Source organism: Vibrio rotiferianus CAIM 577 = LMG 21460 (assembly GCF_002741985.1).
Taxonomy (GTDB): domain Bacteria; phylum Pseudomonadota; class Gammaproteobacteria; order Enterobacterales; family Vibrionaceae; genus Vibrio; species Vibrio rotiferianus.
On sequence record NZ_APHW01000002.1, the window covers coordinates 115,344 to 173,014 of the forward strand.

The 57,671-nt window shown below is 45.1% G+C and carries 48 protein-coding genes and 5 pseudogenes (2 of these 53 cut by a window edge); 27 read left to right on the plus strand and 26 right to left on the minus strand.

Going from position 1 to position 57,671, the window contains the following annotated elements:
* Together B853_RS01355 and cysC are read left to right on the plus strand one after the other, a co-directional pair.
* On the plus strand, positions 1 to 1,715 hold the 3' portion of the coding sequence (locus tag B853_RS01355; RefSeq protein WP_038885355.1) for an SLC13 family permease. Its footprint begins 10 nt before the window's first position; 1,715 of the gene's 1,725 nt are visible here — the last part of the coding sequence; the start codon falls outside the window, past its left edge; the stop codon is at positions 1,713 to 1,715.
* A 24-nt stretch (positions 1,716 to 1,739) separates the two neighbouring features.
* Positions 1,740 to 2,357 carry an adenylyl-sulfate kinase gene (gene cysC, locus B853_RS01360; protein WP_038885354.1) on the plus strand — a complete coding sequence of 206 codons (618 nt, stop codon included), beginning with the start codon at positions 1,740 to 1,742 and terminating at the stop codon, positions 2,355 to 2,357.
* 90 nt (positions 2,358 to 2,447) lie between these two features.
* Here the strand turns inward: cysC and B853_RS01365 are convergent, their stop codons facing one another.
* The 7 genes and pseudogenes from B853_RS01365 to B853_RS01395 form a co-directional block, all read right to left on the minus strand.
* Positions 2,448 to 3,353, minus strand: a complete 906-nt coding sequence (locus B853_RS01365; protein WP_010445404.1) for a TIGR03899 family protein — start codon at positions 3,351 to 3,353, stop codon at positions 2,448 to 2,450.
* 334 nt (positions 3,354 to 3,687) lie between these two features.
* Positions 3,688 to 4,182, minus strand: coding sequence for a DUF3299 domain-containing protein (locus B853_RS01370; RefSeq protein WP_010445406.1), 495 nt, complete (start codon positions 4,180 to 4,182; stop codon positions 3,688 to 3,690).
* Between the two features lie 5 nt (positions 4,183 to 4,187).
* Positions 4,188 to 5,446, minus strand: a pseudogene (locus B853_RS01375) (ABC transporter permease).
* On the minus strand, positions 5,443 to 6,171 hold the full coding sequence (locus tag B853_RS01380) for an ABC transporter ATP-binding protein (protein WP_038885353.1): 729 nt from the start codon (positions 6,169 to 6,171) through the stop codon (positions 5,443 to 5,445). The pseudogene B853_RS01375 and the gene B853_RS01380 overlap by 4 nt, the downstream one beginning before the upstream one ends.
* A 52-nt stretch (positions 6,172 to 6,223) precedes the next feature.
* Positions 6,224 to 6,934 (minus strand): zinc uptake protein ZrgA, encoded by a 711-nt coding sequence (gene zrgA / locus B853_RS01385; RefSeq protein ID WP_038885352.1) that lies wholly within the window; start codon positions 6,932 to 6,934, stop codon positions 6,224 to 6,226.
* 95 nt (positions 6,935 to 7,029) lie between these two features.
* Positions 7,030 to 7,331, minus strand: a pseudogene (locus tag B853_RS01390) (DUF2607 family protein).
* A 162-nt stretch (positions 7,332 to 7,493) separates the two neighbouring features.
* Entirely contained in the window at positions 7,494 to 8,045 is a 552-nt protein-coding gene (locus tag B853_RS01395) for a YtfJ family protein (RefSeq protein ID WP_038885349.1), read from the minus strand.
* A gap of 214 nt (positions 8,046 to 8,259) precedes the next feature.
* On the opposite strand from B853_RS01395, the gene B853_RS01400 reads away from it, so the two are divergent.
* Positions 8,260 to 8,460, plus strand: coding sequence for a DUF1107 domain-containing protein (locus B853_RS01400; RefSeq protein WP_010445417.1), 201 nt, complete (start codon positions 8,260 to 8,262; stop codon positions 8,458 to 8,460).
* A gap of 48 nt (positions 8,461 to 8,508) precedes the next feature.
* On the opposite strand, the gene msrA is transcribed toward B853_RS01400, so the two are convergent.
* Positions 8,509 to 9,147, minus strand: a complete 639-nt coding sequence (msrA, locus tag B853_RS01405; RefSeq protein WP_038885347.1) for a peptide-methionine (S)-S-oxide reductase MsrA — start codon at positions 9,145 to 9,147, stop codon at positions 8,509 to 8,511.
* A gap of 166 nt (positions 9,148 to 9,313) precedes the next feature.
* On the opposite strand from msrA, the gene tamA reads away from it, so the two are divergent.
* The 4 genes from tamA (at position 9,314) to B853_RS01425 (ending at position 15,659) form a co-directional block, all read left to right on the plus strand.
* Positions 9,314 to 11,026 (plus strand): autotransporter assembly complex protein TamA, encoded by a 1,713-nt coding sequence (gene tamA / locus B853_RS01410; protein ID WP_038885346.1) that lies wholly within the window; start codon positions 9,314 to 9,316, stop codon positions 11,024 to 11,026.
* Positions 11,023 to 14,883: an autotransporter assembly complex protein TamB gene (gene tamB / locus B853_RS01415; RefSeq protein WP_038885345.1), complete on the plus strand. Its 3,861-nt coding sequence runs from the start codon at positions 11,023 to 11,025 to the stop codon at positions 14,881 to 14,883. The genes tamA and tamB overlap by 4 nt, the downstream gene beginning before the upstream one ends.
* A gap of 25 nt (positions 14,884 to 14,908) precedes the next feature.
* Positions 14,909 to 15,256 (plus strand): gamma-glutamylcyclotransferase family protein, encoded by a 348-nt coding sequence (locus tag B853_RS01420; RefSeq protein ID WP_038885344.1) that lies wholly within the window; start codon positions 14,909 to 14,911, stop codon positions 15,254 to 15,256.
* Positions 15,257 to 15,320: 64 nt separating this feature from the next.
* Entirely contained in the window at positions 15,321 to 15,659 is a 339-nt protein-coding gene (locus B853_RS01425; RefSeq protein ID WP_010445425.1) for a DUF2799 domain-containing protein, read from the plus strand.
* Between the two features lie 75 nt (positions 15,660 to 15,734).
* Here the strand turns inward: B853_RS01425 and ppa are convergent, their stop codons facing one another.
* Positions 15,735 to 16,268: an inorganic diphosphatase gene (gene ppa / locus B853_RS01430; RefSeq protein ID WP_038885343.1), complete on the minus strand. Its 534-nt coding sequence runs from the start codon at positions 16,266 to 16,268 to the stop codon at positions 15,735 to 15,737.
* A 125-nt stretch (positions 16,269 to 16,393) separates the two neighbouring features.
* Positions 16,394 to 17,410, minus strand: coding sequence for a class 1 fructose-bisphosphatase (gene fbp / locus B853_RS01435; protein ID WP_005430527.1), 1,017 nt, complete (start codon positions 17,408 to 17,410; stop codon positions 16,394 to 16,396).
* Between the two features lie 314 nt (positions 17,411 to 17,724).
* On the opposite strand from fbp, the gene mpl reads away from it, so the two are divergent.
* The 5 genes and pseudogenes from mpl (at position 17,725) to thiQ (ending at position 23,269) form a co-directional block, all read left to right on the plus strand.
* Entirely contained in the window at positions 17,725 to 19,083 is a 1,359-nt protein-coding gene (gene mpl, locus B853_RS01440) for a UDP-N-acetylmuramate:L-alanyl-gamma-D-glutamyl-meso-diaminopimelate ligase (RefSeq protein WP_038885342.1), read from the plus strand.
* On the plus strand, positions 19,083 to 19,721 hold the full coding sequence (locus B853_RS01445; protein ID WP_038885341.1) for a flavin prenyltransferase UbiX: 639 nt from the start codon (positions 19,083 to 19,085) through the stop codon (positions 19,719 to 19,721). The genes mpl and B853_RS01445 overlap by 1 nt, the downstream gene beginning before the upstream one ends.
* Positions 19,722 to 19,972: 251 nt before the next feature.
* Positions 19,973 to 20,965, plus strand: a complete 993-nt coding sequence (thiB, locus tag B853_RS01450; RefSeq protein WP_038885340.1) for a thiamine ABC transporter substrate binding subunit — start codon at positions 19,973 to 19,975, stop codon at positions 20,963 to 20,965.
* 14 nt (positions 20,966 to 20,979) lie between these two features.
* Positions 20,980 to 22,565, plus strand: a pseudogene (gene thiP, locus B853_RS01455) (thiamine/thiamine pyrophosphate ABC transporter permease ThiP).
* Entirely contained in the window at positions 22,565 to 23,269 is a 705-nt protein-coding gene (gene thiQ, locus B853_RS01460; protein ID WP_038885338.1) for a thiamine ABC transporter ATP-binding protein, read from the plus strand. The pseudogene thiP and the gene thiQ overlap by 1 nt, the downstream one beginning before the upstream one ends.
* A gap of 75 nt (positions 23,270 to 23,344) precedes the next feature.
* Here thiQ and B853_RS01465 read toward each other — a convergent pair whose 3' ends face one another.
* From B853_RS01465 to argR, 4 genes and pseudogenes are all read right to left on the minus strand, one after another.
* Positions 23,345 to 23,782, minus strand: a complete 438-nt coding sequence (locus B853_RS01465) for a universal stress protein (RefSeq protein WP_005430588.1) — start codon at positions 23,780 to 23,782, stop codon at positions 23,345 to 23,347.
* A gap of 44 nt (positions 23,783 to 23,826) precedes the next feature.
* A pseudogene (locus B853_RS01470) lies at positions 23,827 to 26,405 on the minus strand (TRAP transporter permease).
* Positions 26,406 to 26,695: 290 nt separating this feature from the next.
* Positions 26,696 to 27,664 carry a TAXI family TRAP transporter solute-binding subunit gene (locus B853_RS01475; RefSeq protein ID WP_010445448.1) on the minus strand — a complete coding sequence of 323 codons (969 nt, stop codon included), beginning with the start codon at positions 27,662 to 27,664 and terminating at the stop codon, positions 26,696 to 26,698.
* Between the two features lie 385 nt (positions 27,665 to 28,049).
* Positions 28,050 to 28,520 carry a transcriptional regulator ArgR gene (gene argR, locus B853_RS01480; protein WP_010445450.1) on the minus strand — a complete coding sequence of 157 codons (471 nt, stop codon included), beginning with the start codon at positions 28,518 to 28,520 and terminating at the stop codon, positions 28,050 to 28,052.
* Between the two features lie 360 nt (positions 28,521 to 28,880).
* Here argR and mdh point away from each other — a divergent pair, with 360 nt between their 5' ends.
* The gene (gene mdh, locus B853_RS01485; RefSeq protein WP_038885336.1) at positions 28,881 to 29,816 is read left to right on the plus strand and encodes a malate dehydrogenase; all 936 of its coding nucleotides are present in this window, start codon (positions 28,881 to 28,883) and stop codon (positions 29,814 to 29,816) included.
* 124 nt (positions 29,817 to 29,940) lie between these two features.
* Complete coding sequence (locus B853_RS01490) at positions 29,941 to 30,132, plus strand: hypothetical protein (protein WP_010445455.1); 192 nt, start codon at positions 29,941 to 29,943, stop codon at positions 30,130 to 30,132.
* An 80-nt stretch (positions 30,133 to 30,212) separates the two neighbouring features.
* Here B853_RS01490 and ispB read toward each other — a convergent pair whose 3' ends face one another.
* On the minus strand, positions 30,213 to 31,184 hold the full coding sequence (ispB, locus tag B853_RS01495) for an octaprenyl diphosphate synthase (RefSeq protein WP_038885335.1): 972 nt from the start codon (positions 31,182 to 31,184) through the stop codon (positions 30,213 to 30,215).
* 257 nt (positions 31,185 to 31,441) lie between these two features.
* Between ispB and rplU the strand changes: the two genes are divergently transcribed.
* The 6 genes and pseudogenes from rplU (at position 31,442) to folA (ending at position 35,319) form a co-directional block, all read left to right on the plus strand.
* Positions 31,442 to 31,753, plus strand: a complete 312-nt coding sequence (gene rplU / locus B853_RS01500) for a 50S ribosomal protein L21 (RefSeq protein ID WP_000271393.1) — start codon at positions 31,442 to 31,444, stop codon at positions 31,751 to 31,753.
* A 20-nt stretch (positions 31,754 to 31,773) separates the two neighbouring features.
* On the plus strand, positions 31,774 to 32,031 hold the full coding sequence (rpmA, locus tag B853_RS01505; protein ID WP_005383095.1) for a 50S ribosomal protein L27: 258 nt from the start codon (positions 31,774 to 31,776) through the stop codon (positions 32,029 to 32,031).
* Positions 32,032 to 32,242: 211 nt separating this feature from the next.
* Positions 32,243 to 33,418, plus strand: coding sequence for an Obg family GTPase CgtA (cgtA, locus tag B853_RS01510; protein ID WP_010445604.1), 1,176 nt, complete (start codon positions 32,243 to 32,245; stop codon positions 33,416 to 33,418).
* A gap of 169 nt (positions 33,419 to 33,587) precedes the next feature.
* A pseudogene (locus tag B853_RS01515) lies at positions 33,588 to 34,357 on the plus strand (threonine/serine exporter family protein).
* The gene (locus B853_RS01520; protein WP_029560911.1) at positions 34,357 to 34,830 is read left to right on the plus strand and encodes a threonine/serine exporter family protein; all 474 of its coding nucleotides are present in this window, start codon (positions 34,357 to 34,359) and stop codon (positions 34,828 to 34,830) included. Before B853_RS01515 ends, B853_RS01520 begins: the two are co-directional and overlap by 1 nt.
* Positions 34,831 to 34,839: 9 nt before the next feature.
* A complete protein-coding gene (folA, locus tag B853_RS01525) occupies positions 34,840 to 35,319 on the plus strand; it encodes a type 3 dihydrofolate reductase (protein ID WP_038885333.1) in 480 nt (159 codons plus the stop codon).
* Positions 35,320 to 35,386: 67 nt separating this feature from the next.
* On the opposite strand, the gene apaH is transcribed toward folA, so the two are convergent.
* The 6 genes from apaH to lptD all read right to left on the minus strand — a co-directional run bounded on the left by apaH (position 35,387) and on the right by lptD (position 42,139).
* Positions 35,387 to 36,193: a bis(5'-nucleosyl)-tetraphosphatase (symmetrical) ApaH gene (gene apaH, locus B853_RS01530; RefSeq protein WP_038885331.1), complete on the minus strand. Its 807-nt coding sequence runs from the start codon at positions 36,191 to 36,193 to the stop codon at positions 35,387 to 35,389.
* 12 nt (positions 36,194 to 36,205) lie between these two features.
* Positions 36,206 to 36,586 carry a Co2+/Mg2+ efflux protein ApaG gene (gene apaG, locus B853_RS01535; RefSeq protein ID WP_010445614.1) on the minus strand — a complete coding sequence of 127 codons (381 nt, stop codon included), beginning with the start codon at positions 36,584 to 36,586 and terminating at the stop codon, positions 36,206 to 36,208.
* Between the two features lie 71 nt (positions 36,587 to 36,657).
* Positions 36,658 to 37,470 carry a 16S rRNA (adenine(1518)-N(6)/adenine(1519)-N(6))-dimethyltransferase RsmA gene (gene rsmA, locus B853_RS01540; RefSeq protein WP_010445616.1) on the minus strand — a complete coding sequence of 271 codons (813 nt, stop codon included), beginning with the start codon at positions 37,468 to 37,470 and terminating at the stop codon, positions 36,658 to 36,660.
* On the minus strand, positions 37,467 to 38,465 hold the full coding sequence (gene pdxA, locus B853_RS01545) for a 4-hydroxythreonine-4-phosphate dehydrogenase PdxA (RefSeq protein ID WP_010445622.1): 999 nt from the start codon (positions 38,463 to 38,465) through the stop codon (positions 37,467 to 37,469). The genes rsmA and pdxA overlap by 4 nt, the downstream gene beginning before the upstream one ends.
* Complete coding sequence (gene surA / locus B853_RS01550; RefSeq protein ID WP_038885330.1) at positions 38,455 to 39,738, minus strand: peptidylprolyl isomerase SurA; 1,284 nt, start codon at positions 39,736 to 39,738, stop codon at positions 38,455 to 38,457. The genes pdxA and surA overlap by 11 nt, the downstream gene beginning before the upstream one ends.
* Before the next feature lie 55 nt (positions 39,739 to 39,793).
* Complete coding sequence (lptD, locus tag B853_RS01555) at positions 39,794 to 42,139, minus strand: LPS assembly protein LptD (protein WP_010445627.1); 2,346 nt, start codon at positions 42,137 to 42,139, stop codon at positions 39,794 to 39,796.
* 268 nt (positions 42,140 to 42,407) lie between these two features.
* On the opposite strand from lptD, the gene djlA reads away from it, so the two are divergent.
* Positions 42,408 to 43,268: a co-chaperone DjlA gene (djlA, locus tag B853_RS01560; protein WP_038885329.1), complete on the plus strand. Its 861-nt coding sequence runs from the start codon at positions 42,408 to 42,410 to the stop codon at positions 43,266 to 43,268.
* Between the two features lie 136 nt (positions 43,269 to 43,404).
* On the opposite strand, the gene B853_RS01565 is transcribed toward djlA, so the two are convergent.
* The 5 genes from B853_RS01565 to leuA all read right to left on the minus strand — a co-directional run bounded on the left by B853_RS01565 (position 43,405) and on the right by leuA (position 49,254).
* A complete protein-coding gene (locus B853_RS01565; protein ID WP_038885328.1) occupies positions 43,405 to 44,187 on the minus strand; it encodes a DUF547 domain-containing protein in 783 nt (260 codons plus the stop codon).
* A gap of 133 nt (positions 44,188 to 44,320) precedes the next feature.
* Positions 44,321 to 44,923 carry a 3-isopropylmalate dehydratase small subunit gene (leuD, locus tag B853_RS01570; protein WP_038885327.1) on the minus strand — a complete coding sequence of 201 codons (603 nt, stop codon included), beginning with the start codon at positions 44,921 to 44,923 and terminating at the stop codon, positions 44,321 to 44,323.
* Positions 44,924 to 44,934: 11 nt separating this feature from the next.
* Positions 44,935 to 46,335 carry a 3-isopropylmalate dehydratase large subunit gene (gene leuC, locus B853_RS01575; RefSeq protein WP_038885326.1) on the minus strand — a complete coding sequence of 467 codons (1,401 nt, stop codon included), beginning with the start codon at positions 46,333 to 46,335 and terminating at the stop codon, positions 44,935 to 44,937.
* A gap of 185 nt (positions 46,336 to 46,520) precedes the next feature.
* Positions 46,521 to 47,612, minus strand: a complete 1,092-nt coding sequence (gene leuB / locus B853_RS01580; protein ID WP_038885325.1) for a 3-isopropylmalate dehydrogenase — start codon at positions 47,610 to 47,612, stop codon at positions 46,521 to 46,523.
* Positions 47,613 to 47,706: 94 nt separating this feature from the next.
* Positions 47,707 to 49,254 carry a 2-isopropylmalate synthase gene (gene leuA / locus B853_RS01585; protein ID WP_010445640.1) on the minus strand — a complete coding sequence of 516 codons (1,548 nt, stop codon included), beginning with the start codon at positions 49,252 to 49,254 and terminating at the stop codon, positions 47,707 to 47,709.
* A 560-nt stretch (positions 49,255 to 49,814) separates the two neighbouring features.
* Between leuA and B853_RS01595 the strand changes: the two genes are divergently transcribed.
* From B853_RS01595 to B853_RS01620, 6 genes are all read left to right on the plus strand, one after another.
* Complete coding sequence (locus B853_RS01595; RefSeq protein ID WP_010445641.1) at positions 49,815 to 50,633, plus strand: SH3 domain-containing protein; 819 nt, start codon at positions 49,815 to 49,817, stop codon at positions 50,631 to 50,633.
* Positions 50,634 to 50,780: 147 nt separating this feature from the next.
* Positions 50,781 to 51,329: a phosphatase PAP2 family protein gene (locus B853_RS01600; RefSeq protein WP_038885323.1), complete on the plus strand. Its 549-nt coding sequence runs from the start codon at positions 50,781 to 50,783 to the stop codon at positions 51,327 to 51,329.
* Positions 51,330 to 51,332: 3 nt separating this feature from the next.
* On the plus strand, positions 51,333 to 52,382 hold the full coding sequence (locus tag B853_RS01605) for an MJ1255/VC2487 family glycosyltransferase (protein WP_038885322.1): 1,050 nt from the start codon (positions 51,333 to 51,335) through the stop codon (positions 52,380 to 52,382).
* 845 nt (positions 52,383 to 53,227) lie between these two features.
* The gene (calR, locus tag B853_RS01610; protein WP_010445651.1) at positions 53,228 to 54,187 is read left to right on the plus strand and encodes a LysR family transcriptional regulator CalR; all 960 of its coding nucleotides are present in this window, start codon (positions 53,228 to 53,230) and stop codon (positions 54,185 to 54,187) included.
* Positions 54,188 to 54,486: 299 nt separating this feature from the next.
* Positions 54,487 to 56,295 carry an AMP-dependent synthetase/ligase gene (locus tag B853_RS01615; protein WP_038885807.1) on the plus strand — a complete coding sequence of 603 codons (1,809 nt, stop codon included), beginning with the start codon at positions 54,487 to 54,489 and terminating at the stop codon, positions 56,293 to 56,295.
* Positions 56,296 to 56,743: 448 nt separating this feature from the next.
* On the plus strand, positions 56,744 to 57,671 hold the 5' portion of the coding sequence (locus B853_RS01620; protein ID WP_010445654.1) for an acetolactate synthase 3 large subunit. 797 nt of this gene lie beyond the right edge of the window; the window shows 928 of its 1,725 coding nt (coding positions 1–928); the start codon lies at positions 56,744 to 56,746; its stop codon lies off the right edge, out of view.

A 57,671-nucleotide genomic window follows, 5' to 3' on the forward strand; every position in this document is an offset into this window, starting at 1 on the left:
AAGGATTTGTATTAGCGATTTTGCTTGGCATTATCACTTGTTTACTCGTAACCAAACTAAAACCAAGTTATGTCTTTGCTGGCGCTGCCTTTATTGCTTTTATGGCTGGTATGTTAGAGCTCAATACCATTGCGGCAAACTTTACTAACTCTTCACTTCTGACCTTAGTGCTATTAATTCTTGCATCAAGCGCATTAGAAAAAACTTTATTAATTAGTTGGGTCAGTCGCAGTATTTCGGAAGGTAATCTGGGTAGTGTTATTGCCAAATTAGGCTTTTCTACTGCTTTGCTTTCTTCTTTCACTAACAATACAGCGGTGGTGGTGTCATTAATTGGTGCGATAAAACGTAATCAACAGCACGCGCCTTCTAAGCTTTTAATTCCCCTTTCTTATGCGGCGATTTTTGGTGGCACGCTGACGCTGATTGGTACCTCGACCAATTTAATCATCAACAGCTTTGTTGAGGATGCGGGCTTACCAAGCCTGAATTTCTTTACTCCGACTATGATTGGTTTGGCGGTGCTGGTGGGCGGGGTACTTATTCTTATTCCGCTGAGTTATTTATTGCCAAACTATGATGACCAAAGCCAAGAAGATTTACCTTACTTCTTAGAATCTCGAGTTGAACCAGGATCGCCATTGGTTGGACGTACTATCACGGAAAACAACTTACGCGCACTGAGAAAACTATTCTTGGCTGAAGTGATACGCGATGGTGTCAGTGTTCCGTCTGTCGGGCCTGACTTTGTCCTCAATGCCAAAGACCGACTGCTGTTTTGTGGCGATGTAGAGAGCGTGGCGACGCTACAGGAAATCCCTGGTTTAACGTTGTTTGGCCATCAACACCTCAATGGTCAGAATTTTATGGAAGTGGTGGTGAGTTCATCGGCGACTTTCTGCCATAAAACACTTAAAGAGAGTCGCTTCCGTGATCGCTTCGATGCCGTTGTGGTAGCAATTCGTCGTGGCCATGAGCGTCTTGAAGGTGGCTTAGGCAACATTACCTTAGCTGCGGGTGATACGTTAGTTTTGGTTCCCGGTAAGCGCTTTGAGACGGAACGCCGCGCGCATCGAAAAGAGTTTGTGTTGGTGAACGATCTGGATTCGAGTGCACGCTTGGATGTCAACAAATCTGCCTTGGTGTTGTTTGGCTTTGCTGCAGTGATTGGCTGTGCACTGCTGGAACTCGTACCTATTATCAAAGGTCTGGCGGCGTATTTGATTGCGCTACTTGCCTTTGGCGTGATTCAACTTTCCGAACTTCGTCGTCGCTTTCCAATTGATATCGTGGTGATTGTGGGTTCAGCGTTATCTATTGCGCAATTGATGATTTCATCCGGCTTATCGGTGCGTATGGGGAATATGTTTATCGAAGCCTTTAATGGCTGGGGTGTGTTTGGCGCTTTAGTCGCCACTTACATCATGACTTTGGTGTTAACCGAGTTGGTGACCAACAATGCAGCGGCGGCGCTGTCTTTCCCTATTGGCTACAGTATGGCGGTAGGTTATGGCGTTGACCCAATGCCTTTCATAATGGCGGTGCTGTTTGGCGCCAGTGCCAGTTTTATTTCTCCTTACGGATACCAAACCAACCTGTTGGTGTACAGCGTAGGGAATTACAAATTGACCGATTATGTGCGAATTGGCGTGCCGATTTCCATAGTGTATTCAGTGTTAGTTCTGACGCTGATTCCGGTCTTCTTTCCGTTTTAATCTGTAAATTTACAAGGATACGTTATGGCTGCCGAAACTCCGGTAAAAGATGAAAACATCGTTTGGCATCAGCACTCGGTTGATAAACAGTTTCGTGCTGGATTAAAAAAGCAGAAGCCTGCGGTACTTTGGTTTACTGGGCTATCTGGTGCAGGCAAATCAACAGTAGCAGGCGCATTGGAAAATCGCTTAGCCGAACTGGGTTATCACACTTATTTGCTTGATGGCGACAATGTTCGTCATGGATTGTGTAGCGATTTAGGTTTTTCTGAGCAAGATCGCCGCGAGAACATTCGCCGTATTGGTGAGTTGGCGAAACTGATGGCTGATGCTGGTTTGATTGTTCTGTCGGCGTTTATTTCTCCTCATCGTGCTGAGCGTCAATTGGTGCGTGACCTGCTGCCTGAAGGTGAGTTTATTGAAGTGTTCGTCAATGCCTCTTTAGAAGTGTGTGAAGGTCGCGATCCGAAAGGTTTGTACAAAAAAGCACGCGCAGGTGAAATCCCGAATTTCACCGGTATTGACTCAGAATACCAAGCACCAGCAAACCCAGAAATTGATTTGCCAGCGGGCGAAAAGAGTGTCGAAGAGCTGGTGGAGTTGTGTTTAATCGACCTTAAACAACGCGGCGTGATCCGATAAAAAAGCATTTGGATCATAGGTGGCCAAAAAGTCGTTGTGCAGTTCAAAGAGCTTTTGGATCATAGGTGACCAAAAGCTCTTTTTGCTGTACTAAACAGTATGATTTACCGTAGGTTTCGCTTCGCTATGAACACTAAACTTATGATTTAAAAGCGCTAACATCTGATCGTAGTACTGACTGTTAGTTTTGTTGCCAAGTAGCTTACACAACTCATTGCCTGTTGGAGTAAAGCGGTAGTACAGCAGGCGCACACCTTTTGTGTTCACCTGTAGTGACAAGTTCTTGCCTTGATACGTGAGCATTAACGGCGTTTCAATGCCAATCTCTCCAGACTCTAATTCGGTGCTGTGCAGTAGCCCCAATTCAATCAACACTAGCAAACTCGAATAAGGAAGCTGGAAGCTCCCCATATTCAGACTGTTGGTCGTATCTCGTTTACCAAAACTGAATATGCCACCATGCGCTTTATATCCAATAAGAAGTTTACGGCTGTTATCTCCCCCAAAGCTACAGGCTAATGAAGATGCTCGTTGGAGAATCTGTGCTTCTTTAGGTGTCATGTCCTTCAGCACTTTGAGCGCTTTCATTGATGTTGAGCCTGGGTTGGTTACCTCACGTTTTAATACTTGAGCCCAGAGTTTTTGCATTGAGCTGTTATGTATATCTTGTGCCATATCAAAGAAGCGATATAACCAATCTTGGTCTGGATCTCCAGCGGTCTCATCCCGACACGATGTATGAGCAAGCTTTAATATCTGTTCTAGATTCTTTTGTCTTTGCTCTTGTCGTCTTTGTTCTCGTAGTTGGGCTCGTTCTATTGCAGACTTGGCCGGTGGATCGCTTTGTAATAACGCATCTAAGCCATAAGTCTGTGCAATTGTTTGAACTCGACTTGCACTGTCTTTGATGTAGCTTGATTTTTTATCGTGTGCTTGATGAGTTGAGGAACTCGCATCGTGCTCGATGACGACGGGTTGTTTGATGGATTCTGCCATATGCTGATGCCCTACCAAGAACTTGCGTTTTATGCCTTTGTCAATTTACACCGATAAATGTTGTGCGACCAGAGAGGCATGTCCGGTATTTACAGAATAAAGGCTATTCAAAATGATAATGACTTGTTAAAATTGTTATCGTTATTTTGGAGGGGTGATGAAATATTCAGATGCAAGTAAACTGAAAAAACACCTGTCGATAGTGCTACTTTTGGTTTTGTATGTTGGCGTTTTAGCGTATTTATCTCGCTACATAGTGTAACTTGCAGACATAAAAAAGGCGCCGAATCGACGCCTTGGTGTATCTATTCAATTAATCAATTAAGTAAACAAGCTACATGTCATCGTAGGCTTCGATCGCTGTGCCTTCAATGACATAACCGGTTTCTGCCAATTCGTGGCTGATGGTCTCGGTTTTTAAGGTCCCCACCACATAAATGACATCCCATAGCTCCTGTACTGGGGCGCCTTTCGGGAATTTTACATAAATGATCTGGTTTGGCGGTGGCGGTGGAACGTGGATACAAGCGCCAAAGTAAGGTACCAGTAGGAATTCTGTCACTGTATTCGCATCGCCTTCTAAAGGGATCACGAAGCCAGGAATCTTCACCTCACTACCGTTCAGTTCCGAACGAACATTGCCAATCTTTGACTGTTGTGCCGCACCACCACTGTGATCGGAGGCTGGCATACCCACACTATCAAACATTTTCCGTTCAGCTTCTGGTACAAGATCTATCCAATCAAGTGTCAGAGCTTCATCACTGGCCATGACTGGCGCAGTAAACGAAATCACTAGCAAGCAGCTAGCGAGTATTTTTTTCCACATTTTTACTAGATCCTTATTGTCATCCCATCACTGAGCGATTGTCGGTAAGCGCGGAATGCAGGGATGAAGCCAATCACAATACCGGCACATTGTACCAAGCCAAGTAGCATCCACTCATAAGGAGAGAGCGCCGTTAATGTAAGATGTATACCATAGCTTTGTTGGATTATCGGTTGCAATAGGGCAAGTATGGAATACAAACCAGCTACACCAGTAATGATGCCTGCAAAAGTCAGCAAACTTGCTTCACTGATCAGTAGTGAAAAGACATGTCTTGGCCTTGCGCCCATAGCACGTAGTATTGCCATTTCACGGCGGCGCTCTTGTAAGCTTGTCAGTAGCTACTCAGCATCCCAAGCAAGCCCGCGACGACCACAAAGCCAGAGACCGCCATCAGCGCTTGCTCTGCAACCGACATCATGCCCCATAATTCATGCAAAGCGACACCTGGCATGATGGCGCTAAGTGGCTCTTTTGGATAAGTATTGATTTGTCTTTGTAGAGCAAAAGTTTGAATGCGTGACTTCAAGCCGACCAACATGGCAGTGATCTGCTTAGGTTGGAAGTCTCTGCTTTTAAGGTCTTCTGCTTTTGGTGTTGGTCCTAAGCGTGCTCCACTTTCCCAACCAACGTGAATTGCTTCAATCGCTTCGAGCGATACATGTACGGTTTTATCAACGGGCGTACCTGTAGGCTCCAGAATACCGACGACTTTAAATGGCAAATTATCGTGACGACTAAAACCAACATCACTGATGCCATGGGCAATGATGATTTCGCTGCCGATGTTATAGCCGAGCTGCTTCGCAACGTCAGAACCGAGAACTGTTTCAAATAAGCCATTGAATTCTTTGCCTTCAGAGAAGGTTAGTGGTTGCTTACTTCCGTACTTGTAATGCTCGAAATAACTGTGGTTGGTCCCCATGACTCGGAAGCCTTTGTGCGAATCACCCAACGAGATTGGAATTGCCCAGTCTACAGCGCGGTGGTGAGCAAACTCTTGGTAACTCTTCCAGTCAATATTGTTGGTGGCATTGCCGATTCTGAATACTGAGTACAGCAGCAAATTCACTTGCCCCGAGCGACCTCCGACAATTAAGTCTGTGCCAGAAATGGTGTTAGCGAAGCTGTCTTTTGCTTGGGTTCGAATACGTTCAACTCCCAACAAAAGGACAACCGAAATTGCGACGGTCATGATGGTGAGAATGGCCGTCGCTTTGCGGTTCATCAGGCTTTTCCAAGCGAGCTTTACAACGGCACTCATGATTCGCCTCCTAGGGCCTTCGCTTGATTGATATCAGGCAGATTAAGTGTTCTGTCGAACAAAGATTCTAGTGTTGGATCATGGCTGACAAAAACCAGCGTGGCATTAGCAAGGTTGGCTTGCTCCATTAGTAGTTCAATAAATGCTTTGCGGTTGTCATGGTCCAGTGCGGATGTTGGCTCATCGGCAATCACCAGTTCAGGTTGACCGATCAAAGCACGCGCTGCAGCGACACGTTGCTGTTGGCCAATACTCAGCTCCGAAACGGGTTTGTCATGCAGTTCTTTTGGTAAACGTAAACGCTCTAGTAGTGTTGTTGCTTGTTCTTCCAGTGATGCTATTGAAGCATTGAGAGCAACACGGTCGCGGCGAACTTTACTGAACTGACATGGAATTAGGACGTTCTCTATCACATTTAGATAAGGCAACAAATTGAATTGTTGGAAGATATAGCCAATGTGATCGGCACGAAATTTGTCTCTTTGACTTGCCCTTAGGCGAGCAATATCAGTATTTAATACCGACAGTGAACCGGATGTGAGTGTATTGATGCCTGTTAACAGAGCAAGCAGAGTTGATTTACCACAGCCGCTCGGGCCTTTGATAAATACATGCTCGCCTTGAGCAATGTGTAACTGTGGGATATGGATGGTTGCGTTTTCTGAGCCGGGCCAGACAAACTGGGCATTATGCAGCTCAACAACGTTTGACGTGGTTTCAGTCATAATAAATCACCAAAGCAATGGCATGTAAGTGATTACTTACACGCCATATAAGTTATTTAATTGCGATCTTAGTGTTGTCTTTGCTTAGGTTGGTCGCAGACTGAGTTGTGTCAGTGAACAAGTTAACGCTGATTGATTCTGTTGCCGGGAACAGTTTGAACCAAGTGGTATCAATGCTGTTTAGGTCAGCAACTGAATCACAGTGGTAGCGATATTCAGCCGTAAACTCACCATGGCCGCCGTGTTCATGATCGTGACCCTCGTGCTCGTCGTGATGCTCATGGCCTTCATGATCGTGATGGTCATCATGTGCGTGTTCATCATGCTCATGCTCGCTATGCTTTTCATGATCATGTTTGTCGTGCTCATGCCCATCGTGGTCATGTTTATCATGATCGTGGCCTTCGTGGTCGTAGTGATCATGACCTTCATGAGAGTCTTGGCTAAGCGTGTGAGATACGTGAACATCTTCAATCACACATTTCGCTTGTTTGTTGATAGCAAATAGCTTGCCTGTATCTTTTAGCGCAGCAATCGCTTGTTTAAGTGCTTTCTCTTGCTCTGCATTTTCTGGTGCGTGCTCAAAGCCAACAACGTCTGCACCTGGAGAAGTGATTTCAATCAGCAGGTCTTTACCATCTTGAGCAATATTGAATTCTACATGACCGTGCACATGCGCTTCGTGTTGACGGTATTCCTCTGCGTTTGCAGTTGCTGTTAGTGATAGTCCGATAACAAGAGCTAGAGCGTGTTTAGAAGGCATTATCTTTTCCTAATTTGCTTAATTTTTTGTTTGGTTGCTTTTTAAATCATAGGGTTAGCAACCCGTTTAATTTCTAGTATGGGGGCTTCTTAAGTTTAGGCAAATATAGGCGGTGCGCGTGCAGTGTAGCGTACATCACTGACGTGAAACTGTGTTTCGATACAGTCAGAATACGTCGAACGCTGGTAAGTTGGGGGGGGAGAAGTTCGGGTTGAGCTTTAGCCAAGCCATGATGTGAGCCAGCAAACATCTGGCAATGATGATGGCTATGGTGCTCTGGAATGAGATCAAGTTGATGTGCGATGGTGGCAAAGTTCCATGCAAGCAGTAACGCAACACTGAGTAATACAACAGTGCGACGCCAATGATGTGTGGTTACTTGCCAGCGAGGAGACATCTTAAAACCTGAAACGATACCTGGTGTTATAATATAACACCCATTTTCGCGAAAAGTTCACTCTTTTGTTGCGACTAGAGAAATTATCTTATGTGAAATAAGAGCTTACGTTCATGAAGGGGAGGTGCTCCTTGCTTATTGTCTGCAAGGAGCTGAGGTGCATTAGATGTTTTCTTGGATCAAGCCAAGTACTTGGTTGATTTCATCAGAGGTTAGAGCGCCTTCTTTAACGAATAAGATCTTACCTTGCTTGTCTTGCACTACGATTGCAGAACTCTCTTCTTGCAAAGCCCAAGTGTTTGCCACCACGCCACTTTCATCAAGTACCATTGATGACCAAGGGAATTCTTGTTTGCTGTCTTGTGCTGATGATTTTACAAATGATCCGGTACCCCAAACCGCATCATCTTGGTTGATGATGGTTGTCGTTTGGTAAGCGTCTTCTGGGAATTTCGCTTCAGTTAGCGCGGTCATTAGCGGCGCGTTCATTGCTTTTGAACTGCTGCGTCCTGCGATTGCATGAATGACACGGACTTTACCTAGCATTTGTTGTGTCGCCCAAGGTTGGTAGGCTACCCCTTCACCTTGCATTACGATCTCTCCGTAAGCATCAACTTTAACGGTAGGGACGCTTTCCCCCGTTGAGAGATTGTGAGCAAGTGCTAAGCTTGGCGCAAGAGCAAAGAAAATCGGGAGGAGAGTCTTAGTTTTCATATTGTTATGTTCCGTATGGGTTGCGAGACTTTCCAAGTATATACTTACAGTGAATAAAAATGTAGAACCATTTATAACAATTATTTAACGTACGATGTGCAAAATAGTTGCGATAGTGAGGATTTTTGTTAGAATGAACTCAGTCGCAAATTGCGCATAAAGATTGCCAGGAAAGAGCAATTGGTGTTTTCTCAAAAGGATGTTGAGGTGAGTTATGCTACGTGAGTTTGCTGTGTACCGTCCACGTCAGGTGGCGCGTTTCGTTAAGACTTTGTTTAAAGGTCAGTTCTCAATAGTCGGTGTGGGCGAGTTTCGTTTTGATAATGGAAAAGTGTTACTGCCAGACGTCAAAAATCCGCAACATCTTTCAATTTTTAGAGAAGTAAACCAAGCGATTCTCTCTCTCCCAATTTAAAATCAAGAATTGTAAAAGAGCGACTTTAGTCGCTCTTTTTTGTTGTCGCTACTCTTCGAGACTCGGTGGGAAACAGACTCCTGTGCCACCTAAGCCGCAGTAACCGTTTGGGTTTTTCGCTAGGTATTGCTGGTGGTAGGTTTCTGCAAAGTAGTATGGTCCAGTTGGCTGAATTTCGGTCGTAATGGTCGAGCGCTGCTCTTCTTGTAGTGCTTGTTGATACTGAGCTTTTGATTTTTCAGCTGCATCCTGTTGTTCTTGCGAGTAAGTATAAATGGCAGAGCGGTACTGAGTTCCTAAGTCGTTACCCTGACGCATTCCTTGAGTCGGGTCGTGTTTTTCCCAGAATACCGCCAGCAATTGCTCTAAAGAAATCACGCGTTCATCGAATACCACGCGTACTACTTCGGTATGGCCAGTTTTGCCAGTGCACACTTCTTCGTAAGTTGGGTTTGGCGTATAACCGCCAGCGTAACCGACCGATGTTGAGAGTACGCCATCGAGTTGCCAAAAAAGACGTTCAGCTCCCCAAAAACATCCCAGGCCGAGTAATAGCTGTTGCTGGTTGGCTTTTGGCTGCGCTGTTAAGCTCGATTGATTTACAAAATGCGTGTCCTCGATCTGCATTGGTGCCTCTCTACCGGGCAGCGCATCTTCTATACTGATCATTGTCTGTTTGTTGAGCATGGTATCTGTCCTTTAATACATGTCTTAATTTTGCGAAAAACTCTATTCAGTCTGAATATGATGTTGTGATGACATAGACCGTGTTAAACCTATTAATATTACAGACTTAGCCTTTATTTGGCGTTATTATTGTTTACGTTTATTTAACCTCGTCCAGCTAAAAAGCATGATAAGAAAAGCTACTCCGATCATTGTCAGCCTACTTGCCTTTTCTCATAGCGCTTACGCCGATGTATCCCTTACGATAAAGGGGATTGATGGCGCGCTAGAAGATAATGTGAACGCTTATTTGTCTTCCATTCCTGAAGATGATTACTCTACGTCTTTGCGTTTTCAGGCGCGATTAGAACAAAGTATCACCGAAGCACTCAATGCGCTCGGCTATTATCATGCGAAAATTTCATACACTATTACGAAAGATAATGATGAGTTGATCGTTAACGTCCAGCCGGGTGAACCTGTCAGAATCAAAGTCATGGACGTGGTGATATCAGGTGAAGCGAATCAAGATGAAGAGTTTACTAAGCTGCTCAATAAGTCACCGCTCAAAGTGGGCCGTATCCTAAACCAAGGAGAGTATGATTCTCTGAAATCAAGCATTCGTAATTTGGCGCTGCAACGTGGTTATTTTAATGGTGATTTTGAGCTTAGTAAGCTTGAAGTTATTCCAGAGCTTAATGAGGCGAATGTACGCTTACATTACAACAGTGGCATCCGCTACTACTTTGGTTCAGTGGAAATTACGGGTAGCCAAATCTGGGAAGAGCGTGTGGAGTCACTTCGCCCGTTTAAGGAGGGGGAACCCTATTTAGTTTCAGAAGTCGGTCAATACAATCAAAACTTGTCCAATACTGATTGGTTCTCATCTGTGTTTGTTGAACCCGATTTAACTAAGCTTGACGATGGACGAGATTTACCGATTAAAGTGTCCCTCGCTCCTGCTGCGAAAAACCAAATTGAAACGGGTATTGGTTATTCAACCGATACTGGTGTCCGCGGGACATTAAAGTGGAAAAAACCGTGGGTGAGTGCACGAGGCCATAGTTTCGACACTGCACTTTCCCTGTCTAAGCCAGAGCAAACTGTCACCGCAGGTTATAAAATCCCACTTGATGATGTATTGCACGAGTACTACCAACTTCAGTTCGGTTTAAAGCGTCTTGATAACCGTGATACGGAGAGTTTGGAATCAAACCTGGCAGTCGAGCGCCATTGGATTACCGATGGTGGTTGGCATAAGACTCTGTACGTACGTCACCTGTATGAAAACTATTCTCAAGGCTTGCAAGAAGACGGTGTACAGTTTGTCCTTCCTGGTGCGTCTTTTTCAAGAACCCGAACTCGTGGCGGAAATATGCCAATGTGGGGAGATAAACAAAGCGTGACTATCGAGTACGGTGATCCTGCGGTGTTGTCTAACACTCGAGTGTTGCGACTACTAGGGCGTACATCGTGGATTCGCGGTATTGGAGAAAATCATCGTGGTTTGTTACGCCTAGAGGGCGGGGCAAATATTACCGATGAACTTGAAAAACTGTCGCCATCGCTGCGTTTCTTCGCTGGTGGTGATAACAATATTCGTGGTTATGGCTATGAGTCGATTTCACCAGTTGATGAGAGTGGCGCTTTGACGGGTGCTAAGTACATTGCGACCAGCACGTTGGAATATCAATATCGTGTCTATGGTAATTGGTGGTTAGCTGCGTTTTACGATTACGGTGATGCATTCAATAAAACCCCTGATTGGAAAGCAGGTGCCGGTGTTGGTATCCGTTGGGCTTCTCCTGTTGGTCCTGTGAGTTTTGACTTCGCATGGGGCCTAGATGCCGTGCCTAAGAATGATTTCCGCATCCACTTCTCTTTAGGGCCTGAATTATGATGAAAACAACCCTTAAGTGGACGAAATGGTTTTCGCTTGGTCTGCTTGGTTTTGTGTTGCTGATTTCGCTCTTGATAGCGACAGTATTATTTACTCACCCAGGTTTGAAGTTAGCACTTTGGGGAGCAGAAAAGGCTTTGCCTCAACTTAAAGTGGAAGAGGTACAAGGTTCGCTGTTTCCTCGTTTTGCTTTGCATAATGTCAGTTTTGTTGATGAGTCTCTTCATGTTGATGCCAAGGTGGATAGCTTAACGCTAGCGATTAATTTCCGTTGCTTCTTCGATCCTAAAGTGTGTGTGGATGAGTTGTCACTGCAAGGTGTCAACGTCCAGATGCCAGAGCTGCCGCCTTCAAACGAAGAGCAAGAAGAAGAAACACCACCGCTTCGTTCAATCAGTACTCCCGTTCCTATTTTTGTTAACAACGTTAGCTTTAACGACATCAACCTGAACATCTTAGGTAACAAGATTGATTGGCAAGATTTCTCGACTGCATTGTCGATGCAAGGTGACCGATTGGTCATTGCTCCAACTGCATTGAAAGCTATCAATGTGGCACTTGCACCAAGTGAAGGTGCGACAGAAGAGAAACCAGCGCAACCAAAAGATACGGAGCCAAAGACTAAGCAAGCAGAGAAGCAAGCTAAAGCGACGCCAGACTCTACGGAAGATCAACAAAAAGACGCGAAAACCCAAGTTACAGCAGAAGCTAAACCTGAAGGGATTGTGCTACCTGAGGTATGGATTCCACTGACCGTTGAAGCAAAACGTCTCGATATTCATGACTTTAAATTAGCGGGTGACACTCCTGTGATTGTTCACCACTTAGGGCTAGAGGCAACGGCGGGCGGTGATAAAGTCGATGTCAAAACGCTAGAACTTGATATGCCAGAAGTGGAAGGCCAATTAAGTACTCAAGTAACATTATCAGCCGATTATCCAATTCAAGCGCAGATTGACGCTCTGGTTAAACAAGCGGATGTAAAAGGTCAGAAACTATCGCTGTCTGCATCTGGTTCGGTTGGCGATTTATCATTGCAGGCGACGTTATCTGACTTGGTGAAAGCCAAGATTGAAGGTCAAGTTCAACCGCTCAAACCTGAGTTGCCATTTGATATCAAGCTGAAAGATGTTGCCGCGCAATGGCCATTAAGTGGTAAGAGTGATTACCAAGTTTCTGTTCCTAGCCTCGCAGCCAAAGGCTCACTAAAGGGCTATACCGTTGCGCTAGAAACTAAGGCTTCGGGTAAAGATATTCCTGCTGTGGACGTGGTGTTAGACGGTAAAGGCACCCTGGAACAGATCGATTTGGACAGTCTCGTTGTCAAAACGTTAGGCGGTGAGTTAGCTGGTAAGGTGATGGCTAAGTGGTCAGCACCAATTAACTGGCAAGCAGATCTGAATTTGAAGAACATTCAGCCTGGTTTGCAATGGAAAGAAGCGGAAGGTGACATCAGTGGTAGCCTATCAACTTCTGGCTCTCTAACTGAGCAAGGTGGCTGGCAAGTCAGTCTACCTAAGCTGGACATCGACGGTATTTTGCGTGGTTACCCACTGAATATCGAAGGCCAACTAGAGGCATCAGATAAGACAGGAAAGGGCGAAGACATTCGGCTTAATACGCAAGGCTTGGCTTTATCTCATGGCCCAAACTCTTTGCGCGCAAAAGGTAAGATCGACAAACAGATCTTGATGGATGTTGAGGTTAACTTCCCCGATTTCGCAAAAAGTGTTCCTGATCTTGGTGGTAAGATGAATGGTACAGTTGCACTGCGTGGCAGTTTAAAGCAGCCAGACATTAGCTTAGATCTCGCGCTTAACCAAGTGAATTGGCAACAGCAGGCAAAGGTAGAAACCATCACTCTAAAAGGGGATGTGACGCCTCTGCCTGCACCAAAAGCCGATGTTAGTCTGGTTGCGAAGAGCATTACCTACGATGACATTAAAATCGATAGTGCTGATTTGGAGTTAAGTGGTGATGAGAAATTGCACCAACTGACTCTAGACGTGGTCTCAGACATCGTTTCAAGTAGTTTAGAAATCGAAGGCACCTTCAAGCAGAAACCAGAAATGATCTGGGATGGTGCATTACGCCGACTCACGCTAAGTACGCCACAAGGCCCTTGGGCACTACAGAAATCGACGGCCGTTAAAGTCAATATTGATAAGCAGATTGCGGATGTACAAGCACACTGTTGGCTACAGTCAAAATCAAGTGTGTGTTTGAGTGAAGATATCAGTGTCGGTAAGAGCGGCGAAGCGAAGTTAGCCATCACTAACTTTGATTTCGACCAAATCAAACAGTTCTTACCAGCCGAAACCAAACTGCAAGGTTCAGTGAACGCCAACGCTTTTGCAAAATGGTCTCCAGACATGAAACCGGAAGTCACGGTGAATGTGGATATGCCGCAAGGTCAGGTAGAACAAACACTAGAACAGCCAATTAAGGTTGGTTGGGACAGTGTCAGCCTTAAAGCTAAGTTAGCCCAAGACAAACTGGATGCTGAGTGGTTATTTGACGTTACAGATAACGGCGATTTATCTGGGAAGGTGTCGTTAAATGATGTCTCGTCAGAGCGGCCAACTATCGATGGTAAGGTATCACTATCAACGTTCCATTTAGACTTCTTGGCACCACTGATCGGTGAGTACAGCCTATTTAAAGCGAACATGAACACCGACCTGGCTCTGTCTGGTGATGTGATGCATCCGAAAGTGGATGGTAAGTTCCTGATTGACCAAATGAAGCTGCAAGGTGAAGTCACGCCAATCGATATTAACTCTGGGCAAGTTGCGATTAACTTCAAAGGTCATCAAGCGGATTTAGACGCTGGCATTATTACGCCAGATGGCAAGTTGGAAATTAACGGTGATGCAGATTGGCGCGATCTAGAAAACTGGCACACCAAAGCTCGTGTGTTTGCTAAAGAGCTAAAAGTTGATATGCCGCCGATGGTGCGAATCAAGGTCGAGCCAGATATGACTATTGATGTCACACCGAAACTTGCCAAGGTAGAAGGTAATATCAATCTACCGTGGGGGCGCATTTTGATTGATGAGCTGCCACCAAGTGCGGTCAGCGTGTCGAGCGACACGGTTATCTTGAACAAAGACATGCAGCCAGTTGATGAAACCCCTGCATTACCATTTAATGTTGAAACTGATATTAATATTAAAATTGGTGACGAGTTTCAGCTGTCAGCCTTTGGTCTAAAAGGTGAGCTGCAAGGTAACTTGAACGTGACGCAAAAAGATAAAGGTCCGTTTATTGTCGGTGAAGTAAACATCATTGATGGTTCTTACCGTTCATTCGGCCAAGATTTGGTGATTGAAGAAGGTAAGATCATGATGAATGGTCCTGCAGATCAGCCTTATGTTTCTATTAAGGCAATTCGTAACCCAGATAATACTCAAGATGATGTCACTGCAGGTGTTCGAGTGACGGGACCCGCGAGTGATCCTTCGGTAGAAATCTTCTCTGATCCTGCGATGCCACAAGCAAATGCATTATCTTACTTATTACGTGGTCAAGATATTGATGCGGAATCTGGCGGTAATGCGATGACTACTACGTTAATCGGTCTAAGCTTAGCAAAAAGCGGCAAAGTTGTTGGTGAGATTGGTGAAGCATTCGGTGTGCAAGACTTGCAGTTGGACACGGCAGGTTCAGGTGATGACTCTCAAGTAACGGTCAGTGGCTATATTTTACCAGGCCTTCAAGTGAAATATGGCGTTGGTATTTTCAATTCGTTAGGTGAGTTCACCGTTCGCTACCGTTTAATGAAGGATCTGTACATCGAGGCGGTGTCTGGATTAGATAGTGCCGTCGATATTCTTTACCAATTCGAGTTTGATTAGGTGCATTCGATAACAAGGAGCAGTTATGCAGCATCTCGTATTTGTCTATGGCACTCTTCGTCAAGGAGAGTCAAACCATCACTACCTGAAGTCAGGACAGTTTTTGGGGCATCATGAGACTGATGCCCAGTTTGCGCTGTTCGATCTAGGGCCTTATCCGGCATTGTCTCGCGGTGAAAAGAGGGTGTTCGGAGAGGTCTACCTTATTGATGAACAAACGTTAGAAGCTTTAGACCTGCTTGAAGATGTGCCAGTGGAGTACCGACGAGAGAGCATTGCAACACCGTTTGGCCAAGCTTGGATCTATCTTTATCAAGATACAGAACAACTTTCCGAAGAGATTGCTTCAGGAGATTGGTGCCAGCGAGTGTGAACTATACTTGAACCAGCAACGTATGCATTGACGATATATACAACAAAGACTTGGGAGGTCTGCGATGAAATATCTATCTCCAATCATACTACTGCTGCTTGTTGGTTGTTCTAATAGCACACCGCCAAGTGGTACTGACAGCATGCAATGGAATCAATACGGTATGCAGCGCGCGGAAGCGGGTGATACTAAGCTGTCTATGCAAGAGCTTAACAAAGATGATGAGCTTTACATGGCGTACAGCAACGGCTATGAAACAGGTCGTGCTAACTATTGTGCTCAAGACGCTTTCTCATTAGGTGAAAGCAGGCGTTATTACCGAGGTATTTGCGATGAGATTGACGATAGGTTTCGTCGAGAATATGAGTTGGGCAGAACCCTCAAGGGTAGTAAACGTTACTGATTTAATCGCACCTAGTACAGCTTAAAACAAAGAGCCGCAATTAATAAGCGCGGCTCTTTGTCTCTTTATTAGAGGCTATTTTTGGCTTTGAGCGCGTTCATAAGATTCTAAAATCTCAGCTTTCGCAGCTTCTACATCAGCCCAACCGTCGACTTTCACCCACTTACCTGCTTCAAGCTCTTTGTAACGCTCAAAAAACTGTGTGATTTGGGCTTTGAGTAGTTCTGGAATATCGTCCACATCTTGAATGCCTTCGTACTCTTTTGAGATTTTAGAGTGCGGCACAGCGAAGACTTTCGCATCTTCACCTGATTCATCCGTCATCTTCAGTACACCGACTGGGCGACAACGAATCACAGAACCTGGCATCAATGGGTAAGGAGTTGGCACCAGCACGTCCACTGGGTCACCATCTAGAGAAAGAGTGTCGTTCACGTAGCCGTAGTTACATGGGTAGAACATTGGCGCAGACATGAAACGGTCGACAAACACAGCACCAGTGTCTTTATCTACTTCGTATTTGATTGGATCCGCGTTAGCAGGGATTTCGATAACGACATAAATATCGTCAGGCAGTGATTTACCTGCAGGTACGTTGTTTAAGCTCATTTGAATATTCCTTTTCATTGAGGATTAAGCGTTTAGAGGCTTAATCTGGCTAACATTTGCGCAGTTCACTTTAACGACAAAAACGCGGCAGGTAAACACCTGCCGCGTTGGACAAAGGTCTGAAATTAGTCTTCTTCGCGATTCAGCTCAAGAAACTCTTCGACTTTGTTGACCATGTTCTTTGAACCCACAAAGAAAGGCACACGTTGATGCAGTTCGGTCGGTTTCAAATCCATAATGCGGTTTACACCGTCAGACGCCAGACCGCCAGCTTGCTCAATTAAGAATGCCATTGGGTTGCACTCGTACAACAGACGTAGTTTGCCTTGAGGGTGGCTTTGCGTGCTTGGGTACAAGTAAATGCCGCCTTTAAGCAGGTTACGATGGAAGTCTGCAACCAATGAGCCGATGTAGCGAGAAGTGTATGGGCGGCCATCTTCAGGCACGTTCTCCTGACAGTACTTGATGTACTTCTTCACGCCCTGCGGGAAGCGGATGTAGTTACCTTCGTTGATCGAGTAGATCTTGCCGTCTTCTGGGATCATCATGTTTTCATGAGATAGACAGAAGCTGCCAATCGATGGGTCGTAAGTGAAGCCGTTTACGCCATTACCTGTGGTGTAAACCAACATGGTGGATGAGCCGTAAATCACGTAGCCCGCCGCCACTTGTTTGTGGCCAGGCTGCAGGAAGTCTTCTTCTGTTGGTGGGGTACCAATAGGAGAAACTCGACGGTAAATAGAGAAAATCGTACCGACTGATACGTTCACATCGATGTTTGATGAGCCATCGAGTGGGTCCATTAGTACAACGTACTTTGCGTTTTGGTTAAGTTCTTTATTGAACGCAACCGCTTCATCTTCTTCTTCACTGGCAACGCCACACACTTGGTCGCGTGCTTCGAGCGCTGCTTTGAACTTGTCGTTCGCGTATACATCAAGTTTTTGCTGATCTTCGCCTTGTACGTTCTCTGTACCTACAGCGCCAGTGATATCACCAAGACCTGCCGCATTGATTTCGCGGTTTACGATTTTTGCAGCTAAACGAATAGAAGCTAATAGAGATGAAAGATCACCGCTAGCGTGGGGGAAATCCGCTTGTTTCTCAACAATGAATTCGCCTAGGGTGCGCAGTCCTGACATGGTTTATCCTTACATTTTTCATTTCGTTGGGGGTGTCACGCAATGGGGTCATCTCTTTATGGATGTTAAACGATTGCGTTAGATGTAAGTTTATGACGTAGATCTTATTAATGGTAATGAAGTAACCGACTGAGATCGCAAATTATTTGTCTTATTGCATAAGAAGCGAATCTCTTGGTTAATGCTTGGTCAGTCAGCCCTAAGCCCTGTCAGATTTGTGAAAGAGACTGCAAGAACACAGCGAAAGGCTCTCGCTTTTCTGGTGGTTATCACGATAATGAAAGGATTAAAGAACGCATTACAAGGTTAAGTTTATGCACATTCATATCTTGGGTATCTGCGGCACGTTTATGGGCGGTGCGGCAATTTTAGCGCGTCAGCTAGGTCATAAAGTGACGGGTTCGGATGCCAACGTCTATCCACCAATGAGTACCCTGTTGGAGTCTCAAGGTATTGAAATTATTGAAGGCTTTGACCCTTCTCAACTTGACCCTCAACCAGATCTTGTGGTGATTGGTAACGCGATGAGCCGTGGTAACCCATGTGTTGAGCATGTGCTGAATACCAATATGCGTTACACCTCTGGCCCACAGTGGTTACAAGAGTTCTTATTGCACGATCGCTGGGTTCTGGCGGTATCGGGTACCCATGGTAAAACCACCACTTCAAGTATGTTGGCTTGGATCCTAGAAGATTGTGGCTACCAACCGGGATTCCTTGTTGGTGGTGTGCTGGGTAACTTCGGTGTATCCGCTCGTTTGGGTGAGAGCATGTTCTTCGTCGTCGAAGCGGACGAATACGACAGTGCTTTTTTCGATAAACGATCTAAGTTTGTTCATTACCATCCACGTACGCTGATCATGAATAACCTTGAATTCGATCATGCGGACATCTTCGACGATCTAGAAGCGATTAAGCGTCAATTCCACCACTTGGTGCGCACTGTTCCGGGCAACGGTTTGATCCTTGCACCAAAGCAAGATCAGTCGCTACAAGACGTGATCGAGCGCGGTTGCTGGACTGAAAAGCAGTTCTCCGGTGTCGATGGTGATTGGCAAGCACACAAGCTGGTTGTTGATGGCTCAAAATTTGAAGTGTCACTGCAAGGTGAGAAAGTAGGCGTTGTGGACTGGGACCTTGTTGGTGACCACAACGTAGATAACGCTTTGATGGCTATTGCTGCTGCGCGTCATGTTGGTGTAGCTCCAGAGTTAGCTTGTCAGGCTCTCGGTCGTTTTATTAACACCAAACGTCGCTTAGAGTTAAAAGGCGAAGAGCAGGGCGTGACGGTTTACGACGATTTTGCTCATCATCCGACGGCGATTGAACTGACATTGGGCGGTTTACGTAACAAAGTTGGCGAAAAACGTATTCTTGCCGTTTTAGAACCTCGTTCTGCGACGATGAAGCGCGGTGTTCATAAGAATACTTTGGCGGCTTCATTGCACAGTGCTGATGAGGTGTTCCTCTTCCAACCAGATAGCATTGATTGGTCGGTACAAGAGATTGCAGACCAGTGTAAACAGCCTGCGTTTGTTGATGCAGAAATGGACACTTTTGTCGCAAAAATCGTCGAACGAGCGCAACCGGGCGACCAAATTCTCGTGATGAGTAATGGTGGCTTTGGTGGTATCCACGGCAAGCTTCTAGAACAACTGAAACAAAAAGCTTAATGACATTTATGCAGCAAAAAGTAACCCCTAAAAAAGCCATCACACTCGCATTAACGGGCGCCTCTGGTGCCCCGTATGGACTTCGTCTTCTTGAATGTTTAGTGGCAGCGGATTACCACGTCTACGTGTTGATCTCTTCGGCTGCGCGCGTGGTAATGGCGACCGAACATGACCTGAAACTCCCAAGTGGCCCTGAAGCGGCGCAAAAAGCGCTGGTTGAGCACCTTAATTGCAATCCAGATAACATCACCGTTTGTGGCAAAGACGACTGGTTTTCGCCGGTGGCTTCTGGTTCTGCGGCGCCTAAGCAAATGGTGGTGTGTCCATGTTCTGCAGGTAGTGTTGCGGCCATTGCACACGGCATGTCGGATAACTTGATTGAGCGTGCTGCTGATGTGGTAATGAAAGAGCGCGGACAGTTGCTGCTTGTAGTGCGTGAAACGCCATTCTCGACGTTGCATCTTGAAAACATGCACAAGCTTTCGCAAATGGGTGTCACCATTATGCCTGCAGCGCCGGGCTTCTATCATCAACCTAAAACTATCGAAGACTTGGTTGATTTCATGGTGGCGAGAATTCTTGATCACCTTGGCATTGAGCAAGGTTTAGTGCCACGTTGGGGTTATGACCAACGTTGATTGTGTAATCAATAAAAGACCTTTACAATCCATCCAACTCATCGGGGAGCAAACCCAGTTGGCATTGATCTTATCAATACTATTGGGCGCTGAGACCTAATCGCTTAACGTTGTTGAGCAAACAGGGACCCGTATTACCTGAACCAGATAATGCTGGCGTAGGAATTGAGTCTGGATATTGGAAGTCCTAAATACCGTCTCAACCCTGTGCCGCTCAACTCATTTTTACTAATGCAAATGGAGAGCGAGCAGTGAAAACCACTCTTAGTCTGATTGCCCTTGCAGCCATCACTTCTACTTCAGCGTTTGCCGCTGAAAACACTCTAACTGTCTACACGTACGACTCTTTCGCTGCTGATTGGGGACCTGGTCCTAAAGTCGAAAAAGCGTTTGAAGCCAAATGCGGGTGCGATGTTAACTTCGTTGCGCTGGACGACGGTGTTTCTATTCTTAACCGCCTTCGTTTAGAGGGAAACAATAGTAAAGCGGATATCGTGTTAGGTTTGGATAACAACCTGATGGCGGAAGCGAAAAAGACCGGGCTACTGGCTGAACATAATGTCGATACATCGAAAACGACTTTGCCTAGTGGTTGGAAAGACAAGACCTTCGTACCATATGACTACGGCTACTTTGCGTTTGTATACAACAAGGAGAAGTTGGCGAATCCTCCAAAAAGCATGAAAGAGCTGGTGGAAGAGCGTGATGATCTGAAAGTGATTTACCAAGACCCTCGTACTTCGACGCCGGGTCAAGGCTTGATGTTGTGGATGAAGTCCATCTACGGCGATGATGCGACTCAAGCGTGGAAGCAACTGGCAACGAAAACAGTTACAGTTACTAAAGGTTGGTCAGAAGCTTACTCGATGTTCTTGAACGGTGAGTCAGATTTAGTGCTGTCTTACACGACCTCTCCCGCGTACCATTTGATTGCAGAAGATGACGCGAAATACGCAAGCGCAAATTTTGCCGAAGGGCACTACATGCAAGTGGAAGTGGCGGCTAAGGTGAAAGGCTCAAAGAATGCTGAGCTTGCGGATGAGTTTATGAACTTTATTTTGAGTGATGATTTCCAATCTGCGATGCCAACAGGTAACTGGATGTACCCAGTGACAGAGGTTGAATTACCAAAAGGCTTTGAAACTCTCAGCGTGCCAAGCAAGCCACTGAGCTTTAGTGCAGACGAAGTCGCGAAAATGCGCAAGACTTGGATTCGCGAGTGGCAAAGCGCATTGACATTCTAATATAGGTTCTACTTTTGAATTCTGTTCCGAAAATAGGGTTAGGGGTCGCGATGATTATCGCGACCTTTGTTGTTTCTGCCTAGGTGCTTTGATTGTTCAAGCGCCTTCTCTTGATGTGTCTATGGTGTGGGGAGACCCATACTATCAACACGTCACCAAGTTCAGCTTCTACCAAGCTTTCCTTTCTACACTATTGAGTGTTGGCTTTGCTATTCCTGTTGCTCACGCACTTTCTCGACGTGAGTTCTTTGGGAAGTCTCTACTACTAAAGTTGTTTGCGTCTACCTTAGTTCTGCCGGTGTTAGTTGGTGTATTTGGCTTATTGGCGATTTACGGTAACAGCGGCTTATTAGCACAATGGCTGAAAAGCATCGATTCGGAGCTGCCGTTTTCCATCTATGGCCTGAACGGTATTTTACTTGCGCATGTGTTCTTCAACATGCCTTATGCGGCGCGCCTGCTTTTGCAAGCATTGGAATCGATCCCCGCAGAGCAACATAAACTGTGTGCACACCTTGGAATGAGCCATTGGGACAAGTTTCGCAGGGTGGAATGGCCACGCCTAAGGCAGCAATTACCACACGTAAGCGGCTTGGTGTTTATGCTTTGCTTTACCAGTTTTGCCACCGTGATGGCGCTGGGTGGAGGACCGAAGTCGACCACCATTGAACTCGCCATTTATCAGGCGATTAAGTTCGATTTTGATCTGCAGGCTGGGGCGCTTTTGGCACTGTGGCAAATGCTACTATGTGGCTTGTTAGCGATTGGCGTGCAGAAGTTGACTAAGCCAGTCTCAGTAAGCGCTGGTAGCACATCGGTACAGCAATATTTAACGAAGGATCATGGGTGGTCAAAAGCTTGGGATAGCTTTTGGATCATAGGTGCCTTTTTACTAGTAATACCGCCACTTGTGATGGTGGTGTTCAGTGGTATCAACCAACAAGTTTGGTCGGTATTGACCGATGAGCGTTTTTGGTCTGCACTGCTTAATTCACTCAAAGTTGCGGCACTGGCGAGCTCTCTTGCCGTTGCAGCAGGCGTATCGATTTTACTGACCAGCCGACGTTGGCGATTGCAGTGTAAAAACACTCGCGCCGATCAAATTGAGTTTATCGGAACCATTATCTTAGTAACGCCGGGATTGGTGATCAGTACCGGATTGTTCCTGTTACTGCGATCGTTTACCGATGTTTTCAGCTTGGCGTTTTTTGTGGTTATTTTGGTCAATGGCTTAATGGCATTGCCATATGTGATTAAAACCTTGTCTCAACCCATGTTACATATTGAACAGCAGTACCAGTACGTGTGCGCCAGCTTAGGCATGCGTGGTTGGCAACGTTTTAAAGTCGTGGAGTGGCAAGCGCTGCGCAAGCCGTTTGCACATGCTTTTGCTATCAGCTTTATGTTTGCAATTGGCGACTTAAGTGCGATTGCCTTGTTCGGTGGGCAAGAGTTTAGAACCTTGCCGTTGTACCTATTCCAATTGTTGGGAAGTTACCAGATGGATGCCGCTGCCGTGGTATCGGTTACTTTGCTGTTACTCAGCGTCGGCTGTTTTGCTTTGATTGAGAAAGTGTTGAAAACGAAGGAGAGAGCGTAATGTTAGTGTTGGATGATGTGCAGTACACCTATCAACGTGAACTGTTTCGTTTTGAGTTAGCTATTCAGCGTGGACAAATCGTTTCACTGATGGGGCCGAGTGGGGCGGGCAAATCAACCCTATTGGCGTTAGTTGCTGGTTTTATTAATCCAGACCATGGCGATATTCTGGTTGATGGTGAGTCTATCGTGCGTAAAGAGCCGTATCAGCGTCCGTTTTCAATGCTGTTCCAAGAGCATAACCTGTTTGCTCACCTGTCAGTAAGGGACAATATTGGTTTGGGCTTACATCCGGGGTTAAAGCTCACGGCAGACCAAAAACTGCTTGTTGAGCAAGCGGCGAATCAAGTCGGGGTTGCTGAGTATCTGGACCGTTTACCTGAATATCTTTCTGGTGGTCAGCGTCAGCGTGTGGCACTTGCGCGTTGTTTTGTTCAGCCGCATCCAATGTGGTTACTCGATGAACCTTTTTCTGCACTAGACCCAGTGCTGCGTGAAGAAATGCTGACACTGGTTAAACAGCTTGCTGCTGAGCGTGGTATTACCGTTTTGATGGTGACGCACCATCTAAGTGACGCCAGAGCGATTGCTAGTCATTTTGCATTTGTAGCTGGTGGTCAGGTTGAAGCTGCTGGTGCGATTGGTGAGCTTAATGCTCAACATAGCAGTGAAGCATTGAAAGCCTTTGTCAAAGCGGCGGGGTAAGTTTTCTACATTGTAAAAATAAAAGGTTGATGCAAGCATCAACCTTTTTTCATTTTATGAGTTTGAATGAGCGCGTTAACCTTGAGGTTTCACTACCATTACATTGATTGGTGAGTTCTCTACCACTTTACTTGCCACAGAGCCCAGCATCACTTTGTTGATCTTTGAGCGTTTATGGCTTGGCATAATGATAAGGTCAGCACCTAAACGTTCTGCGTAATCAAGGATGGTTGCATACGCCTTGCCTTCTGCAACGTGGACTTTGTAGATCACTTCGTCATCAATATGTTGGTCTGCAAAGGCTTTGAGTTGCTGTTTTACGTCTTGCTTCATTTTCGCCGCCGCATCTTTCGGGAAGTAAGTTGCGACCATCGACATATGAATACCAGGCAAAACAGTTAACAAGTGAACTTCAGCATTGGCTTGCTTTGCCTGCCATACCGCTAATTCAACAGCGCGGTCAGAAAAGCCTTGGTCATTTAGATCAACCGGAACAAGAATTTGTTTGTACATTCAATGTCTCTCATTGAGGCCCCTTATCCTCGGGGCCAAATCGGTTATGCGCTCAGCTGTTCCTTACGAGCACGACGTTTTTGGTTCAGGGCAAGTACCAGCAAGATCATTAAGCAAGGCACAAATACCCATTCTTTCATTGGACGATCTGCGTCTTGAACAATCCATTTGATCTCCCAGTCGAAGTCGACTCCGGCTGACTCTGCCGGGCTGCCAAACTCAACCATGTCTACGATCATTTTGCCGTCGTTCTCGGTCAGCATTAGGCCCATTGAAGAAATACGTTCTTCAGCGGTTGCTGCTTTATCTTCGAACGGAAGACGTACCGTTTTTTCAACGTAGTCACCTTCAAGGTTTTCACCAGCGACACGTAACTCTATGGATTCTCCTACATTTAGCCTTCTGTTATTTGAGCTATCTCAACGCCAGGGGAAAGAACTTTCGCGGGATAAAGCATGTCCCACCAGAAACCTGGTCTAAAGAAAGAGAAAGTGAGCACTAATAGGAGAACGGTTTCCCACCACTTGTTACGTGTGAACCACCAACCTTGTGTTGCTGCTGAGAAGATCAACATCGCAATGATCGAAGAGATCACGGTTAATGCCAAATGCCACCATGTATCGATCCCCATTAATAACAGTTGCGTGTTGAAAACGAACATGAATGGCAGAATTGCGGTTCGAATATCGTAGGTAAAGCCTTGAATACCAGTGCGAATTGGGTCTGATTTTGCAATAGCTGCTGCGGCGAAGGCTGCCAAACCTACTGGCGGCGTATCATCGGCAAGAATACCGAAGTAGAACACGAATAAGTGCACCGCAATCAGTGGGATGATCAAGCCGTGTGCTGCACCTAAAGTGACGATAACTGGCGCCATCAGTGTTGATACCACGATGTAGTTTGCTGTGGTTGGTAGACCCATACCCAAGATCAAGCTGATCACTGCAGTAAATAGCAACATCAGTATGATGCTACCGCCAGAGATGAACTCGACGAAGTCTGTCATCACCAGGCCAATACCAGTTAGTGTTACTACGCCAACAACGGTACCCGCAGCTGCGGTCGCAACACCGATACCAATCATATTGCGCGCACCAGAGACTAAGCTTTCAGCTAGATCGACAAAACCGTCTTTAGTTTGTTCGACAAGATCACCCTCTTTGGACAACACTGCAATCAACGGACGCTGTGTCAGCAAGATGAAGATCATAAATACCGTGGCCCAGAATGCCGATAGGCCTGGCGAAAAACGCTCAACCGTCAAACACCAAACCAATACGACGATAGGCAATAGGTAGTGCAGACCAGATTTAATCGTTGGGCCCGGATCTGGTACTTCGGTTAGCTCAGCATCAATTTCAATCGCGCCATCTTTGACGTGATTCGCTGAAATCTTCACAAGACCGACATAAGCAATTAGTAAAGCTACAGTAACGATAGGTGTTGCTGCATCGCCGAAGACGTCTTTAGTCCAACCCACACCGTAGTAAACCAAGGCGCTGATGACGCACAAGCCAAGGATAGTGCCAGTAAATGATAATAGGCTTTGTAGCATGGTTGGGTTGTGGCGACGAGGAAGGCCGGTCATGCCTGCTTTACATGCTTCAAGGTGAACGATGTAAATCAGAGCAATGTAGGAAATAAGTGCAGGAAGTAGGGCTGCTTTGATTACTTCAACGTAAGAGATACCAACATATTCAACCATTAGGAAGGCCGCTGCACCCATGATAGGCGGCGTCAGCTGGCCATTGGTTGAAGCAGCTACTTCTACCGCACCCGCTTTGGTACCAGGAAAGCCAACACGTTTCATTAGCGGGATGGTGAATGTACCTGTGGTTACCACGTTAGCGATGGATGAACCTGAAACAAGACCGGATAGACCGGATGCTACAACCGCCGCTTTCGCAGGGCCGCCTTTCATGTGACCAAGTAATGAGAAAGCAACCTTGATGAAGTAAGCGCCCGCACCAGCACGTTCTAGCATGGCACCGAAAAGTACAAATAAGAATACGAAAGATGTTGATACACCAAGCGCAACGCCAAATACACCTTCTGTTGTTAGCCATAGGTGCGACATCGCTTTGTTTAAGCTTGCACCTTTGTGGGCAATTACGTCGGGCATGTATGGGCCCGCGAAGGTATAAGTCAGGAACACGGCAGCCACGACCATCAGTGGTGGACCTAATGCGCGTCGTGTTGCTTCAAGTAGTAAAACCATACCTGTAACGGCAACCACGATATCCATGGTGGTTGGAGCGCCTGAACGGCCAGCCAGTTCGGTATAGAAAATAAAGATATAAGCTGCTGAAAAACTGCCCGCTAACGCCAATGCCCAGTCGATTAATGGGATATGATCTCGCGGAGAATTCTTCATTGCAGGATAAGCAGTAAATGCTAAAAAAGTAGCAAATGTAAGGTGGATCGCACGGGCTTCAGTGTCATTCAGTACGCCAAAATTAAAAATAAATGGTAGTGGAGATGCATACCATAATTGAAATAGTGACCAGCACAGCGGAACGAACCATAAGATTCGGCCTTGTAGCCCAGATGGGCTGCGCGCGCCAGTATCGGCTTGAGCCACCATTTCTTGCACATCTTGTGACGGAGTGTTGTTCGTCGACATGTACTTTTCCCTTATTATTGATGGTCCTGTCTTAGATTTACTTTTCGAGAACCTTATTTCGCCTCTTTCAGTGTAGTGAATAGGGCAAAACTTGCTTCTTATTGGTGTCTGGCTGTTTCCAGTAGAACGGCAAAGCTCTGGATTAAATAAAGCCAGCTTTAATTTTTCTTGAGTAATTGAACGCGATTCTAGGAAATAGAACCGGATAATTGAATTGAACAGGCGATTAGAACTACCACCTGCTTTCAAGCAGAGAGCCATCCCTCTCTGCTTGATTTATGGCGAATTGGTTATTTAATCAAACCAATTTCTTTGTAGTATTTTTCTGCACCTGGGTGAAGAGGGATAGAAAGACCAGCTTTCACCATGTCTTCTTTTTTCAAGTTTGCGAATGCTGGGTGTAAACGTTTGAATGTGTCGAAGTTTTCGAACACAGCTTTTGCTACGTTGTATGCAACATCATCTGATACATCTGTTGTTGTTACCATCGTTGCCGCAACACCGAAGCTATTTACGTCTTTGTCTGTACCGCGGTACATGCCAGCTGGAACTGTACTGTATGCGTAGTATGGGTTGTCTGCTACGATCTTTTCGATCTGTGGACCCGTTGCAGATACTAGCTTAGCATCACAAGATGTTGTTGCTTCTTTGATTGAACCGTTCGGGTGACCAACCATGTAGATAAACGCATCGATCTTGTTGTCACATAGCGCTTGTGAACGCTCAGAGCCTTTTAGCTCAGATGCCAGTTTGAAGCTGTCGTTTGTCCAGCCCATAGCATCCATTACTACGCCCATTGTCGCGCGGTCACCAGAACCAGGGTTACCGATGTTTACACGTTTACCTTTCAGATCTTGGACACTTTCAATACCAGAGTCTGCGCGTGCAATGATGTTAAAAGGTTCTGTGTGAAGAGAGAACATCGCGCGTAGCTTCTTGTATGGGCCTTGATCTGCAAACTTGCTTGTACCGTTGTAGCCGTGGTACTGCCAATCCGATTGCACGATACCAAAATCCAGCTCACCAGCACGAATTGTGTTCACGTTGTAAATAGAACCGCCAGTAGACTCTACAGAACAACGAACGTTGTGGTCTTTACGACCCTTGTTTACCAATTTACAAATTGCACCACCGGTAGGGTAGTAAACACCAGTTACAGAACCTGTGCCGATTGTGATGAATTCTTGAGCGTTAACAGCGCCTGCGCCCATTACAGCTGCAGCGATTGCGCCTACTTTAATAAGTTTGGTAAATGCCATGAATTTCCCTTCCTTTATTTTTTATCTACCCAAAAGTAACCATAAGTTACTTCTGAAGTTTCCTGTCTGGAAACGGCATCTTTTTCAATCCTAATGTTTGAAAAAGCGAGCGAATAATAACAAAAATTTGGCAGAAAATTATCCGATTGTTAAAACTTATAGCGAAAAAATCTAATGGGTAGTCATGGGAGTAAAAGAAAATAGAGAGTAATAGTTCTTTTATTACAGCTACTTAAGTGTTTTCTGGTGGGGTTGGTGAAAATAATTAATAGCGTGATGTATGTCACGTTTTTTGTGAGTGAAAATTAGCCTAATTAGCAAACATTTTACATAAATTATGGGCTACAAAAATTCAACTATTTTCATAGCCCATAAGTAGTTAGCATTAACCAGCGTACTCGAATAACTCACATACGGATTGGAACAACTGTTCCGTCGTTACTGCCATTGTTGGTGTGATAAAAATGGTGTCATCACCAGCAACCACACCTAAGATGCCCTCGGACTTACCAAGTGAGTCAAGTAGACGAGCGATAAGTTGAGCTGCGCCTGGACCAGTATGGATAACAACTAAAGCGGCGTTGTGGTCGATGTCTAACACCAATTCACGCAGAGAGCTACTTACTGTTGGGACGCCTAGCTCAGCAGGAAGACAGTAAACCATCTCCATTTTCGCATTACGTGTACGAACCGCACCAAACTTGGTTAGCATGCGAGAGACTTTAGATTGGTTAATACTTTCGAAACCTTGCTGTTTTAGTGCATCAACAATCTCACCTTGTGAGCCAAAGCTTTCTTCTTTTAATAGTGCTTTAAAAGCGCGAACTAAATTGTCTTGTTTTTCTGAATTGCGCATAGTGTTTTTTGATTCTCTTCATCTAAGTATCAGCAATGTGCATATTTTCGCATAGATATTCATCTAAAGCCAAAAGCTCCAACTATTATGTTAATTCCATCACTGTAAACCCCAAAGAGAATAGTGTTTCGTATTGTTCCAAAAACTAGGTGAAAAATGACATTGAATTTCTTGTCATTTCAGTCGAATAACAGAATAATCGAGGCCTCATTTGTAGCACGATAACAGTGAGTTGCGCGAGGTCGCAAAGCTGACGTTAATTGATTGTAATCAAGTTGTGATTCCGATAGCTTTATTTTAGCTGGTTACAAAATACCCTACGAATACGTTTATAAGAGAAATACTCTCAAGGAGAACTACATGAAAGTAGCCGTTATTGGTGCCGCTGGTGGCATCGGTCAAGCTCTGGCCCTTCTACTTAAGAACCGCCTTCCTGCAGGTTCTGACTTAGCCCTATACGATATTGCTCCAGTAACTCCTGGTGTGGCAGCCGATCTTAGCCACATCCCAACTCCGGTTTCTATCAAAGGTTACGCTGGTGAGGATCCAACACCTGCACTTGAAGGTGCGGACGTGGTACTTATCTCAGCTGGTGTTGCTCGTAAACCTGGTATGGATCGCGCAGATCTATTTAACGTAAATGCTGGCATCGTTAAGTCGCTAGCAGAGAAGATCGCGGTAGTATGCCCGACAGCATGTGTAGGTATCATCACTAACCCAGTGAATACCACAGTGCCAATCGCAGCTGAAGTGTTGAAAAAAGCAGGCGTTTACGACAAGCGCAAACTGTTTGGTGTTACAACGCTAGATGTTATCCGTTCAGAAACATTCGTCGCTGAACTAAAAGACAAAGATCCGGGTGACATTCGTGTGCCTGTTATTGGTGGCCACTCTGGCGTAACCATTCTTCCTCTACTTTCTCAAGTTGAAGGTGTTGAGTTTACTGCTGAAGAAGTGGAAGCGCTAACGAAGCGTATCCAGAACGCAGGTACAGAAGTTGTAGAAGCGAAAGCGGGTGGCGGTAGCGCAACTCTATCTATGGGTCAGGCGGCGTGTCGCTTTGGTCTAGCACTAGTACGTGCACTTCAAGGTGAAGAAGGTGTGGTTGAGTGTGCATACGTAGAAGGTGGCAGTGAGCACGCTCCTTACTTTGCACAACCTGTGAAGCTAGGTAAAGATGGTGTCGAAGAAGTGCTAAGCTACGGTGCTCTAAGTGACTACGAAAAGTCAGCACTTGATGGCATGCTAGAAACGCTAAATGGTGATATCAACATTGGTGTTGAGTTTGCTAAATAAGCCTCTCTCTATATAAAGAGCATCATATAATGACAAAGCCGATCTTAAGATCGGCTTTTTTGATCCTTTTTTATTGGCTTACGTATCAGAGTCAGAACCAAGCAGCGTTGTGAAGGAGAAGATGATGGAAGCAAGTCGAATTCGTAAAGGTATGGTTGTAGAGTGTCAGCAGGGAGTAGGGACCATTTTGGTGGTTGACCAAGAAGCGGAAACGGTACTGTTGGCTAAGCAAGGCTCTGAAGAGCAATTAGCGGTTAGCTTCGATGAAATAGAAGATAACCCTCAACTTCATGGTAGTAGTGACCAGTATTACTAGAATGATGTTCAACGTTTAAAAACAACAGATAATAAAAAGGAAGAGCGGGGCTCTTCCTTTTTATATTTGGGTCTACTTTATTAGCTAGTACGTTTTACAGCCATATGGGCTAGTGTGATGAGTGCTTGCTTATATTCAGACTCTGGCAGGATTGCGAGCTCAGCAATGGCTTTATCTGCTTCATCCAGCGCTCTTTGCGTGGTGTATTCCAGCGAGCCAGCTTCCTGCATTACCGCTAGAATGTCTTCTAGTCGATCCATACCATTGGCCTTCTCAATCGCTTCACGAATCATCTGCGCATTCTCTGGCGTGGTATTTCGCATTGCATGAAGTAGAGGAAGCGTTGGTTTGCCTTCAGCCAAATCATCACCAACATTCTTACCCATATCCTCACCGTCAGACGTGTAATCCATCACGTCGTCGATCAGTTGGAATGCTGTGCCCAAATATTTACCGTAATTCTGGAATGCCACTTCTACTTCTTCCGGCGCATCGTTAAGAATCGCACCAATCTGTGTAGCGGATTCAAACAAACGTGCGGTCTTAGAGTAGATGACCTGCATGTAGCTTTCTTCTGTCGCGTCAGGATCATTACAGTTCATCAACTGCTGAACCTCACCCTCTGCGATCACATTAACTGCGTCGCTCATCAGTTTAAGGATCTTCATTGATCCTAGCTCAGTCATCATTTGGAATGAGCGAGTATAAATAAAGTCCCCAACTAACACGCTCGCCGCATTACCAAATGCAGCGTTCGCTGTCGCTTTACCACGACGCATGTCAGATTCATCAACTACATCATCGTGCAACAAAGTTGCTGTATGGATGAACTCGATAAACGCCGCAGCCATAGTATGACCGTTACCTTGGTAACCAAGAGCACGTGCTGACAATATTGCCAGAAGTGGTCTCAGGCGTTTGCCCCCACCACTCACGATATAGAAACCGAGTTGGTTGATTAAAGAGACATCAGAATTTAGTTGGGCTTGAATTGTTTCATTCACTTTTGCCATGTCATCGGCAGTAAGCGCTTGGATAGTTTTAAAATCCATCGTATATCCGGCTGAAGTTAGACCCTGCAAGGCTTATTCGATTTATATAATTGTCGAATAATACACTAAAAAACGTTGATTAATACATTACTAAAGGGCATGATTGCCGCACTTTTCTTTGGCGATTAGCTTTTCGCCAATTTTTTCAAAATATGGCTTGTCATAGGAGCATCTCTTCTGTAGAATCTGCGCCCTATTGATGATTAGTTTAGCGCACACCCTCATGAAAAGGCTGTGCGGAAAAAGCGGAGTAAAATATGTACGCTGTTTTCCAATCTGGTGGTAAACAACACCGTGTAAGCGAAGGTCAAACTCTTCGTTTAGAGAAATTAGACGTTGAAACTGGTGCAACTGTAGAATTTGATAAAGTTCTTCTTGTTGCTAACGGCGAAGACATCAAAGTTGGTGCTCCTCTTGTAGAGGGCGGCAAAGTTGTTGCTGAAGTTGTACAACACGGTCGTGGCGATAAAGTTAAAATCGTTAAGTTCCGTCGTCGTAAGCACTCTCGTAAGCAACAGGGTCACCGTCAGTGGTTCACTGAAGTGAAGATCACTGGTATCAACGCTTAATCTATTAGGAGAGTTTAACAATGGCACACAAAAAAGCTGGTGGTTCTACTCGTAACGGCCGCGATTCAGAAAGCAAACGTCTAGGTGTTAAGCGTTTCGGTGGTGAATCTGTTCTTGCAGGTAACATCATCGTTCGTCAACGTGGTACTAAGTTCCACGCTGGTAACAACGTAGGTATCGGTAAAGACCACACTCTATTCGCTCTTACTGAAGGTAAGGTGAAGTTCGAGGTTAAAGGTCCTAAGAACCGTAAGTTTGTAAGCATCGAAGCTGAGTAATTTTACCTTTTAGGTTAATTATTAAAGCTTTACAGCTGAATTCAAAAGCCCTGCCGATTCGGCGGGGTTTTTTATTTGTAGCAGTCGACATATCGAAGTTTCTCGTTTTAGCCCTGAGCGCTGGGTATCTGGGAGCTTAGATCTGTCATCTGCTAAAATTGTTTGATGACAAGTCAGATTTAATCCACGCACGAAGTAGTCGGAGTAAAAGATGAAGTTCGTAGATGAAGCGGTAGTAAAAGTTCAGGCTGGTGACGGCGGTAGCGGCGTTGTAAGTTTCTGGCGTGAAAAATTCATCACTAAAGGTGGCCCAGATGGTGGCGACGGTGGTGATGGTGGTGATGTATACATCCAAGCCGATGAAAACCTAAATACCCTGATCGATTACCGTTTCCAACGCTTTTACGAAGCAGAACGCGGTGAAAACGGTCGCGGCGGTAACTGTACTGGTAAACGTGGTAAAGACATCACGCTTCGCGTGCCAGTTGGTACTCGCGCAGTTGATATCCACACTAACGAAATCGTTGCAGAAGTAGCAGAACACGGTAAGAAAGTGATGGTCGCTAAAGGCGGCTGGCACGGTCTTGGTAACACGCGTTTCAAATCTTCAGTAAACCGCGCTCCTCGTCAGAGAACGTTGGGTACTAAAGGTGAAATCCGTGAAATCCGTCTAGAGCTATTGCTATTGGCTGACGTTGGTATGCTTGGTCTGCCTAACGCAGGTAAATCAACCTTTATCCGCGCAGTATCTGCAGCAAAACCAAAAGTAGCAGATTACCCATTTACTACGCTAATCCCAAGCTTGGGTGTTGTGAGTGTGGTTCCTGAGAAGAGCTTTGTGGTTGCTGATATTCCTGGTCTTATCGAAGGTGCAGCAGACGGTGCAGGTCTAGGTATTCGCTTCCTTAAGCATCTAGAGCGTTGCCGAGTGTTATTGCACATGATTGATATCATGCCTATCGATCAGTCTGATCCAATTCAAAATGCCCTAACCATCATTGATGAGCTAGAGCAGTACAGTGAAAAACTAGCAGGCAAACCTCGCTGGTTAGTTTTCAACAAAACGGATCTGATGCCGGAAGAAGAAGCGAATGAAAAGATCCAAGAGATCTTGGATGCGCTAGGTTGGGAAGACGAGTACTTCAAGATCTCGGCGATCAACCGTAACGGTACAAAAGAGCTTTGCTATAAGTTAGCTGATTTTATGGAAAACCTACCTCGTGAAGAGGAAGAAGTGGCTGAAGAAGATAAAGTTAACTTCATGTGGGATGACTACCATAAAGACGCAATGGCTGGTAAAGACGTGATCACTGAAGATGACGACGACGATTGGGATGACTGGGATGACGAAGAAGACGACGGTCACGTTGTTTACGTCCGCGACTAATCGCTAGCTAATTCATTAAGCCGCAATGTGTATTGCGGCTTTTTTTGTATCTAAATCATGTTTAGCCGATGTGATTTGCGGCACAATATCAAATTGTGCTTAATCACATATTTAGTAGGCGACAGTGTTTGCGTCTACACGCTTTTATAAAAGGAATTAGGAAGTCTCTATGTCATCAAAGCAGAGAGCGATATCTAGGTTAGTCGCTCAGTCTGGACAGATGTTATTGGCCCATGGTGCAGAAAGCACTTTGGTGAGTGACATCATGCGTCGTATCGGTCTTGCATGTGGAGTATCTGAAGTTGCTGTAGCACTCTCTGCTAATGCACTTGTTGTGACCACTGTTATGGAAGATCACTGTATCACCACTGCGCGGAGCTGTGCTGATCGCGGCATCAATATGCGTGTGATTACCCAAATTCAGCGTATCTGTATCCTAATGGAGCGTGGACTGCTGGATTTCAATATGGCGCAAAAAAAGCTCAATCATATTAGCCCTGAACGTTATAACAGATGGTTGGTGGTATTTATGATTGGCCTATCGTGCGCTGCCTTTAGTCGCCTTGCCGGAGGGGATTGGGGGGGGTGTTCGCTATGACGTTTATAGCCTCAGCAGTTGGTATGACTGTACGTCAAGAGATAGGTCATCGTCACTTCAACCCATTACTTAACTTTGCTGCAACGGCTTTTGTTACCACTCTTGTTTCTGCTCAAGCGGTTATCTTTGATATCGGAAATCTGCCCACGGTCGCTATGGCGTCATCAGTACTGATGCTGGTTCCGGGTTTTCCACTCATTAACTCGGTTGCTGATATGTTGAAAGGCCACATCAACATGGGGATCGCGCGATTCACTATGGCGAGCTTGCTTACTTTAGCAACCTGTCTTGGTATTGTGGCGGCAATGGAGGTGACTGGCATTTGGGGGTGGATGAGCTAATGAGTGTGTTTGAACTGGCTTTAGGTCTTTTAAATGACATGTTTTTTGCAGCGATTCCAGCTGTCGGCTTTGCTATGGTGTTCAATGTGCCACAGAGAGCTTTAGTCTATTGTGCAGTGGGTGGTGCTATTGGCCATGGCAGTCGATATTTGATGATGCATTTTGGCTTACCGATTGAGTGGGCTACTTTTTTTGCCGCTACTCTGGTTGGTATGATTGGTGTTCATTGGTCGCATCGTTTTCTTGCTCACCCTAAAGTATTCACTGTTGCAGCCTTAATCCCTATGGTTCCTGGGGTATTTGCTTATAAAGCGATGATTGCCATGGTAGAGATAAACCACCTGGGTTACTCACCTGAACTTATTGCGACGTGCATGGAAAACTTTCTTAAGGCGATGTTTATTATTGCAGGCTTAGCGGTTGGCTTGGCAGTTCCGGGGCTGCTATTCTATCGCCGTCGACCAATAGTTTAAGGACCCAATATGATCATCAGCATGATTGCCGCGATGGCAGACAATCGTATTATCGGTAAAGATAACCAAATGCCTTGGCATCTTCCTGCCGATTTTGCATGGTTTAAGCGTTGTACCATGGGTAAACCAGTAGTGATGGGACGCAAAACTTATGAATCGATTGGGCGTCCATTACCTGGTCGTTTGAACATTGTCATCAGCCGCGATGCATCGCTTACAATCGAAGGGGTAACGACTGTTACGTCGATTGAGAATGCGCTTGACGTTGTTGGCGAGGTAGATGAAGTGATGATCATTGGTGGCGGGGCGATTTATGCTGCTTGTTTACCAATGGCCAACAAACTGTATGTTACCCATATTGAAGCTGAAATTGACGGAGATACTCAGTTCCCAGATTGGGGAGCTGAGTTCAAAGAAACGTACTCTGAAGCATACCAAGCGGATGAGAAAAACGCTTACAACATGCGTTTTACTGTCCTAGAAAAGTAATCGGATAGAATTAGAAAAGCACCGCCAATGCGGTGCTTTTTGTTTTCTAGTCCGGCAATCAGAGCCGTTAACTGAGAGCTTGTTGAGTGAAGACTTGCTTGTCTTCCCAACGGATCATGGTTAGTGAGCCACCCCAAACGCAGCCCGTATCAAGCCCAATAATGCTTTCATCGATATGACCTTGAAGGGCTGCCCAGTGCCCAAATAGAATTGCTTTTTCTAGAGGGACTCGTTGTGGCAGTTTAAACCAAGGCACAAGTTCATCTTCTGACACTTCTTGTGGTGGCAGTTTACAATCCATATCCAAGCGGCCATCTGGAAAGCAAAAACGCATACGAGTAAAGGCGTTGATGGTGTAGCGGTAACGGTCGAGCCCTGATAGGGATTCATCCCATAGGTCAGGTTGGTTGCTGTACATGTTTTCTAGCAGCCAAGGCAATTGCTCACTTTGAATAATTGCTTCCACTTCACGAGCGCAGCTTCTAGCGGTCACCAAGTCCCATTGCGGAGAGATGCCCGCATGACACATGACAAAGTCATCGTGTTCTGCCAACAGTGGTTGTTGTGATAGCCAAGTTAGCAGTTCATCTTTGTCTGGCGCTGAGAAGATAGGCGCGGTTTTATCCTTATCTTTGACTTTTTTTAGCCCTTGAGAGACGGCCATTAGGTGCAAGTCATGATTACCCAGTACGACTTTTGCATTATCTCCGAGAGATTTAACAAAGCGTAGTGTTTCTAAAGATTTAGGTCCGCGAGCGACAAGGTCGCCTGCTAACCACAGTTGATCGTGGTTGGCTGAGAAGTTGACCTGCTCTAACAGTTGTAACAACTCATCGAAACAGCCTTGAATATCACCAACAATATAGGTAGCCACTGACTCTCCTGATTAATTTAAAACATTGGGAACAGCCAAGCGGAATGGATCAATTTCGGTGATAAATTCCTGCCCTTTTTCGTCCAGAAGTATGTAATGCCCTTGCATTACACCAACGGGCGTTTCAAGTGCGGTGCCACTGCTGTAGGTGTATTCGTCGCTACCGGGAATAAAAGGTTGCTGACCGACAACACCTTCGCCTTCTACGGTCATTTGCTTACCATTGGAATCGGTAATCAACCAGCGGCGGCTGATTAATTGTACGGTTTGTTGGCTGAGGTTTTTTATCGTAATGACGTAAGCAAAAACGTAGCGTTGTAGTTCAGGGTTGGACTGTTCTTCAATGTATTTGGTATGAACTTGAATCTTGATGCAAGGTTGAATGACGTCCATGTGCACTCCTCGTAAACGACTATCTCAATAATAATAAGCCAAACCGCAAAGGGTTTGGCTCATCGTTTGAGTTATTGGTGCTGCGGGTTATCCGCAAGCCAGTTTGCCATGGCAACAAACTGCTGTAGCGTCAGGTTCTCTGGGCGCATGCTTGGGTTTACGCCCAACTCTTCCAATACTTCTGTGCTCAACAGTGATTTGTAGCAGTTACGTACTGTCTTACGTCGTTGGTTGAAGCCTTCGCGACATACACGCTCCAACAAACGCAAATCTTTTGCTGGATGAGGAAGGACTTCGTAAGGAACCAAGCGAACCACAGCTGAATCTACCTTCGGTGGTGGAACAAATGCCGTCGGCGGTACTTCTAGTACGGGCACAACTTTACAGTAGTATTGAGCCATTACCGTTAGACGGCCGTAAGCCTTGCTACCAGGGCCTGCAGCCAAACGGTTTACCACTTCTTTTTGAAGCATAAAGTGCATGTCTTGAATGTCTTTATGAAATTCAAATAGGTGGAACATCAATGGTGTAGAGATGTTGTATGGCAAGTTACCGAAGATACGTAGCTTGTTGTTTGGCTTCACTAATTGAGTGAAGTCAAAGCGCATCGCATCGCCTTCGTGAATAGTCAGCTTGTCAGCCAATTCTGGATGGTTGCGTAGACGCTCTGCTAGATCGCGGTCTAACTCGATTACGGTGAACTTATCGACTTCACGGCCGACAGGTTCAGTGATTGCACCAAGACCTGGGCCGATCTCAACAAGGTTCTGACCTGGTCTTGGGTTAATTGCTGATACGATGCCATCAATAATGTATGGGTCGTTCAGGAAGTTTTGACCAAAACGTTTACGCGCTTTGTGTCCTAAATGGACATCATTTCTCATTGTTTCTTCTCTACCAATTCTATCGCATGCGTGAGCGCCGTTCGGAAGCTCCCTGTATCCGCTTGACCTGTCCCTGCCAGTTCTAATGCAGTACCGTGATCCACCGACGTTCTAATAAATGGTAGACCAAGCGTAATGTTTACTGAACGACCAAAGCCTTTGTATTTTAATACAGGCAACACTTGATCGTGGTACATGCCTAAAACAGCATCAGCATCGTTTAAATACTTTTCATTGAAAATGGTGTCTGCCGGCAAAGGGCCGATCAGATTGATTCCTTTTTCTTTTTGAATCTTTTCCAATGTCGGAGTGATGGTTTCGATCTCTTCGCGACCCAAACAGCCATCTTCTCCCGCATGTGGATTTAACCCGCAAACATAGATGTTTGGCTGCGAGATGGCAAATTTTTCTACAAGATCTTTATGAAGAATATCGATGATTTTTTCTAATCGCTCTTCCGTGACGGCTTTAGATACGTAAGCCAAAGGTATATGCGTTGTTACTAGAGCAACTCGCAGGCCTTCAGTGGCTAGCATCATCACGACCAACGGTGTGTTGGACTTCTCGGCGAAGAACTCTGTATGACCGCTGAACGCAACGCCTGAGCGATTAATCACTCCCTTATGTACAGGGCCGGTGACAATAGCATCAAATTCATCATTCATACAGCCCAAAGCGGCTCTTTCTAACGTTTTTAACACGTAGTGGCCGTTGGCTTCATTAAGTTGACCGGCTACCGCAGTCTCTGCGATTTCGATGTGGTCTACAATTAAAGTGCCAGCTTGTTGCGCTTTGGGTGCTTCTTCTGGATTGTAATCAAACAGTTGAACGTCTATGCCGAGCTGATTGGCTCTTTCTGCCAATACATTTTTGTCTGCACAAACGACAATTTGGTGTGCCCAGTCTTCCTTAGATAGGGCCAGCACCAAATCAGGGCCAATCCCCGCAGGCTCACCTGCGGTGACGACGATTCTACGAATCGAGTTAGTTTTCATCATTGTCATCCACGATTTCAACGAATGCACTCGCTCGAAGCTCTTGCATCCATGCGCCTACTTCTTCATTAAACTTGCGATTAAATAGAATACGGTAAGCTTTGTTCTTCATCGCTGAGTCAGTGCGGTCTACTTGACGGCGGTCTAGCACTTCAACAATATGCCAGCCATGTACTGTTTTGAACGGTTCACTGATTGAGCCGACTGGTAATGTCTCAACTTGATGTTTGAACTCTGGCACGTAAAGATCCGGAGTTTGGTAGCCCAGCTCACCATCTTGTGCTGCTGAACCAGGATCTTGGCTGTATTGTGTTGCCAGTTGAGCAAACGTTGCTTCACCAGCTTTAATACGACGAATGAACTCGTTTAGCTGTTTTTTCGCACCATCGTCACTGAGAATAACCGTTGGTTTAATAAGAATGTGGCGAGCATTTACTTCGGTGACTGCAACAGTCTCAAGACCTTTTACATCCTCAATTTTTAGGATGTGGAAACCAATGCCGCTGCGGAATGGACCGATGATGCTGCCCTTATTTTGCATTTTGATTTGGTCAGCAAAGATGGTTGGCATTTCTTCTTTACGCATCCAACCCCAATCACCACCTTGCAAGGCTTTAGGGCCTTTAGAATACGCGTATGCCATTTCTGCAAAGTCGGCACCCTTGTTCAACTCTTTGACCAGTTCTTTTGCTTGCGCTTCAACTTCTGACTTTTGCTTGTCATCGGAGAATCGTAGCTGAATATGGCCAATTTTGTATTGAACCGTCGCGTTGGTTTCTTGTGCAAGTTGCTCAGCAAGACCATCTACTTCTGCAGGAAGGATATTAATTCTGCGACGTACTAGCGCGTTGCGAGCTTCGGATGCAGCAATTTCTTTACGAATTTGCTCTCGGAACTCCGCGTAGCTTAAGCCGTCTTGCTGGATTGAAGTCGTTAGCTGCTCAATCGTTTGGTTGTTGTTACGCGCAATTTCCGCAATGGCTTGGTTTAGGCGGTTGTCGTCAATGCGGACACCAATACGTTCTGCTTCTTGCTCTTGCAATGTATCCATGATGAGTTTTTCAACGACCTGTTCCTTCAGTACACTTGCAGAAGGTAAGCTTTGCCCGTTCTGTCTAGCATTGGCTTGAAGTGTTTTCATCGCGGTGTTGATGTCACTTTGTAGTATCACACCATCGTTTACAATTACGGCAACCTTATCTAGCTCAACAGGTGCAGCTACAACACCACAAGATAGTAGGGTGGAGAATAAGATGGATTTCCAAATTTTCATTAAATATTCCGTTGTTAAAATTGAGCGTCATCGATATATATGACGCTTAATTTGATTAATTGTTCAGATAGAATGGTCGGCCGTATTTGATCGCGTTGTCGGCTTGAGAAAGTTCATTGAATGCGGTTACACCTTGCTGCGTTGTTGAGAAGCCTTGAATACCGAAGTTGACACTGATGTTGTTGTCATACTCCGGATCTGCACCATCTGCACCAATGATTGCGTTGTTCCAACCTAACAACTGATTTGTGTATGTTAGGCCCACATACCAACAATCAGAGGTATATCTCAAGCTTGCTAACCACTCTAAGTCGGTTTTCTCATTTAGATCGTAGTAGTATTGACCACTAGCTGACCAGTTTCTATTTATCTCATACGACGCGATCAAACCTGCTTGAGAAATACCATCTTTGGTGATTCGATCTAAGTCGGGTAGCTCAATGGTATCTTCTATGTAATCTCTTGTAACGTAACGATAGTTCGCCTGTAAAAAGCCTCCTTGGAACTGGTATTCCAAGGTGCTATTAGCAAGTTGCATTGCGCTTAGATCAATGTCGTACTGGATGCCACCATGGTAAAAAAGGTAGTCATCGTAGTTAAAGTCAGCTTCAACAGCCCATGATGAATAGTTAGATGTTTCGTCTGGTAAGCTTGGGTTATTGCTTAGCTTGGTCTTCTTGTCAAAATAGTAAATTTGGCCAAAAGATATGTTTAGACGTTCTTTATAGTCATCATCAAAGAAACGAGTACTGGCACCATAGCTTAACTGGTTAGCTGAGGCAATTTTGTCTATACCGCTGTATTTACGGCTACGGAACAGACCATAGTAGTCGGTTTGTAGCAGGGTTGTATCGTAGTTATAGATGTTGCTTTGATCTTCATCAGGAACATATAGGTACTGAATTTGGGGTTCCAAACTCTGGGTGTAGCCTTTTAACCAACTTGTGTCGCGTTCCAAATAAATGCGAGCGTGGGAACGAAACTCAGGAATCAATCGACTTACACTCTCGTCCAAAGTTTGTTTTAGATTCACGTCGGTTAAGCTGTCTAACTTTTGTGAGTAATAGGTTGAAAGTACTCGAGCTTCAGTTGTCCATGATGCCCACGTGGTAGAAAGAGGAATCGTTAAGCCCGGCTCAATGTGAACACGTGTAGCATCAGGTTTTGCATGATCCTCGGTATCGAACTGACTCACTTGCCCGATAATATCGAAGTTTAGGTATGACTTCCAAAGAGGTGCATAGTAGTTTGCTTCTAGTTGAGGAAGAAGGCGGTAAGGCTTGTTACCGTTCTCTAATAGAATCTGAAAGTCGCGTACAGTAAGGCTAACGTCCCAGTTTTCCTCGCGGTATTGGACGAACCCTTCATGAATCAGTTGGCCATCTTCACGATTACCAATGTCTGAATCTAAGTCTTGGAAAAAGTCGATATCACTTACTTCTGAGTAATCTGCTCTAACTAACCAGTTTTCGTTAATTATTCCAGCATGTTTAAACTGATAACCCCAGCGGGAATTTTCAGATTTTTTCTTAGCATCGTCCGCAAGATACTCTGCTTTTAAAGAGCCTCCTCCCCATCCATCCGTTAGGTAGCGAAAGTCTGTGTCTAGCTTAGTTCCACGTTCCTGCATGTAGAGAGCAGTGATCGTCATGTCATAGTTTGGGGCCATGTTCCAGTAGAATGGCACTTCTACTTCTAAGCCATCACTCGAGCCATAGGAGATCGATGGAAACAAGAAACCGGTTTTGCGTGTGTCACCGATTGGAAGGGTAAGATACGGAGAATACATCACTGGTATGTTTAGTATCTCAAAGCGAGGATTGTAAAGCGTTGCCATTTCCTCATCCTGGTCAATATCAATACCTGATGCAACGAGGCGCCAAGAGTTATCACCTTCAGGACAGGCTGTCATAGAGCCATCTTCTATTTCATACAAAGATTGACCAGTTCTAGATATGTAGGCTGCTCTACCACGCTTTGATTCACATAAAAACTTGTAGTCAGTGTTCTCTAGCGAAAAAGTGTTTTGATCTATGTCGTTGGTAGCACGTGTTGAGTTCGCTTTTACTTCGCCATCATTGAACGTTACGTTGCCTTCAGCTACGACGACATTGTCTTGCTGATGTAAAGTGACATTGTCAGCTGTGATACGCTTACGGCCCTGAGTGACTTTAACATTGCCAGAATAAATTGCTTTATCACCATTTATGGCTTGGAGGTTATCGGCTTCCACTTTGACAGGAATGCTTTGCGTATCTTCATTGTCGGTTTGGACCAAGCATTGATCTGTGGTGGGCATTTCCTGCACACTATCATGCATATTAGCTTCAGCGTGAGTTGTGGGTACAAACAGAGCGGTGCTGATAGAAGCCGCTAAAAACGTGCGGGAGAAATGTTGCATGGAATTGAACTGTCCTGTGTCACTGCTGCTCGATGGCTATTGGGGTCGTTATCCCTTCGCTACATAGCCAAATGAATCTAACTATAGCGGCGCGTATCTCAGAGCTCATATAGTTATGGCATAATTGCCAAATATATAAGTCACAAAGATAAATAGGCGAAATGGCCTGGCCGAAATAAAAACAATTCCCTTATCATAAAGGAAATCATCGCGTCCAGCACTATAAGACCGTCGTCGTCGATAAAAATTCATTGATAGAGAACACATAATGCATATTTTTGGCAAAATTTTGGGTGCCTTTTTTGGCTTGTTACTCGGTGGTCCATTCGGTTTGTTGTTTGGCCTATTTATCGGTCACCAATTCGATAAAGCGCGTCGTTTAAGCCAAGCGGGGTTTTCTACCGGAGGCTTTGGTAAAGGACCTAGCCAAGCACAGCGGCAAGAAGAGTTCTTCAAAGCGGCGTTTGCGGTAATGGGCCACCTAGCAAAAGCCAAAGGTCAAGTGACTAAAGAAGAGATTCAATTAGCATCAGCGATGATGGACCGCATGAGTCTTCATGGCGACCAGCGCCGCGCAGCACAAGACGCGTTTCGTGAAGGGAAAGAAAGTGACTTCCCTCTAGATGATGTGTTGGTACGTGTAAAGATATCTTCAGGCGGTCGTTTCGATTTATTGCAGTTCTTCTTAGAGCTGCAGATCTCGGCAGCATTTGCTGACGGTTCGATTCATCCAAGTGAGCGAAATGTACTACATAAAATTGCACGTGGCCTCGGGTTTTCTTCAGAGCAACTAGAGCGTCGTCTGCACATGCAAGAAGCGGCGTTCCGTTTCCAAAGTCAGGGCGGATTCCAAGGTCAACATCAAGGCCAGTACCAGTCATCAGGTTCAGGTTGGCAACAAGCTTCGCAAGCGGATCAATTGGCTGATGCTTATAAAATTCTGGATGTGTCTTCAGATTCAGACGGTAAAACCGTTAAGCGCGCTTACCGTAAACTGATGAATGAGCATCACCCAGACAAGTTGATGGCAAAAGGTCTACCACCAGAAATGATGAACGTAGCGAAAGAAAAGTCGCAGGAAATTCAGAATGCTTACGATCTGATTAAAAAGGTCAAAGGCTTTAAATAAGTGCGTATTCTTATCAAATCTCAATAAAAAGGGCACCTAGTGCCCTTTTTTAGTTTCTGTCTGGTCTTTGGTTTGGTGATGGTTTCGAGCTTTCGGGTTAGCATGATCCAAAAGTGTATAGACCTACCAGTCCACATCAATTGGCTTGATTTAAATTCCAATCGTATTCGTATTTTACTTTTCCAGAAAAGCCTTGGTATTGCGGAGCATATTGAGCAATGTGATTAAATACTTGCTTCTCACCACCAAAATCTTCGGCAAACCAATCATAAATGGAAGAAAGCTGTGCCGTGTTTCCTTGGATAGATACGCCTTTGCTGCTGTTGATAAATGTTTTGGCGGCACTATCCAGTAGAGCTTGTGTGTTTTCAGCGGTGAATGCTTGATTTTGTAGGTTTGGGCAACCTAAGCTGGCACAGTTAACCGCGTAATGGGTTCTTGGGTCATTCCAAATCGGGCGCAAAATTCGATGCTCAATATCGTTTAAAGTCAGATCCTTACCGTTGATCACGACCACATCATCTCCCCAAGGTCCAAAGCTAAACAAGCCACCCAGCTTGGTTATCGATTTGACGGGATAGTTATCCAAAATCAGATCAACCGTGATGGCGTTGTAAAGGTTCACCCAATAGGCGTATTGCTCTGCTTGGTTGTATTGTAGAGGGTCAAGTTTCGCCAATCGTTGGATGTACTGCTTCAACTTCGCTTTGTCGGAAGCTGTGACTTTGCTGTAACGAAACAAGGTATTCTCGCTTTGTTCAACTAAATAAGCATCGAGTAATTGCTGCCAATCTTGATGAGAGATTTGACTTTGATTGGCTTGATTTGATTGTTTCCAATACGGCCATAAATCCGATTTAGGTGCGGCAAATGTTGATAAAGAAACCAGAGCACACAATAGCAATAACAGACGCTTCATAGAGAGACCTTTGGGTTAAACCTTGTTGATAGTGTAGACCTGTCTACGATGGGATTTCTTTCCTGACACAATGAATATAAAGAAAAAAGGTTGGCCAATGCCAACCCTGTATTTGTTTCAATTACGATTTGAATTAGCTCAAGAAGCTTGGGATATTCGCCTCGTACTCGGCAATCTTGTCTTCGTGTTGAAGGGTAAGACCAATATTGTCCAAACCGTTTAGCAGGCAGTGACGACGGAATGAGTCGATTTCAAAGCTGTACTCTTTGCCGTTAGCACGAACCACATTCGCTTCTAGGTCGACCTCGATTTCTGCGCCTTCATTCGCCTCAACAAACTGGAAGATTTCATCCACTTCTTGCTCAGTCAAACGAACTGGCACCATTTGGTTGTTGATCGAGTTACCGTAAAAAATATCGGCAAAGCTTGGTGCGATCATCGCTTTGATGCCGTAATCCGCTAGTGCCCACGGAGCGTGCTCACGAGAAGAACCACAACCGAAGTTTTCACGCGCTAGCAAGATAGAAGCGCCTTTGTAGCGAGGAGCGTTCATCACGAACTCTGGGTTCGGTTGTTCGCCAGCATCGTCTAGGAAGCGCCAGTCATGGAATAGGTGCTTACCAAACCCTAGGCGAGAGACCTTTTGCAGGAACTGTTTTGGAATGATGGCATCAGTATCAACGTTCGCTGCATCTAGAGGAACAACTAAGCCTGTGTGTTGTTTAAAGCCTGACATTTGTTTGCTCCTTAGTCTAGTTCACGGATATCTACAAAGTGACCAGCAATTGCTGCCGCCGCTGCCATCGCAGGGCTCACTAGGTGGGTACGGCCATCACGACCTTGGCGGCCTTCAAAGTTACGGTTTGAAGTAGACGCACAACGTTCATGTGGACCCAAACGGTCGTTGTTCATTGCTAGACACATTGAACAACCTGGTAGGCGCCACTCAAAGCCCGCTTCTTTAAAGATAACGTCCAAACCTTCCGCTTCTGCCTGCGCTTTTACTTGCTCAGAGCCCGGGACGATAAGCGCTTGAACGTGAGACGCGACTTTGCGACCTTTCGCTACTTCAGCGGCTGCGCGCATGTCTTCGATACGTGAGTTAGTACAAGAACCAACGAAGACTTTATCGACGTTGTAATCAGACAATGACTTGCCCGCTTCTAGACCCATGTAAGCCAATGCTTTTTCTGCCGAGGCTTTTTCTACTGGATCGGCAAAACTTTCTGGTGCTGGGATCGGCTGGTCTACCGCGATAACTTGGCCTGGGTTAGTACCCCAAGTGACTTGTGGTTTGATGTCTGCTGCGTTTAGCGTCACAACCGCATCAAACTGAGCATCATCGTCAGTTTTTAATGTCTTCCAGTATTCTACTGCTGCATTAAAGTCCGCACCTTGAGGTGAGAATTTACGGCCTTTAATGTATTCGAATGTGGTTTCATCTGGTGCAATCAAACCGGCTTTCGCACCTAGCTCAATCGCCATGTTACATACGGTCATGCGGCCTTCCATTGAAAGGTCGGTGATCGCTTCACCACAGAATTCAACCACGTAGCCTGTACCGCCAGCAGCTGTGGTTTCACCGATGATCGCTAGCACGATATCTTTCGCCGTGATGCCCGGCGCCACTTTGCCTTTTACTTCGATTTTCATCGTTTTAGCGCGCGCTTGTTTTAGCGTTTGAGTTGCTAATACGTGCTCAACTTCAGATGTACCAATACCAAAAGCGAGAGAGCCGAATGCTCCGTGTGTAGCTGTGTGCGAGTCACCACAAACAATCGTCATGCCCGGTAGGGTAATACCAAGCTCTGGGCCCATAACGTGGACAATACCTTGGTATTTATGGTTGATGTCGTAAAGCGTAACGCCAAATTCTTCACAGTTTTTCGATAGCGTTTCCATCTGGATACGTGCCATCTCACCGGAGGCGTTGATGTCTTTGGTTGTAGTAGAAACATTGTGGTCCATGGTGGCAAAAGTTTTGCTGACCTGACGCACTTTACGACCTTTTTCACGCAAGCCGTCAAATGCCTGCGGAGACGTCACTTCGTGTACCAAGTGACGATCGATGTACAAGATTGGGTTTTCCCCTTCTGCTGCAACGGCAACGTGTGCGTCGTAGACTTTTTCGTATAATGTTTTGCCCATTGTTTGCTTCCTTTCCTCGTCGCCTTTGCCGCAATAACTGCGTTAGCGACACCCATTTATCCAGTTATTTAGCGAACTAAACGCCTTAATATAAATGGCCTTGCTGCCTTGCTATTGCCCCAATGACTTAGAAGAAAGCCATTGGTTGACCGAGGATTTAGTATTTATTATGAATCTGTTTTGTATTAAGAGTTTAAGATGTACTCAGCGATCTTATCGCCCATCTCAGACGTCGAAAGTGCTGGGTTGTCACCGGCAAGGTCGCCCGTTAGCTCACCCGCTGATAGTGCTTTTGAAACTGCCGATTCAATGTCTTGTGCCGCCGTTTCTTCACCTAGGCTGTAACGCAACATCAGTGCCGCGGATAGGATTTGCGCCACTGGGTTAGCGATGTTCTTACCTGCGATATCCGGAGCACTACCACCAGCTGGTTCGTACAGACCAAACTTGCTTTCGTTTAGGCTCGCGGAAGGCAACATGCCCATAGAGCCAGTGATCATCGCGCACTCATCAGAAATGATGTCGCCGAAGATGTTCGAACATAGCATTACGTCGAATTGTGCAGGGTCTTTGATAAGCTGCATGGTTGCGTTATCAATGTACATGTGTGACAGCTCAACATCTGGGTAGTCTTTTGCGATTTCTTCGACTACTTCACGCCATAGGATAGAGCTTTGTAGAACGTTCGCTTTGTCGATTGAGCACACTTTCTTGCGGCGTAGACGAGCAGACTCAAAAGCGATTTTTGCAATACGTTCGATCTCAAAGCGGTGGTAAATCTCAGTGTCGAACGCTTTCTCTGTTGGACCTTCACCTTCACGACCTTTTGGTTGGCCGAAGTAGATACCGCCTGTTAGTTCACGGACTACCACGATGTCAAAACCACGACCTGAGATGTCTGCACGTAGTGGTGAGAAGGCTTCAAGACCTGAGTGAATTTGTGCCGGGCGTAGATTACAGAACAGTTGGAAGTGCTTGCGTAGCGGCAGTAGGGCACCGCGCTCTGGTTGGTCATTTGGTGGTAAGTGCTCCCACTTAGGGCCGCCAACTGAACCGAATAGGACTGCATCAGACTCTTCACAGGCTTTGACTGTGCTTTCTGGAAGCGGGCAACCGTGGTTATCGATCGCGATACCACCTACATCGTGCTCGTCACGCTCAAACGCAATGCCGTGTTTCTTCTCGATTGCATCTAGCACCTTGTGTGCTTGCGCCATTACTTCTGGGCCGATGCCGTCGCCTGGTAAAACGGCAATTTTGTATGATTTGTCTGTCATGTTAATCCTTTAAATTTTCTAAATTTTTTGAGCTTGTCTAAAACGAATTTGGTTGGAGCCTGTGTTGTGGGACTCAAGCTCCTTGAATTAATGATTAAACCGTCGCAATTCTCTTTTGCTTCATCTCTTCAATCTTGTCGGCACGATGAATGCTGTTGATTACGTGTAATAGCGCTTGGCCAGATGCTTCTACAATATCGGTAGAAACGCCTGTACCGTGGTACTTACGGCCTTTGTAGTTAGCGATGATGTCTGCTTGACCAAGGCCATCTTCACCTTCGCCTTTTGCGGTTAGGTCGAACTTGTCTAGGACGATCTCGTAACCGGTCACGCGGTAGATACATTGGTATAGCGCATCAACTGGGCCATTACCGACGGCAGCTTCACACATTTCTTCATCGCCACATTGCATTTTGACGCTGGTGGTTGCCATTACGCTGCCAGATTGAACGCTTAGGTAGTTCAACTTGTAGAAGTCGTCTTCTTCGCGCAAGTTCGAGAAGTGCATTAGTGCTTCTAGATCGTAGTCGAACACCTGACCTTTGCGGTCAGCAAGCTTCAAGAAGTCTTCGTACAGCGCATCTAGGTTGTACTCTTCTTCTTTGTAGCCCATCGCGTCCATGTGGCTCTTAACCGCAGCACGGCCACTGCGACTGGTTAGGTTCAATGCTTGGTTCTTAAGGCCAATTGACTCAGGCGTCATGATCTCGTAAGTGTTTTTGTTCTTTAGCATGCCATCTTGGTGGATCCCTGAAGAATGGCTAAATGCGTTGGCACCAACGATCGCCTTGTTGCTCTGGATTGGCATGTTACAAAGCTGGCTGACCAACTTGCTGGTACGATGGATTTCGTCGTGTTTTAGACCGGTATGCACGCCCATGAATTCTTGGCGCGTTTTTAGGATCATCGCGATTTCTTCAAGAGAACAGTTACCCGCACGCTCACCGATACCGTTGATAGTGCCCTCTACCTGACGAGCGCCCGCTTGAACGGCAGCGATAGAGTTGGCAACAGACATACCCAAATCATCGTGGCAGTGAACAGAGATGATCGCTTTGTCGATGTTTGGTACGCGGTTGAATAGCGTCTCAATGATGCCGCCAAATTCACTTGGTACTGTGTAGCCAACGGTATCTGGGATATTGATGGTGCTTGCGCCAGCATCAATAGCCGCTTCAACCATACGACATAGATTGTCGATAGGGGTGCGACCAGCATCTTCACAAGAAAACTCAACGTCATCGGTGTAGTTACGTGCGTGTTTTACGGCTTTCACGCCCATTTCTACAACATCGTCGTAGCTGCGGCGCAGTTTGTCTTGAACGTGAACAGTCGAAGTCGAGATGAAAGTGTGGATTCGGAATGCGTCTGCGACTTTTAGCGCTTCAGCGGCAGCATCGATGTCTTTCGCAACGGCACGCGAAAGGGCACAAACTCGGCTGTTTTTAATGTGTTTTGCGATGGTTTGTACGGACTCGAAGTCACCCGGAGAAGAAACCGGAAAACCCGCTTCAATAACATCAACGCCTAGCCTTTCCAGCGCATAGGCAATCTGCAGTTTTTCTTTAACCGTCAAGCTTGCTGACAACGCTTGTTCGCCATCACGCAACGTGGTGTCGAATATAATGACCTGATCGTTCATGTTTGCTTCCTTCATGATTTCTGCACTTTTCGTGCAATTTAATCGTTTACTTCCGGTATTTAGATATAAAAAAACCCGCATTTGCATGCGGGCTTCTTAGAAATTGGTGTGGTTATTTTTCTTCCACAGCCTACCCGCGCGAATTGGTCACGATCAGGAGGAGGCTAAGCAGGATAGAAAAACGTGCTGACATAGTTGTTAAGCATTCCACAAAATTAAGTTAACAAATTAGTACCGCACTCAATGGAACACGTCAACCCTAAAGTTGATTTTTTATTCATATTGGATGAGGTTTAGCTTATCTGACATGGACTTTGCTATTCGGATAAAGGCTATGGGAGCGCCGTATTAGTTTCATATCCTTTGAACTTTGTTACATATAGCTTTTCCATGATTACCTTAAATGATGGATGTCAGCCGAATGGGAATTCAAGTTCTTATATAGATATATCGTTTGCGACTTAGCACACAAACGTCAGATTTTATTGAGATAATTCAATCCTTGCATTTTATAGTAGGGGGCGTTACCAGGCAGATAGAATTAGGCGAAGGAAGGTGCTATGGGCTTAAGAAAACAACTTGGTCACTCAATGTTAGTTTTGAGTGCATTGCTTTTAGCAGGGTGTCAGATGCTGCATTTTCAACCGAAGATACAATCCGATCAAATATCAAAAGAAAAAGCGGCGAGCCACTCTGAGAGTGTCATGATAATGACCGAACAGATGGACCTGTACTTAAGTCAGCAGGGGCGAGATTATTTTTTAAATCAGATACTAGAAGCATTAGAGTCTGATTCTAAAAGTAACTGGAAAGGTAAAGACCCGTCCACTTATGCTTGGTGGAAAATTCATGTTCAACCAGTTGAATATAAATCTAAATCTATTAGTAAGTACACCGAAGAGGAAGTGAGGGGCTATCAGAATCTAGAGTTTTTGGGGGTTTCCTACCGCTCTAAAACTGTACTGAATTTAAGATCTGAGCCGGGCAAACATGCTGATAAACTTGGTGAACTTCAAAAAGGTGAGGTTTTTAATGCTCTAGCCAAAGTTGTAGGTAAACCATGGTTGTTGGTAGAGCAAAAAGGAGTGATAAGAGGTTACGTTCATCGTGATTACGTGCGAAGCAACGTCGTTCAAAGAGATATTTTATCTACTCAACCTAACCCTTTATTGTCTGTAAACTACCACACTCAAGCTAATTCCGAGATTGATTTGCCGTTGAAAGGCTTCTTTGGTAACTACACTTGCAGATTCTTAAACTATGAACTTACTAAAGAAGGAGAACAATCATCTGGTGCTATTAAGGCGTGCCGCAAAGATCGAAAACTGTGGTTTATTGCAGATCCTATCTCTTCCCAAGATATTCATAGAACTTACTAATCCCTCTCATTATTTTATCGCTTTAGCCTCTTTACACTGATGATAAAGGGGCTTTTGTCATTAATTGTCCAACTTCTCGTCATGTAGTTGTCACCTTCAACGCCTACTTTTTCATACAACGTCGTTGTCAAAGTAAAGGACAGTTACATGCGAGCTTTAGAGACAATTACCCAACCAATCGAAAGCATTGCCAAGTTTGATTTGGCATTTTCCAGTGTGTGTTTGCAACACCGCTTCAATCAGCAAGTCGCGAACATTAGTAAAGGTGTCTCCCACAGTGGTGATGGGCATCTCTACATAGTGTTAGGTCTATTGGCTTGGCTTCTTGATAAGCAACATGGTCATTGGTTCTTATTTGCTGGATTGACCGCATTTGCCATCGAGTTACCCATTTACTGGATGTTGAAAAATAGTTTTAAGCGACGTCGACCTGAAGAGTTAAGTGCTTTACTGCCTGCTTTTATCACCCCTTCAGATCGTTATAGCTTACCTTCAGGTCATACCGCCGCTGGATTCTTGATGGCTACGCTTATCCACCATTTCTACCCAGAGTTAGGTATGTTTGCTGTTGCTTGGGCTAGTTTGATAGGGATATCGCGTATATTGCTCGGTGTTCACTTCTTTACCGATATCATTATTGGAGCACTGCTAGGTAGCATGTGTGGTTCGCTTGCTATTGCTCTCGTAGGAGGCTAACTCATGAAAATACTTTATGGTGTTCAAGGGACGGGAAATGGTCATATCGCACGTGCAAGAGCCATGAGTGAAGCATTTAAGGTTCACGATGTGCAGGTTGATTTTTTGTTTTCTGGCCGCGCTCCAGAGAAGTACTTTTCGATGGAGTCATTTGGAGATTATCAAACTCGCAGAGGCTTTTCTTTTATTACTGAAAAGGGGTCAGTTAATTACGTTAAAACGGCATTGAACTCCAACTTTATTCAGTTTCTCAAAGAGGTGAATCAGCTTGATTTATCGCCCTATGATTTGGTTATCAATGACTTTGAACCTGTTTCGGCATGGGCGGCACGCAAGCAAAATACACCTTGCATTGGCATTAGCCATCAGAATGCATTCCGCTACCCAGTACCTTCCAAGGGCGCTAACTGGCTTGATAAGTCGATGATTAAGCATTTTGCTCCATCACAGTATCTGCTTGGATTACATTGGTATCATTTTGAGCAGCCCATCTTGCCGCCTATCGTTCATACGCTTGACTATACAGCTGATAATCAAGATTTTGTTTTAGTGTACTTGCCATTTGAGTCAATAGAAGACATTTGCGATTTGTTATTCCACTTCAATCAACAAGCGTTCATCTGTTATCACCCTGATGTAATTGAAAGTGAACGTATTGAGAATGTTGAATTGAGGTCGCTGAGTCACACTCACTTTCAACATCACCTCCAAAGCTGTATTGGAGTGATTGCGAATGGTGGTTTTGAGTTGCCATCAGAGGCGCTCTCTTTAGGAAAGAAGCTATTACTCAAACCTTTATCCGGGCAGTTCGAGCAACAAAGCAATGTTGCAACATTGGAAGCGTTAGGCCTGGCATATTCTATGGACGCTCTAGATGTTGGGACGGTGAGGCAATGGCTATGTGAGGAACAAGCTGAAAGTATTCATTATCCGGATGTAGCGAGTGCGATTGCCGAATGGGTTGTTCAGGGCGTATGGGACTCACCTGAATCTCTTGCAAAACAGTTGTGGGATAAAGTGGATTTCCCCAGTTATGCAGAAGTGTCTCTATAGCTATTTGATTAATACAATCAGTCAATATGACTTATCAGTGAGCGTTTGCCCGTGCGCTTCTAGACTTATACTCAAGTAACCTCGAGATGCTTGGTTTAGTGAGAATGATTTGGTTTGAAGGCGAGGCAATAATTTGAAGCTCGTTCTTTGATAACTAAGTCGCATCGCCAAACAACTTGGAAAGAGCGAGCTATTCCGCTTCGTTGTTTTTCTTGCTTACTTTCACTAAACAGGGAAACAGTGACAACGCTTTGAATCCTGTATCTTGAAGTGACTTGAGTATATATATTTACGCTTTCTATCATTCATCTTATTCAGCTGAAAAAGTGTCCCTTTTCTCCACCTTCTCTCAGTGGATGAGAATTACTCCTGCCTTGCATATATATCTAGGTTGAACAAATTGGTTATGATCTGGCTTAACTGTTGAGATTTGCATCGGAACCATAACCCCCAGTTTGTGAAAGTTTGTCGAATTAATAGCTGTCGTCAATTTGTATTCTTCGGCCATTCGATAGCCATAACTCTCCTCAATAGATTGCTTTACTTCCTCATTTTATCTTTTTTATGGTTTTTTATGTTTTTATCAACTGATTGATTTTTAATGAATAAATAATAAAAAGGCTAAAATATAGTGATTAAATATCAATCTAGTTGATAAACCATGATTGATTAGTTGATAGTACGGGTCGAGCCGGAATTATCCGGACGATAAATATAATAATAACTCGGTTTTCTATTCGTTAAATATGTGAGAACTCAATGAGTGCCAGTGGTGCGTAAACTTGAGTCCATATTTAATAAGAATTCACTGAACCAAATTGACGATTACACAAGAGGCGCACTCAATGTTAGACAAAAAAGACGCGATGAGCGCAATTGCAAGCTACCGTATGGAAAGTACCCTACGTGGGGTAGATTTGAACCTATTAACGGTTTTTGATGCAGTGATGCAAGAACAGAATATTACCCGCGCAGCGCATAACCTAGGTATGTCACAGCCAGCGGTTAGTAATGCCGTTGCACGTCTAAAAGTGATGTTCAACGATGAGCTATTTATGCGTCAGGGCCGTGGTATTCAGCCAACACAACGCGCTCGCCAACTGTTTGGCCCAATCCGCCAAGCACTACAGCTTATTCGTAACGAATTACCAAGCTCAGTATTCCAACCAGAGTCTTCGACTCGTCTATTTAAACTGGCGATTTGCAGCCCGTGTGATATGCGATTCGCACCTAAAATTATGGCTAGCATTAATGAGCAGGCACCGAGTGTGCAACTTCATTTGGATGCAGAGTTCGACCGTCTTCTATCTGAGCGTATGCGCTACCAAGAAATCGACTTTGTAATTGACTATGCGCGCTTCGATGATCAGGGCTTCTCAAGTACTGAGATCTTCAAAGATGAGTTGGTTGTGATCGCTTCTAAGACTCACCCTCGTATCCAAGGCGGTGTTTCTGCAGAGCTACTGATCAACGAGAAACACGCAAAACTATCACGCGTACACGGTCAACGTAGCTTCTCTGAGCAAGCATACCGTGAGCTTGATTGCCAAGCAGCATACGAAGGTTCAAGCCTAAGCAACCTACTATACGTAGTGAGCCAATCTGAGCTTGTGACTATCGCACCACGTTGGATGGCTGAGAACGCAGTAAACAGCGATCAACTACAAATCCTAGATTTCCCATTTGAAAACAAAGAAATCAGCGGTTATCTAAGCTGGCATGAATCAAGTGAGAAAGATAAAGGTCACATTTGGCTACGTGATCAACTTATGATCACTTGTGGTGAAGTGGTAGCGCTTAAATAAGCTGAATTTTTAGCCTGACTAACTGGTCAGACTGGATTTGTAATCATCAATTTTTACAATTCCTTGGCCCCGAGAGAACTTAGTCTCTCGGGGTCTTTTTATTTCTACCAATTAATAGCTGAAACAGCGACTTAACTTGATTAAACCTTCAGCAGTTAAAGGCATGCTAAGCTCTCATTAGTGATAGTGCTCTCTTAATAATGATAAGTTTGATAATGGTCAGTTGCGTTTTTAGGCGTCGAGGTTACACTTGTTCGCTCAAATAGCTTACGCCTGTAAGCCAAAAGGTAATGTAGAGAATGGCCAAGTTAGATTTTCATATCGTTAAACGTATTCGTGAACAAATTGCGAAAGGTGGTACCCGTGTTGCACTCAAACATAAAGTGGGTGATGCGTGGCAGGGTATAACTTGGGAACAGTTTGGGCAGCAAGTAGATGCTTTGTCACTTGCTCTTTTGGCTCAAGGATTGGGCGTTCAAGATAAGATCGGTATCTTCTCAAACAACATGCCACAATGGACCATCGCTGATTTCGCAGCGTTGCAATTACGTGGTGTGACTGTTCCTATCTACCCAACCAATACCGCTGCACAATCGGCTTACATTATTGATAACGCTGATGTAAAAGTGCTGTTTGTTGGTGAGCAGCCGCAGTTTGATGCTGCCGTCAGTATTTTCGATGAATGTAAGCAGCTTGAGCTAGTCGTAGCGATGTCTGACGATATTGAGTTGGGTGAGCATGCATTTGCCATGACTTGGCGAGACTTCGTTGCAAAAGGTGACAATTGTCATCAACCAGAACTTAATGCTCGTTTAGAGCAGGCGCAAGAAGCAGACTTGCTGACGCTGATCTATACCTCGGGTACAACGGGGCAGCCAAAGGGTGTGATGTTGGATTACGCTAACATCTCAGCTCAGCTTGAAGGCCATGATGAGCGTTTGAGTTTGACTGAAGATGACGTATCGCTGTGCTTCTTGCCACTATCACACGTATTTGAGCGTGCGTGGACATTTTACGTACTCTATAAAGGCGGTACTAACTGCTACCTACAAGACACCATGCAAGTGCGAGATGCGCTGAGCGAAGTGCGTCCGACGGTAATGAGTGCCGTTCCTCGCTTCTATGAGAAGATTTTCTCTGCGATCCATGAAAAAGTGTCGCGTGCTCCATTCCACCGTAAGATTATGTTTACTTGGGCAGTGAATATGGGCGCGAAGATGGCTGCTTGTCATCAAGAGAAGCGCAAGCCATCACTCATGCTGCGTAAGTCATACGCTTTAGCTGACAAGTTGGTTCTAAGTAAGCTACGTGCATTGTTGGGTGGACGTATTAACTTCATGCCTTGTGGTGGTGCAAAGCTTGATGAAACCATTGGTCGCTTCTTCCATGCAATCGGTATTAACGTAAAACTTGGTTATGGTATGACTGAGACCACTGCAACGGTTTCATGTTGGGATGACCAGTGTTTTGACCCAAGCTCTATCGGTATGGCAATGCCGGGTGCGCAAGTTAAGATCGGTGAAAATAACGAGATCTTAGTGCGTGGTCCTATGGTGATGCGCGGTTACTACAAAATGCCGGAAGAAACCGAAAAAACGTTTGATGAGCACGGTTTCTTAAAAACAGGTGACGCGGGTTACATTGATGAAAATGGTAACTTGTTCATTACTGACCGTATCAAAGAGTTGATGAAGACCTCCAACGGCAAATACATTGCTCCGCAAGTTGTAGAAGGCGCAATCGGTAAAGATCACTTTATCGAACAAATTGCTGTGATTGCTGACACTCGTAAGTTTGTATCTGCCCTGATTGTTCCTTGTTATGACTCATTAGAAGAGTACGCAAAAGAACTGAATATCGCTTACCACGATCGTGTTGAACTTATTAAGCATCACCAGATTGTTGAGATGCTTGAGAAGCGAGTGAATGACCTACAAAAAGAACTGGCAAAATTTGAACAAGTTAAGAAATTCAAATTGTTACCAAAAGCGTTCTCGATGGATGATGGTGAGTTGACCCCAACACAAAAACTTCGTCGTAAAGTCATTAATGACAAATACCAAGATGAAATTGAAGAAATGTACAAAGAAAAGTCAGATAAAAAGTAACTTAAGCTGACTTAGATTTCAGATTGATGAAAAACTCCCCAGTTGCCTAGTATTGTGCTGCTGGGGATTTTTTATGACCGCTTTTCACACTTCTTTCCTCTCAGTAAAGAGAAAAAAACACTCTACGCCGCTATTTTGAGTGAAATTATTCACTTTATTTTTGGCTTGTTTGTTCTATTGGTTCTGATTTGGCCGTTCTTGGTAGCGTCTAACCCTGTCTTTGTTCTGATTTGTAGCATCTTGTTTAAAATTTGATTCAACTCTCATTAGACCCGTTGATAATAAAACGTTACATTTGTTGTGTTACCTTGCGTTTTGTTATGACAGGCGCAAGACATAGCTGAAAAAGTGGAAGTATTTCTATTAGGCTACGAATAAGACCTAGACTATGTAAAACCAGACCAAACCGTTGGCCTTACGGAGAGGAATACTGGTAAGGAGAGCAATTATGACAGCAATGTTGTCAGGCGCAGAGATGGTTGTGCAATCTCTGATTGAAGAGAGCGTAGAACAAATCTTTGGTTACCCAGGTGGTTCCGTATTAGATATCTACGATGCGCTGCACGCCAAAACAGACCAAATCAAACACGTATTAGTACGACACGAGCAAGCAGCTACCCATATGGCAGATGGCTATGCACGAGCAACGGGCAAGCCTGGTGTAGTACTGGTATGTTCAGGTCCAGGCGCGACCAATACCATCACCGGTATTGCAACCGCGTATATGGACTCCATTCCAATGATCGTTATCTCTGGTAACGTACCGAACAACCTGATCGGTAATGATGCCTTCCAAGAGTGTGACATCGTGGGTGTTTCTCGTCCAGTCGTTAAACACAGCTTCCTAGTGAAAAAAGCGGAAGATATTCCTGAGACGATCAAAAAGGCGTTTTACATCTCGACAACTGGTCGTCCTGGCCCAGTTGTGATTGATTTGCCAAAAGACATTTTGAATCCGCAAATCAAGCTCCCTTACGAGTATCCTGAAAGCATCTCGATGCGCTCTTATAAGCCAACGACATCTGGCCATAAAGGTCAGATCAAGAAAGCGCTGAAATCGTTGGTTGAAGCGAAGAAGCCGGTATTGTATATCGGTGGTGGTGCGGTGATTTCTGGCGCTTCTGAATATATCCAAGAGTTGTCAGAGCAACTGAACTTACCAGTAGTGAGTACATTGATGGGGTTAGGTGCTTTCCCTGGTACGCACAAGAACTCATTGGGTATGCTAGGCATGCATGGTACATATGAAGCCAATATGGCAATGCATGAAGCGGATCTGATCTTTGGTATTGGTGTGCGTTTTGATGATCGTACCACCAACAACTTAGAAAAGTACTGTCCTAACGCGAAAGTGATGCATATCGATATCGATCCTT

What these genes read in the sequence shown, in the direction of transcription:
- pdxA (WP_010445622.1), bottom strand. Translation starts at nt 38,465, where the DNA reads ATGAAAACTAACTCGATTCGTAGAATCGTCGTCACCGCAGGTGAGCCT.
- B853_RS01615 (WP_038885807.1), top strand. Translation starts at nt 54,487, where the DNA reads ATGGCCAAGTTAGATTTTCATATCGTTAAACGTATTCGTGAACAAATT.
- cysC (WP_038885354.1), top strand. Translation starts at nt 1,740, where the DNA reads ATGGCTGCCGAAACTCCGGTAAAAGATGAAAACATCGTTTGGCATCAG.
- B853_RS01380 (WP_038885353.1), bottom strand. Translation starts at nt 6,171, where the DNA reads ATGACTGAAACCACGTCAAACGTTGTTGAGCTGCATAATGCCCAGTTT.
- leuB (WP_038885325.1), bottom strand. Translation starts at nt 47,612, where the DNA reads ATGACAGACAAATCATACAAAATTGCCGTTTTACCAGGCGACGGCATC.
- calR (WP_010445651.1), top strand. Translation starts at nt 53,228, where the DNA reads ATGTTAGACAAAAAAGACGCGATGAGCGCAATTGCAAGCTACCGTATG.
- leuA (WP_010445640.1), bottom strand. Translation starts at nt 49,254, where the DNA reads ATGAACGATCAGGTCATTATATTCGACACCACGTTGCGTGATGGCGAA.
- B853_RS01365 (WP_010445404.1), bottom strand. Translation starts at nt 3,353, where the DNA reads ATGGCAGAATCCATCAAACAACCCGTCGTCATCGAGCACGATGCGAGT.
- B853_RS01520 (WP_029560911.1), top strand. Translation starts at nt 34,357, where the DNA reads ATGAGTGTGTTTGAACTGGCTTTAGGTCTTTTAAATGACATGTTTTTT.
- thiQ (WP_038885338.1), top strand. Translation starts at nt 22,565, where the DNA reads ATGTTAGTGTTGGATGATGTGCAGTACACCTATCAACGTGAACTGTTT.
- rplU (WP_000271393.1), top strand. Translation starts at nt 31,442, where the DNA reads ATGTACGCTGTTTTCCAATCTGGTGGTAAACAACACCGTGTAAGCGAA.
- cgtA (WP_010445604.1), top strand. Translation starts at nt 32,243, where the DNA reads ATGAAGTTCGTAGATGAAGCGGTAGTAAAAGTTCAGGCTGGTGACGGC.
- argR (WP_010445450.1), bottom strand. Translation starts at nt 28,520, where the DNA reads ATGCGCAATTCAGAAAAACAAGACAATTTAGTTCGCGCTTTTAAAGCA.
- B853_RS01465 (WP_005430588.1), bottom strand. Translation starts at nt 23,782, where the DNA reads ATGTACAAACAAATTCTTGTTCCGGTTGATCTAAATGACCAAGGCTTT.
- mpl (WP_038885342.1), top strand. Translation starts at nt 17,725, where the DNA reads ATGCACATTCATATCTTGGGTATCTGCGGCACGTTTATGGGCGGTGCG.
- msrA (WP_038885347.1), bottom strand. Translation starts at nt 9,147, where the DNA reads ATGCTCAACAAACAGACAATGATCAGTATAGAAGATGCGCTGCCCGGT.
- leuC (WP_038885326.1), bottom strand. Translation starts at nt 46,335, where the DNA reads ATGGGCAAAACATTATACGAAAAAGTCTACGACGCACACGTTGCCGTT.
- rpmA (WP_005383095.1), top strand. Translation starts at nt 31,774, where the DNA reads ATGGCACACAAAAAAGCTGGTGGTTCTACTCGTAACGGCCGCGATTCA.
- B853_RS01600 (WP_038885323.1), top strand. Translation starts at nt 50,781, where the DNA reads ATGCGAGCTTTAGAGACAATTACCCAACCAATCGAAAGCATTGCCAAG.
- B853_RS01425 (WP_010445425.1), top strand. Translation starts at nt 15,321, where the DNA reads ATGAAATATCTATCTCCAATCATACTACTGCTGCTTGTTGGTTGTTCT.
- fbp (WP_005430527.1), bottom strand. Translation starts at nt 17,410, where the DNA reads ATGTCAGGACTGCGCACCCTAGGCGAATTCATTGTTGAGAAACAAGCG.
- surA (WP_038885330.1), bottom strand. Translation starts at nt 39,738, where the DNA reads ATGAAAATTTGGAAATCCATCTTATTCTCCACCCTACTATCTTGTGGT.
- lptD (WP_010445627.1), bottom strand. Translation starts at nt 42,139, where the DNA reads ATGCAACATTTCTCCCGCACGTTTTTAGCGGCTTCTATCAGCACCGCT.
- B853_RS01490 (WP_010445455.1), top strand. Translation starts at nt 29,941, where the DNA reads ATGGAAGCAAGTCGAATTCGTAAAGGTATGGTTGTAGAGTGTCAGCAG.
- B853_RS01420 (WP_038885344.1), top strand. Translation starts at nt 14,909, where the DNA reads ATGCAGCATCTCGTATTTGTCTATGGCACTCTTCGTCAAGGAGAGTCA.
- leuD (WP_038885327.1), bottom strand. Translation starts at nt 44,923, where the DNA reads ATGTCAGGCTTTAAACAACACACAGGCTTAGTTGTTCCTCTAGATGCA.
- B853_RS01400 (WP_010445417.1), top strand. Translation starts at nt 8,260, where the DNA reads ATGCTACGTGAGTTTGCTGTGTACCGTCCACGTCAGGTGGCGCGTTTC.
- tamA (WP_038885346.1), top strand. Translation starts at nt 9,314, where the DNA reads ATGATAAGAAAAGCTACTCCGATCATTGTCAGCCTACTTGCCTTTTCT.
- zrgA (WP_038885352.1), bottom strand. Translation starts at nt 6,934, where the DNA reads ATGCCTTCTAAACACGCTCTAGCTCTTGTTATCGGACTATCACTAACA.
- mdh (WP_038885336.1), top strand. Translation starts at nt 28,881, where the DNA reads ATGAAAGTAGCCGTTATTGGTGCCGCTGGTGGCATCGGTCAAGCTCTG.
- djlA (WP_038885329.1), top strand. Translation starts at nt 42,408, where the DNA reads ATGCATATTTTTGGCAAAATTTTGGGTGCCTTTTTTGGCTTGTTACTC.
- apaG (WP_010445614.1), bottom strand. Translation starts at nt 36,586, where the DNA reads ATGGACGTCATTCAACCTTGCATCAAGATTCAAGTTCATACCAAATAC.
- B853_RS01595 (WP_010445641.1), top strand. Translation starts at nt 49,815, where the DNA reads ATGGGCTTAAGAAAACAACTTGGTCACTCAATGTTAGTTTTGAGTGCA.
- tamB (WP_038885345.1), top strand. Translation starts at nt 11,023, where the DNA reads ATGATGAAAACAACCCTTAAGTGGACGAAATGGTTTTCGCTTGGTCTG.
- B853_RS01605 (WP_038885322.1), top strand. Translation starts at nt 51,333, where the DNA reads ATGAAAATACTTTATGGTGTTCAAGGGACGGGAAATGGTCATATCGCA.
- rsmA (WP_010445616.1), bottom strand. Translation starts at nt 37,470, where the DNA reads ATGAGAAATGATGTCCATTTAGGACACAAAGCGCGTAAACGTTTTGGT.
- B853_RS01395 (WP_038885349.1), bottom strand. Translation starts at nt 8,045, where the DNA reads ATGAAAACTAAGACTCTCCTCCCGATTTTCTTTGCTCTTGCGCCAAGC.
- B853_RS01565 (WP_038885328.1), bottom strand. Translation starts at nt 44,187, where the DNA reads ATGAAGCGTCTGTTATTGCTATTGTGTGCTCTGGTTTCTTTATCAACA.
- B853_RS01370 (WP_010445406.1), bottom strand. Translation starts at nt 4,182, where the DNA reads ATGTGGAAAAAAATACTCGCTAGCTGCTTGCTAGTGATTTCGTTTACT.
- B853_RS01445 (WP_038885341.1), top strand. Translation starts at nt 19,083, where the DNA reads ATGACATTTATGCAGCAAAAAGTAACCCCTAAAAAAGCCATCACACTC.
- ispB (WP_038885335.1), bottom strand. Translation starts at nt 31,184, where the DNA reads ATGGATTTTAAAACTATCCAAGCGCTTACTGCCGATGACATGGCAAAA.
- ppa (WP_038885343.1), bottom strand. Translation starts at nt 16,268, where the DNA reads ATGAGCTTAAACAACGTACCTGCAGGTAAATCACTGCCTGACGATATT.
- B853_RS01475 (WP_010445448.1), bottom strand. Translation starts at nt 27,664, where the DNA reads ATGGCATTTACCAAACTTATTAAAGTAGGCGCAATCGCTGCAGCTGTA.
- folA (WP_038885333.1), top strand. Translation starts at nt 34,840, where the DNA reads ATGATCATCAGCATGATTGCCGCGATGGCAGACAATCGTATTATCGGT.